Consider the following 41,090-nt stretch of genomic DNA (forward strand, 5'->3'; position numbering starts at 1 on the left):
GATCAGCTTGACCTGGCTCACCACCGGGTCCTGCTGCACCAGGTCGAAGAACGTCGACAGCCGGTCGACGTCGTAGAACTCGCGGGCCAGGGTGGCGGCCAGGTCGAACCGGAACCCGTCCACGCGCATCTCGGTCACCCAGTACCGCAGCGAGTCCATGATCAGCTGCAACGTGTGCGGGCTGCGCACGTTCAGCGAGTTCCCGGTGCCGGTGTAGTCGGTGTAGAACTGCGGCTTGTCGTCCACCAGCCGGTAGTACGCCTGGTTGTCGATGCCGCGCATGGACATCGTGGGCCCGAGGTGGTTGCCCTCGGCGGTGTGGTTGTAGACCACGTCGAGGATGACCTCGATGTCCGCCTCGTGCAGGGCGCGCACCATGCCCTTGAACTCCTGCACCTGGTTCGCCGACTCGGGCATCGCGGCGTAACCGGAGTGCGGCGCGAAGAACCCGATCGTGTTGTAGCCCCAGTAGTTGCCGAGGCCTTTCTGCGCCAGCCCGTGATCGGTGATGAAGTGGTGCACCGGCATGAGTTCGAGCGCCGTGACGCCGAGGCCCTTGAGGTGGTCGATCACCGCCGGGTGCGCCAGTCCGGCGTACGTGCCGCGCAACCGCTGCGGCACCTCGGGGTGCTGCATGGTCAAGCCGCGCACGTGCGCCTCGTAGACGACCGACTCGTTGTACGGCGTCTTCGGCGGCCGGTCGTTCGCCCAGTCGAAGAACGGGTTGACCACGACCGACAGCGGCACGTGACCCGCCGAGTCGAGGTCGTTGCGCGCGTCCGGGTCGCCGAACCGGTACCCGAACAGCGCCTCGTGCCAGTCGACGTCACCGGTGATCGCCTTGGCGTACGGGTCGATCAGCAGCTTGTTCGGGTTGCAGCGCAGGCCGCGCGCCGGGTCGTGCGGTCCGTGCACGCGGTAGCCGTACTTCTGGCCGGGACCGACGCCGAGGAGGTAGCCGTGGTGCACGAAGCCGTCCACCTCGGGCAGCCGCACGCGCGTCTCGGCGCCGTCGTCGTCGAACAGGCACAGCTCGACGTGGTCCGCGACCTCCGAGAAGAGGGTGAAGTTGGTGCCGACGCCGTCGTAGGTGGCGCCGAGCGGGTAGGGAGTTCCGGGCCAGGGGCGCACAGGGTTTTCCTCCGGACGAACTGGAACGATCCGACCCCTACCGTTCTAGGTCAGGTCCGGCCGGCGTGCGACCTGACGAGCTGGCCGCGTGCCGCGACGAGGAGCAGCCTCGCTTCCTGCAGCTCGCCGTAGCGCAGGTGCTCGCAGGCTGCCTCGGCGCAGGCCACCGCCTGGGTCAGCGCGTCGTCGGCGCCTGCGTCGGTGCGCCGCAGGGCGTCCCTCAAGGACTCCTCGGCGTGCCCGACCCCGGCGAGCGGATCGGCCAGGTTCGACGGCCGGACGTCCACCAGGACCTTCTCGACAGCCGCCTCCAGGGGGCCCACCGGGCTGCTCTGGGGAACCATCTGCTCCGGCACCAGCCCGGTGCGGGACATCAAGTCGGTGTTCACGGGTGACTGCCACCTCCAACCATGGCGCGGGTGACTGGCTGACGATACTCCGCGGCCGGGCCGCGCGCTGTGACGTGCACGTTCCGCTTCATCGCGCTCCGACCCCGCCTGCCGCGGCCGGGCGGGAGCCCGCCAGGGCCTCCGCCACCCGCCGCACGCCCGGGTCGTCGAACAGGTCGGCGAGCGCCACGGGCAGCGGGATGCGCCAGTTCGGGTACTGGTCGGTGGTGCCTGGCAGGTTCGGCTGGCGCGTCTCGCCCAGCGCGTCCTGCGGCGATGTCAGCACGAGCACGGAACGGACCTTCGCGAGCAAAGCGTGGAACGCGGTAACCAAGTCATCGGCAGGCACACCTTCCTGCTTGAGGAGTTCGAGCAACTCGGCGCGCTCTCGCTCGGCTGCCTGATATTCCCGGTCCACCGGCCCGTCAAACTGCCCCAGGTCGGCTCGCACCCGAACGTGTTCGGCGGCCAGGAACCCGGCCACGGTCGGCAGGTCGTGGGTGGAGATGCTCGCCATCGCCGACGCGGTCCACTTCTCCGGCGGGATGAGCGGGTGGTCGGGCAGGTCGTACTCGCGCTGGAACCACAGCACGGCCGAGCTGAGCATCCCGTGCTCGTGCAACGCCTCGGTGACCTTCGGCTCCACCGTGCCCAGGTCCTCGCCCACGACGACGGCGCCGGCCCGGTGCGCCTCCAGCGTCAGCACGGCCAGCATCGCGTCCGGGTCGTAGTGGACGTACGTGCCGCGCCCGGGCGCCTCGCCCGGCGGGATCCACCAGAGCCGCCACAGGCCCGCGACGTGGTCGACGCGGATGCCGTCCGCGTGCCGCAGCACGCTGCGCACCACGGCCCGGAACGGCTCGTAGCCCTGCTCGGCGAGCCGGTCGGGCCGCCAGGGCGGCAGGCCCCAGTCCTGGCCGAGCCGGCTGAACGCGTCCGGCGGCGCGCCGACCGTGACGTCCGCGGCGAACGCGTCCCGCACCGCCCACGTGTCCGCGCCGCCGGGGTGCACGCCGACCGGCAGGTCGTGCACGACGCCGACCGGCATGCCCGCGTCGCGCGCGGCCCGGCGCGCGGCGGCCAACTGCTGCTCGCACAACTCCTGCAGCCACGCGTGGAACGCCACCCGTTCGGGGTCGGCGGTGGCCGTGGCCGGGTCGCGCTGCGCCGGCGGCCACTCGCGCCAGTCCGGGCCGTGCGCCTCGGCCAGCGCGCAGAACCGGGCGAAGTCCAGCAGGTCGCCCTCGGGCGCGCGGTGCTCCTCGCGCCGCCAGAGCAGTTCGAGCGCCTTGGCCTTGGCCGTCCACACGGCGTCGTAGTCGATCAGCTCGGTGTCGTTGGGCGGGCGCAGCGCGTCGATCTCCGCGCGGGTCGCGGCGTCGGCGGCCCGGTAGGCCGGGAGGTCGGCGATCCGCAGGTAGAGCGGGTTGGCGAAGCGGCGGCTCGACGGCGAGTACGGCGAGCGCTCCACCGGCAGGGTCGGGCTGATCGCCTGCACGGGGTTGACCAGCAGCACGCCCGCGCCGAGCTCTGCCGCGCTGCGCCGGGCCAGGGTCGCCAGGTCGGCGTAGTCGCCCATGCCCCACGACTCGGCCGAGCGCATCGCGTAGAGCTGGAGCATCCAACCCCAGGATCGGGGGACGGGAGGGAGCTTGCGCGGCGCGACGATCACGGTCCGCGCACCGAGCCGGTGGTAGCCCAGGGGCAGCGCGGCGGGCAGCTCGACCCGGCCGCCGTCCTCCAGCTCGACCGTGCCGCCCTCGTCCAGGACGTCGCCCTCGCGGAGGACGACGGTGCGCGGCGGTGGTTCCGGCGCGGCGAGCGCGCGTCGCACCGCCTCCGGCGTGGAGGCGTCCACGTCCAGCTGCGCGAGCACCGCGACGACCACGTCGGGGTCGACGTCCGCTCGGCGTTGGTTGGCGTCCTCGTAGTGGGTGGCCACGCCGTGGGCCTCGGCCAGTGCCGCGAGCTCGTCGTCCACGTCGGACAGCTTCGCCTTCCCCGTCGGTTCGAATCCAGACCGGTGACAGGTGGTCACCCGAAGGTTGCAGGAGGTTGCCCGTGGTTAATAACCCAGCCGAGTGACGCCCAAACCTCAATGCTCACACTTCGCGTGCCGGACCGGTCGAGTCGCGCACCACGAGCTGCACCGACGGCGGCTCGGTCTCGTCCGACTCGCCGCGCAACCGGGCCAGCAGCACCTCGACGGCGTGCTCGCCGCGCTCGCGCCACGCGCCCTCCACCGCCGTGATGCCCACCGCGCGCGCCAGGTCCGTGCCCTCCAGGCTGAGGATCGACACGTCGCCGGGCACGTCGCGCCCGTCGCGGCGCAGCCGCAGGAACACGCCGAGCGCCACCTCGCCGCTCGTGCTGATCACCGCGGACGGCAGGCGCTCGCCGTCCAGCAGCGCGTCCACCACCTGCTCGCCGCCCGCCACCGTCGAGGACGACCACAACGTCCACTCGGGACGGAGCGGCAGGCCCCGCTCGACCAGCACCTCGTCGTAGGACTCGTCGATGTCGCCGGCCAGGACCAGCGCGACGTCCCGGTGACCCGACGCGGTGAGGTGGCCGACGGCCAGCCGCAGCGCCTCGCGCAGGTCGTCGTCCCACACCGCGACCACCGGCACGTCCAGGCCCGCCAGCGCGGCGTCCTCGGCGTCGGTGAGGTTGACCGCCAGCGCCAGCACGCCGTCGACCCGCCGGGCCAGCGGCAGCTCCTCGAAGAACCGCTTGCGCGCGTCGGCGTCGCGCAGCACGTAGAGCAGCACGTCGTACCCGGCCTGCCGCAACGCGCCCTCCGCTCCCGCGAGCAGGTCGCCTCGGCCGACGTCGGCGGTGAGCACCGCGACGGCGTACCGGCGCCCGCCCGCGAGGCTGGAGGCGTCCCGGGCGATCGCGTACCGCATCCGCTTGGCGACCTCGGTGACGTACCGGCGGGTCGCGTCGGAGACGCCGGGCTCGCCGCGCAACGCGCGCGACACCGTCGCGGCGGACACACCGGCGGCCCGCGCCACGTCGGACATGCTCGTCAACTCACACCTCCCGGCCTGGTACGAGATTAGCGAGAACCGTACGGTTGCCTCGTCGCGAGCACCCTGCGAGACGTGATCGACACCCTGCGGAAGGACTGCCATGAAGGCCGGCGACCAGGCACCCGACTTCACCCTGCCCGACCAGGACGGCACGTCGCGCGCGCTGTCCGACCTGCTCGCCGACGGGCCGGTGGTGCTGTTCTTCTACCCCGCCGCGATGACCGCCGGGTGCACCGCGGAGAGCTGCCACTTCCGCGACCTGGCGACCGAGTTCGCCGAGGTGGGGGCGCAGCGGGTGGGCATCAGCCCGGACTCGGTGCAGCGGCAGAACCAGTTCGCGACCCGGCACGACTTCGACTACCCGCTGCTGTCCGACGGCGACGGCGCGGTGGCCGCGGCGTTCGGCGTGAAGCGCCGCTTCGGCCCGCTGCCCGTGAAGCGGCACACGTTCGTCATCGACACGGACCGCACCGTGATCGAAGTCATCAAATCCGAGTTCGCCATGAACGCGCACGCCGACAAGGCGCTCACCGCGCTGCGCGAACGGGCCAACCGCGCGAGCTGACCGCCGCCGTCACGGCCGCAGCCCGGCGAGCACGAAGTCGGCGATCTCGCCGCCGAGCCGGGTCGGCGACTTGGGCCCGTCCGGCCGGTACCAGGTCGGCAGCTGGTTGACCACGCCCAGCGCGATCAGGACCACGGTGTCGGCGGGCACGGCCGAGCTGAACCCGCCGTCCCGCTGGGCCTGCTCGACCACCGACCGGAACGTCTCGTGGTACCGCCGCCGCTCGGACCGGAAGGCTGCCATCCGGTCCGCGTCGAGCCGGTGCATCTCGCGCACGAACACCGCGGTCTCGTCCACGCTCGCCGCGGTCGTCTCGACCAGGCTGACCACGATCCGCCGCACCGTGGTGGCCGCGTCCAGCCCGGCCGCCACGATCCCGTCGAGGTCGGCCATCTGCCGCCCGATCAGCGAGCGGTAGATCTCGAACAGCAGGTCGTCCTTGGAACCGAAGTAGTGGTAGAGCGCGCCCTTGGTGACCGAGGCGGCCTCGACGACCTCCTGCACCGTCGTCGCGTCGAACCCCTTGGCGGCGAACAACCGCACGGCCGCGCCCACGATCCGCTCGGGCGTCGCCCCGGTCCGCCGCGCCACGGTCAGGCCCCCGGCGCCAGTGCGCGCACCAGGTCGCGCTGGTCCGCGCCGGTGGGCAGCAGCGCGATCACGGGCGTGTCGACGCCGTTGGACGCGTACTCGGCCACGCGCGCGCGGCACTCGTCCACGCTGCCGTGCACGATCAGCGCGTCGACCACCTCGTCCGGGATGAGCGCGGCGGCGCCGCGCCGGTCGCCGGACGCCCACGCCTCGTGCATGGGGCGCAGCGCCTCGCCGCGGCCGAGCCAGTCGTGGAACGCCGCGTACACGGGGACGGTCAGGTAGGTGCTGATCAACATGCGGCCCAGCGCGCGGGCGGCATCGGCGTCCTCGGTCGGGCACACGAAGATCCGCGCGGCCAGTTCGCCGCCGCTCATCTCGGCGCGCACCTTGGGCACGTCGGCGGCGGCGAGCCAGTTGGTGATGGCGCCGTCGGCCTCGCGACCGGCCAGCCGCAGCATCCCGGGTCGCAGCGCGGCCAGCATGATCGGCACCGGGTGCTCGGGCGCGCGCTCCAGCTTGAAACCGCGCACGGCGAACGTTTCGTACTCCTCGGACACCTTCTCGCCCGTCAACGCGGCCTTGAGGAACCTCAGCGTGTCCCGGGTGCGCTTGAACGGCTCGGTGAACGGCACGCCGTTCCACCGCTCGACGATCGCGGGCGAGGACGCCCCGATGCCCAGCACGAACCGCCCGCCGGACACCTCGGCCAGCGTCGCGGCGGTCATGGCCAGCGTCGCCGGCCCGCGCGTGTAGACGGGCGCGATGGCGGTGCCGAGCCGGACGCGGTCGGACCACTGCGCGGCCAGCGCCAGCGGCGTGAAGGCGTCCGTGCCCGCGGTCTCGGCCGACCACACGTCGGTGTAGCCGAGGTCGGCGAGCTCGGCCACCAGCGCGCGGTGGTCGAGCACCGGCACTCCCGTCAGCGGCAGGGTGATTCCCCAACGACCCACGATCGCCTCCCTGAAGGTGTCCGGCCGCCACCGTACCTCAGGTACCGACCAGTCGGTATGCCGCAGGCGCACGGCCGGGTGACGCAGCACACGTGTCACCCGGCCCCGGGAGCGGGTAACCGGACGGTGCGCGTACCGCCTCCGCACGCCGTTCTGCCCCGCCGGAGTGAGCCCGGCGGGGCAGAAACAAGCCCGTCGTGCGCGGCTTCAGGCGCGGGGTTGCGCGTGTTCCAGCTTCAGCGCGCTCGCCGCGGTGCGCGAGGTCTCAGAGGGAGATGCCGCGCTCGCCCAGCCAGCCGACCGGGTCGATCTTCTGCGAGCCGTTGATCCACACCTCGAAGTGCAGGTGGGGGCCGGTGGACTGGCCGCGGTTGCCCATGGTGGCGATCTGCTGGCCCGCGTGGACCTGCTGACCGGCCGACACGAGGGTCTCGTTGACGTGGCCGTAGACGGTGATGGTGCCGTCGTTGTGCTGCACGCGCACCCACAGGCCGAAGCCGGACGCCGGGCCCGCCTCGACGACGACGCCGTCCATCGCGGACAGGATCGGGGTGCCGATGTCGTTCGCGATGTCCACGCCGTAGTGCGTCGTGCCCCAGCGGGCGCCGAAGCCGGACGTGAACGAGCCTTCGGCGGGCTTGGCCACCGTCGGACGCCGCGCCGCCGCGGCGGCGGCCTCCTCGGCGGCCTTCTGCTCGGCGGCCCGGGCCTGCTCCTCGGCGATCCGGGCGTTCTCGGCGTCGACGCGGGCCTTCTCGGCCGCCGCGGCGTCCTGCTGCCGCTTCTGCTCGGCCTGCCGGGCGGCGAAGCCCTCGGACGCGTGGCGGATCGCCTGGTCGACGTGCTGCCGGACGAGGAGCCCTTCGGAGCGCATCAGCTTCGCCGCCTCGAACGCGGGGTCGACGGCGTGCACCGTGCGGACGTCGGCCTGCCGGGGCGCCGAGGTGTGGACGAGCGCCGCCGCCAGGTCCGAGCTGGCGGCGACCGGGAGGAACCGGGTGTCGCCGGCGTCGAACCCGCCGCCGGCGGCGCCCACGCCGGTGGCGAGGGCGCCTGCCGCGACCACTGCGGCCGCGACCCGGCCACTGACGGGCTTCCGATCGCACTCGGCGCGATGGGAGCGGTTGCGGGACGGGGTGCGGGGCGCGAGGAACGCGCGTCGACCGTCCGCTTTCGTGTGCCGTGCCAAGGTAGTGCCTTCCTGCATCGGGGAGCACGGCCCGGTCACAGGGACACCTGGCGGGGGATCCAGGCTGGCGGCGCTTTCGGGGAGCGACGCCGTGTCCCTATGGTGACCGAACCGTGACATGCGGCGGGGACCGTAACCCGATGTAACAAGAAAGGGCAAGCCTCGGCACTACGACTAGTGCTTTTTGGTGACACACCCCACTGATCGTCACACTACGTGTTCAAGTAACCGTATGTTCCGTATCAGGCCGTTATAAAAGCCCAGGTCAGAGGCAACTTTGGGCGTGACGTAACCCGTGACGAAGGTCGACTACCGGTAGCGCGGCTCGACCGGCGGCAGGTCGGCGGGAGGCTTGCCCTCGTGGATCACCCGCATGGCGTTGAACCACGTCGGCGCAGCCACCTGACCACCGTAAACGCCGCCGGCGTCGTTCGTGCCGCAGAGCCTCGGCGGGGTGCCGTTGCAGATCACCTGCGGCGCCACCCCATCGGTGAACGTCATGACCGCGCCGGCGAACTGCGGAGTGGCGCCGATGAACGCCACGGACCAGTGGTTCTCGGTGGTGCCGGTCTTGCCGATCATCGGCCGGTTCCAGCCGGACGCCGCGCCCGCCGCCGTGCCGCCCGCCTTGGTGTCCGCGCTCATGCCGACGGCCAGCGCGTTGGCCACCTCGGGCGCGACGGCCTGGTCGCACGGCGCTTCCTTCAGCTGCACGGGCCGGCCGTTGCGGTCGACGACCTTCTCCACCGGCGTCGGCGGGCACCACTTGCCGCCGCTCACGATCGTCGCCGCGACGTTCGACAGCTCCAGCACGCTGGTCGGGCCGGCGCCAAGGGTGAACGAGCCGCTGTTGTCCCGCTTGTAGACGTCGCCCTGCGACGGGCCGTTGGAACCGTCGGCCTTGAGCGGGTCGCCGCGCCAGTCGACGCCCTGCATCGACTCGCGCAGCCCGAGCCGGTAGGCCATGTCGACCACGTTGTTCAACCCGGCCTTCTCCTCCAGGATGATGAACGCGGTGTTCGGCGACTGGGCCAACGCCTGGGTCAAGGTCATCTTCTCCGGGTAGTCGCCCGCGTTCTTGACCGTGTACGGCTTGCTGCCGTCCTTGTAGACCTTCGAGGTGTAGGTCTTCGGCACGTCGATCTGCTTGTCGATGCCCGTGACGCCGCGCTCCAGCGCCGAGGCGGCGGTGAACACCTTGTAGATCGAGCCCGCGCCGAACTTGGTCACCTCGGCGGGGATCGAGTATGCGCTCTGCCCGGCGTCGGCGTTGTTGCCGAAGTCGCGGTTGGCGGCCAGCGCGCGCACCCGGTGCTTGTCCCCTCCCGGCTCCACCACGGCCATCGCGTTGGCGATGCCCGGCTGGGTCTTGGGCACCTGCGCCATGGCGGCGTCCTTGGCCGCGCGGGTGGCGACCGGGTCCATCGTGGTGGTGATCGTGTACCCGCCGCGCAGCAGCTCCTCGGTCGGGAGGCCCGCCTTCTCCAGGTAGTCGATCAGGTAGCGGCAGAAGAAGCCGTAGACCGGGCCGTCGCCCGCGCCGACGCAGCCGTTGGGCAGCAGCTTCAGGTCGGGCACGACGCCGATGTCGGTGGCCTTGTACTCGGCGGCCTTCTCCTCGGCGACCTTCGCGTCGGGGCCGAACGCGCCGTTGTCGCGCATCCGGTCGATCACGGTGTTGCGGCGCTTGATCGCGGCGTCGACGTCGGAGCCCGGGTTGAGCCTGCTCGGCTCGTTGACCAGGCCGGCGAGCATCGCGGCCTGCGGCACGGTCAGCTTGTCCGGGGTGGTGTCGAAGTAGGTGCGGGCCGCCGCGCCGACGCCGTACGCGCCGTTGCCGAACGGGACGACGTTGAGGTAGGCGGTGAGGATCTCGTCCTTGCTCATCTTCTGCTCGAGCTGGGTGGCGATCCGGGCCTCGCTGATCTTGCGGCCCAACGTCACCTCGGTCGCCTTCTCGTAGGCCTCCTCGGAGCCCTTGCCGACCACGAAGGCGAGGTAGTTCTTCACGTACTGCTGGGTGAGGGTCGAGGCGCCCTGGGTGGTCTCACCCTCGACGCCCGCCTTGGCGGCGGCGCGGGCGATGCCCTGCCAGTCGACGCCCTTGTGCTCGAAGAACCGCTTGTCCTCGATCGCGATGATCGCGGCCTTCATCGTGTCCGCGATGCCCTCGGACGGCACGGGCACGCGGTACTGGTCGTAGAGGTAGGCGATCGGCTGGCCGTGCATGTCGAGCACGGTCGTCACGAGGGGCAGCTCGGCCTTGGTCAACTCACCCGAGGTCTGGTCCACCGTGTCCGCGGCCCGGTTGGACGCCAGGCCGAGCCCCCCGACCACCGGGAACAGCACCGCCGCGACGAGCACGCCCGCCATCAGGCACAACCCCACCAACTTGACCAGACCTGTCGCGCGCGCGGCGAACACCGACCAGCAACCCCTTCCACAACCCCGCGGGAACCCCCACTGACTAAGTCGCACGAAGAGCACCACGGGTTGCTCCGCGAGGAGCAGAAGTTTCGGCGCGATCTTCGACGACGGTTGTCGAAGTTACTCCTGCCCACCGGAGACCGTGGTCAAACCCCACTGGGCCGGACGGCGGAGCCCGCCAGGCACGGGGAGGTGATCAGCCTCACGCCCGCTCGACGGCACGGACGTCCCCTCTCGACAGGGGGCCCGATCGGTGCGGCGACAGGTCCATGATCGAACAGGCGTTCGCCGCCGGCAAGATCACGATCGGGTGGTCCCGGCGAGCGTTCCAGCGCGTCGGCGGCGGGTACCGGGCGGCAGCGGCTGGGTGGAGGCGCTCAGTCCGGGGCGTCGAGCCCGGGGCGCTCAGTCGGAGGCGCGCAGGCGGATCGTCGCGCTCGCCCGCCGGACCTCGACCCCCGCGTGGTTCGGCAGCACGTCCTCCAGGAACCCGTACCCCTTGAGCTCCTCGTCCGGCCGCCGCGACACCGTCCGCCACCACGTGGCGATGTCCACCCACCCCGGCGCCGACAGCGACCCGCCGAAGTGCTGCACCGACAGCGCCGCGCACAGGTTCGCGAACCGCACCCGGTCCGCCAGCGGCCAGCCCGACAGCGTCCCGAGCACGAACCCGGCGCCGAACACGTCGCCCGCGCCGGTGGAGTCCAGCGGTGCGACGTTCAGCCCCGGCACGTCCACCACCTCCCCGGTGGCCGAGTCGACCGCCACCGCGCCACCGCCGCCCCGCGTCACCACCACCACGGGCACGTGCTCGGCCAACGCCATCGCCGCGCGCTCAGGCGTGTCGCACCGCGTGTACCGCTGGGCCTCGGCGTCGTTGGGCAGGAACACGTCGTACTGCTCCAGCCGCCGCAGCAGCTCGGGCGCCCACAGCTCGGTGCGGTCCCACCCGATGTCGGCGAACAGCAGCGCCCCCTGCTCCTTCGACTGCGCCACCCACCGCTCGTCCTCGGCGCCCACGTGCACGAAGCACGCCCGCGTCCGCGGCGGCGGGTTCAGGATCTCGTCGGCCGACACCGGCGGCCGGTGGCCGTGCGTCACCATCGACCGGTCGCGGTCCATCGCCATCGAGACGGTCACCGGCGAGTGCCAGCCGTAGTACCGGCGGCAGTAGGTGAGGTCGACGCCCTCCTGCTCGGCCAGGACCTCCCAGCAGAAGTCGCCGTAGACGTCCTCGCCGAACGCGGCGGACAGCGCGGTCCGCAGTTGCAGCCTGCTCAGCGCCACGGCGAGGTTGGCGATGCCGCCGGGGCACGAGCCGAGGCCTTCGGCCCAGACCTCGGTGCCCGGCGCGGGCGGCCGGGGCAGGCCGGTGAAGATGATGTCCAGGAACACCGTCCCGGACAGCAGCACGTCGAACGCCGCGGCGGGCGATGAAGCCGACGGGTCCGACGGCGGCACGAGCGGTGGCACGAGCGGAGGCGTGGCGGCCATGACCCAACGATGCCAGGCCGGGTCACCCGTCGACAGCCGCGAACATCTCGCGCATTCGGGCCAGCGCACGGTGCTGCGCGACGCGCACCGCTCCCGCGGTCGAGCCGACGGCCGCCGCCGTCTCCTCCGCCGACAGCCCCACCGCGACCCTGAGCACCAGGATCTCGCGCTGCCGTTCCGGCAGCCTCTGCAGCAGCTGCGCGACGTGGCCGATCAGCTCGCCGGTCACGGCCCGCTGCTCCGGGCCGGCCTCCAGGGTCGGCGTGTCCGGCAGCTCGGGCACGACCTCGGCCCGGCTGCGCACCGCACGTCTTCGCGCGTCGGCCACCTTGTGCGCGGCGATCCCGTACACGAAGGCCAGGAACGAGCCCGGCTCGTAGCGGTACGTGCCCAGCGCCGACACCACGGCCAGGCAGACCTCCTGGGCGATGTCCTCGGCCGAGACGAGCGTGCGCTCCCTCGACCCGACCCTGGCCCGGCAGTAGCGCAGCACCAGCGGCTGGATGCGCGCCAGGAGCTGGGCGATCGAGCGCGGCTCCCCGAGCAGCGCCTCGTCGACCAGTTCGGACAGCTCGGCCTCCGCCAGCCACTGGGCGGTCACCTGTCGCGGCCCCTCGCCGACGACCAGCCTGACCTCGGGACGACCGGGCACGTCAGCGGCGTAGCGGACCGCGCCGACCCCCACCTCGACGTCGGCCCGCACGGACGTTCGCTGCACCATCCGGCGACCTCCTCACCCATTGTCGGACCTCCGGCCATCCCGGCTCACTGATGAGGAGCACGCAGCGGGGCTCCTGATACGGCACAGGCCAAAGCCGACCACGATCCGACGCAGCGTGGTCGTGGCGGCACCCGACCGTGACGGCGGACGAGCCGTTCGGCCCAGTGACAGGGGTCCGCTACTTCACCGCGGCGAACTGGCGGACACCCAAGTAGCCCACCCGGAAGCCCGCTTCGGAGTAGGCCAGGTAGAACTCCCACATCCGCCGGAACGTGTCGTCGAAGCCGAGCGAGGCGACGTCGGCCCACCGGGACAGGAACCGCTCCCGCCACCGGCGCAGGGTCTCGGCGTAGTCGTGGCCGAACTCGCGGCTGTCGACCACCCTCATCGCGGTGTGCGCGCGCACGTTGTCCTCGATCGCCCGGACGGACGGGATCAGGCCGCCGGGGAAGATGTACTTGTGCATCCAGGTGTAGCTGGACGCGCTCGCGAGCATCCGGTCGTGCGGCATGGTGATGGACTGGAGCCCGAACCGGCCGCCGGGCGCCAGCGCCCGGTCGACCGCGGCGAAGTAGGCGGGCCAGTACTCCGCGCCGACGGCCTCGATCATCTCGACCGACACCACGGCGTCGTACCGGCCGCGCTCCTCCCGGTAGTCGCGCAGGTGGACGGTGACGCGGTCGCCGACACCGGCCTCCTCCGCCCGCCGCACGGCCAGCGCGCGTTGCTCGGCGGAGAGGGTCAGGGAGGTCACGGTCGCGCCGCGGTGGGCGGCCCGGACGGCCAACGCGCCCCAGCCCGTGCCGATCTCCAGCACCCGGCTGCCCGCGCGCACGCCCGCGTAGTCCAGCACGCCGTCGATCTTGCGCAGCTGGGCGTCGGACAGCGAGCCGCCGGAGCCGTCGAACCAGGCCGACGAGTAGGTCATCGTGTCGTCCAGGAACACCTGGAACAGGTCGTTGGACAGGTCGTAGTGCCGGTGGACGTTCTGCCGCGCGTTGACCACGTCGTTGCCGTCGGAGGCGGGGTGGCGGCGTTCGACCCAGCGGCGCAGCGGCTGCAGCACCGGCGGGACCAGGGTGGTCAGCTTCGCCGCGAACGCGGTCAGCAGCTCGGCGAGCGCGGTGGACGTCCAGTCGCCGACCATGTACGCCTCGCCGAACCCGATCTTGACGTCCACGCCGAGCCGGCGGAAGAACGCCTCGGGCCGGTGCACGCGCATGTCGGGCGCGCCCGGACCGCCCGCCCCGAGCACGTGCCCGCCGGGCAGGACCACGCGCACCGGCAACGCGCGCACGGCGCGGCGGAACAGGGACTCGGCGATCCGGGCCCGCACGACGGACCGGGGCGGGCTCCACAGGCCGGGCCAGACGCCCTGGCCGGGGCGGGGCAGGTCGACGGGACGACGGCGGGTTCCGGGCATCATCGGCCACTCCTGGGACTGCCGGCGCGCGGTGCCCACAACGCCGTGGATCCCCAGCGGCCGTCGGACGGGTCGTGGCGCCGGCTCACGCGTCGCCGGCGCCCTTTCATGGTGGCACCGCCGATGGCGCGGGCAAGTCGATGCCGAAGCGGCGGCCCGCCGCGACTTCGGCCTGCCACCGCGCGCGAGAATGCGCCCCGGAACACGTGGACCGGTCGAGGGATGGGACTGAAGATCACCGTGATCGAACAGCTGAGCGTGCGGACCGACGAAGGCGACTTCGACGCGATCGCGGCGGGCCCCGAGGACGGCCGGCCGGTGTTGCTGCTGCACGGCTTCCCGGAGGCCGCCGTCGAGTGGGAGCACCAGGTGGCGGTGCTCGGCCGCGAGGGTTTCCGCGCGGTGGCGTTCGACCAGCGCGGCTACTCCCCCGGCGTGCGGCCCGAGCGCGCGACCGAGTACGGCGTCGACGCGCTGGTCGGCGACGTGCTGGCGGTGGCGGACTCGTTCGGCTGGTCGGTGTTCGACCTGGTCGGCCACGACTGGGGCGGCGCGGTGGCGTGGTGGACCGCGGCCGAGCACCCCGAACGGCTGCGGAAGCTGGCGGTGGTGTCCACGCCGCACCCCGGCGCGTTCGCCGAGGCCCTGCGCACCGACGAGGACCAGCACCTGCGGTCCGGGTACATGACGGACTGGCGCAGCAGCGACACCGAGCGGCGGATGCTGGCCGACGACGGCGCGGCGCTGCGGCAGATGTTCGAGTGGCGGGTGCCGCCGAGCCGGGTGGCCGAGTACGTGCGGCGGCTGTCCGAGCCGGGCGCGCTGACGGCCGCGCTGAACTGGTACCGCGCCGGCCGTCCGGGCAAGGCCGGGAAGGTGTCCGTGCCCACGATGTACGTGTGGAGCACGGAGGACGTGGCGTTCGGGTCGACGGCGGCGTTGAGCACCGGCGACTGGGTCACCGGCCCGTACCGGTTCGAGATGCTGGAGGACGTGTCGCACTGGGTGCCGGAGGAGGCGCCGGAGGCGTTGACGGCACTCCTTTTGGAGCATCTCTCGTCCTGATTGAACCGCTGCCGCGGTGCCGCACGTGTTCTCGCGTATGACGGAGTTGACCTACTCGGAGCGCAGGGTCGCGACCCTCGCCGCGTGTGGCCACAGCAACCGGGCGATCGCGCTGCGGTTGCACATCACCGTGAGCACGGTGGAACAGCACCTGACCAGGGTCTACCGCAAGCTGGCGGTGGCCAGCCGGGCGGAGTTGAGGGGGCACCAGGCCCTAGTGTGACCGCATGCCGGTCGCGGGGTTGCTGCTCGCCGCGGGCGCCGGGCGGCGGTTCGGCGGGCCCAAGGCGCTGGTGTCGCACGGCGGCGTGCTGTGGGTCGACCGGGCCGCCGCGGTGCTGCGGGACGCCGGGTGCGCGCCGGTCGTCGTGGTGCTCGGCGCCTCGGCGTCGTCGGTGCGCGCGCGGGCGGCGCTGGACGGCTGCGTCGTGGTGGACAACCCCGACTGGGCCACCGGCATGGGCTCGTCGCTGCGCGCCGGGCTGGCCGCGCTGACCGGTGCGGTCGTGGACGCGGTGGTCGTGCTGCCGGTGGACACGCCCGGCGTCACGGCGGCGGCGGTCGAGCGCCTGCGGGCGTTGGCGTCGCCGGCGGCGCTGGCGCGTGCCTCGTACGACGGCGCGCCCGGCCACCCCGTGCTGATCGGCTCGGAGCACTGGGCGGGGGTGGCCGCCTCGGCGGTCGGTGACGCGGGCGCGCGGGACTACCTGCGGGCGCGCGGTGCGCTGGACGTGCCGTGCGGCGACGTGGCGGACGGCGACGACGTGGATCACCCGCGGGACCTGCCCCGGTGAGGCGCGTGTGGTGCCGAGGTGCTCACGCCGACGTCGGGCGTTGCTCCTCGGCGTCCGGCTGCACGACGGGCAGCGGGCCGGAGATGATGCGCGGCATCGGCACGTCCAGCGGCGGCTGGGTGTCCGCGGTCCACCGGTCCGGCCCGTCCCCGTGGCCGGCGAGCAGGGCGCGTGCCTCCGCGGTCGCCTGCTGCACGATCTCGCGGGCCCGCTGCTCGGCCTCGGCGAGCCGCCGCTGCGTCTCCTGCTCGGTCTCGTCGAGCAGCACGGCCTGCTGCCGCGCCACCTCCTCGGCCCGCTTGAGCATCTGCTCGCTGCGCTCCCGCGCGTCGGTCTCGAAGGCGTCCGCCTTCTGCCTGGCCACGTGCATCAGGTAGCGGATGCAGCCGGACACGGCGTTGTCCTTCGCGTAACCCGCGTGCAGCACCCGGTACTCGCCGAGCTCGCTGCGCGCGTCCTCCAGCTCCCGCATCAGGTCGTCGGCGGTGGCCACGGCGCCGTCCCGGTCCGTCCGCAGCACCTCCAGCTCCTCCCGCAGGCGGGCCAGCTCCCACCGCGTGCGGATCAGCTCCTCGTCCACTTGTCGCCGGTCGTAGCCGCGCCACCGCACGGGGAAGGGCGTGCCCTGGGACTTGTCGATGTGCATGGCTGCCGCCGTTCCGGACGACTCAGCCCCGGGCCAGCGCCACGAGGTCGTCCATGGTGCCGTTGAACAGGTTCTGGTCGATCGGGGTCGACGTGTGCTGCCAGATCGTGTGCGCCGACCAGCGGTGCGGCAGCGGGCCCACGCTCTCGGCGTAGCGGGCCACCCACACCGGGTTCGTCGCGGTGAAGTCACCGAGGCGGCCCGTGCACAGGTCCCACCACGTGGTGGACGTGTAGATCATCGGCCAGCGGCCGGTGCGGAAGTGGTAGGTCTCGCTGAACTGGCGCATCCACCCGACCATCGCCTCGGGCGCGAGGCCGTAGCACTTGTCGTCGCCGTACGGGTTGTACTCGACGTCGAGGGCGCCGGGCAGCGTGCTGCCGTCGGCGACCCAGCCGCCGCCGTGGTCGACGAAGTAGTTCGCCTGCGCCGCGCCGTCGGACTTGTCGGGCAGCGCGAAGTGGTACGCGCCGCGGACCATGCCCACCTGGTGCGAGCCGCCGTACTGCTGGCCGTACTTCGGGTTGACGTAACCGGTGCCCTCGGTGGCCTTGACGTAGGCGAACCGCATCCCCTGGCCCCACCAGTGCGGCCAGTCGACGTCGCCCTGGTGGCTGCTCACGTCCATGCCGGGGACCGTCGGGCCGGTGAGCACGAGCTCGTCCGCGTCGACCGGGTTCGCGGCCTCGTGCTTGGCGATCTGCGAGCCCGCGGCGTGGTCGGCGGACCCCTCGGTGCGCGGCTCGGCCCCCGTGGCCGGCACGTGCAGGGCGGCGAGGCAGAGGAGCACCACCGCCGACGCGGTCGTGCGGGACGGCCACTCGTGGGATCGCGCCGGCATTGGACTTCCTCCCCGTCACCCCGCCTCGGCGGAGCCGTGCTCGACTGGGCGACTCGCGGCGGCTCGGCGCCGACTCGCGGCCGTGGTTTTCTGCTCGAACGGCTACCACCACTCGTGCCAGGACAACCTGAAGATGTTGTTTCCACCTGAACGAATGACAGAAGCCGTCTTTCGCGGCACGCCGCGTGATCAATTGGTGTGCGTGGGTGACGATCAATTCCTCGACCGCTGGGGAAAGCCGGCATGAAGTGCCACTTCCGAGGGCACTCACCCGGTGAGCGCGACGCACGGAAGGTGAGAACCATGACCTCGACCCCAGTGGATTGGGAGCCGTTCATCGAGTCACTGCACGAGGCGGCCGGCCTGTGGGACCGCGGCCTCGCGGTCCGGGCCAGTCGGCAGCAGGTCGACGAGGACGTCGACGCGGACCCGCCGCGGGTCGTGCCGATCACCGAGGCCGAGGCGGAACGGCTGATGAGGGCCGTGGCGTTCCTCGCGCGGCGGCTGAGCGTGGCCGCCGAGTGCGTCGTCTACGTGACCGCCGAGTCGAGGCTGGAGCCCGCCGAGGGCGATCCCGGGGCACAGGCCGACGCGTTGTCGCTGACCGCGCTGCACGCCGCCGCGATGCGGCACGCGGCCGACCTCGCCAGCGCCGCCTTCACCCGTACCGACGTCCACCCCGACGCCGCGTAGCACAACCCTGAGTAGAAACGTCCACGAACGGGTGAACAATGCCGGGTTAAACGTCGGACCGCCATTGTCCGTACGTTGCGGTGAACCCGACTCGACGGCGTTTCCGCCGCCCGTCCGAGCGTAACTCCCCAGTCATGCGCACCGCGTCCCTCGCGAAACTCATCGGCCTCTGCCTGGTGGCCGGGTTGCTGCTCGCCGGGATGGCGATCCCGGTCGTCGGCGCCGTCGGTCTGGTGTCCAACCGGATGAGCGACCACGTCGCGGCCACCACGGTCGACATGCTGGACTCGCCGCCTCCGTTGATGACGACGATCACGGACAAGGACGGCGTCCCGTTCGCCTACCTCTACGACCAGTACCGCGTGCTCACGCCGCCGGACAAGATCGCGCAGGTGATGAAGGACGCGCTGGTGTCCGCCGAGGACCGCCGGTTCTACGAGCACCACGGCGTCGACTGGCTGGCCACGCTGCGCGCCGCGCTGCGCAACCAGTCCGAGGGCAGCACCACGCAGGGCGCGTCCACGATCACGCAGCAGTACGTCAAGAACCACCTCGTGCACGTGCTGGAGCGGGAGGACGTCAGCGGGCAGAAGAAGGCGCAGGAGCAGACGATCGCCCGCAAGCTGCGCGAGGCGCGCATCGCGGTGCACGTGGAGTCCCAGCTCAGCAAGGACGAGATCCTGTCGCGGTACCTGGACGTGGTCCCGTTCGGCGGCACGATCTACGGGATCGCGGCGGCGTCCCAGGCGTACTTCAACACCACGCCGGACGTGTTGACCGTGCCGCAGGCGGCGATGCTCGCCGGGATGGTGAACAGCCCGACGTTCCTCGACCCGGAGGCCCGGCCGGACAAGGCGGTCGAGCGGCGGAACATGGTCATCGACCTGATGGTGGAGAACGCCAAGCTGTCGCACGAGCAGGCCGAGGTGCACAAGCGCGCGCCGCTGGGCCTGGCCACGCCGGTCCGTCCACTGTCGACCGGGTGCGTCGGGTCCGGGGTGGAGTTCGGGTTCTACTGCTCGTTCGTGGTCAACCACCTGACCCGCAACGGCTATTCGTTGAACGAGTTGAAGGTCGGCGGCTACACGATCCAGACCACTCTGGACCGCGACCTCACGCGGCAGGCCAAGCAGGCGGCCGAGGCGCAGGTGCCGAAGACGACGGAGGGCATCGCGAACACGGCGGCGGTCGTGCGGCCGGGCAAGGAGCGGCACCAGGTGGTGGCGCTGGCGGCCAACCGGGACTACGGGCTGCACAAGGACCAGTTCCAGACGCAGTTCGACCTGCCGAGCGCGGTGGAGAACAAGTTCGGCGCGGGGTCGGTGTACAAGGTGTTCACGGCCGCGGCGGCGTTGGAGAAGGGCGGGCTCGGGATCGAGAGCATCGTCGAGTCGCCCGGTTCGCACAGCTCGCGCGTGTTCCGCGGTGGCGCGCCGGGGTGTCCGGGCACCGGCGAGCCGTTCACGTACTGGTACTGCCTGCGCAACCACGACGGCAGCTACCCGCCCCGGATGCCGTTGAAGGAGGCGTTGGCGACCTCGCCGAACACGGCGTTCGTGATCCTGGAGGAGCGGGTCGGGTTGGACGCGGTGGTCGACATGGCGTACCGGCTGGGGATGCGGGACACGTTGATGACGAACATCGCGGGCGTGCCGCCGGACCCGAAGTCGAAGCAGAAGGAGCTGCGGGTGACGCAGGCGGACTTCTACAAGAAGGCCGGGAACGCGTCGTTCACGCTCGGCCCGGCGCCGGTCAGCACGCTGGAACTGGCGAACGTCGCGGCGACCCTGATGTCGGGCGGCGTGTGGTGCCCGCCGACCCCGATCATGAAGATCACCGACCGGCACGGCAAGGACGCGGGGTACGCCGACCAGCCGTGCGAGCAGGCCGTGGAGGAACCGTTGGCGAACGCGCTGGCGGTGGGGCTGAGCGAGGACGACCAGGGTCGCGGCACGGCCGCCGCGGCGGCGAAGGAGTTCGGGTGGACCCGACCGGCGCTCGGGAAGACCGGGACGACGGAGGAGTACAAGTCCGCGGCGTTCCTGGGTGCGACGGCCGACTACGCCGGGGCGGTGCAGGTGTTCAACGACAGCACGTCGCCACGCGGCATCTGCGTGAAGGCCGGGCCGCCCCGTTTGTGCGGTGAGGGTGACATCTACGGCGGCACCCTGCCCGCGAAGACGTGGTTCGACTTCATGACCAAGGCCCACGCCACCCTGCCGGAGAAACCCCTGCCCCCAGTGGAACCGCGCTACCTTCGCCCCTGACGCGGAGCCGCCCACGCCATCGCCACCCGCCCCAGCCACCCGCCCCAGCCACCCGCCCCAGCCACCCGCCCCAGCCACCCGCCGTCACTCTATCGGGGTGATCATCGCCCGATAATGTACGGAAACACTGTTACCGCACCTCGGTTGATATGACCGAGCGCCGAACCACCCCACCCCCCACCGCCACCACCCGGACCCCACCCCGGAAGCCCGCCTGCACCGCCAGTCCCACGAACAACGCCCACGGCTCCCGAGCCGGCCCCAGCAACGGCGACGCCACCCCGTACCCGACGAACATCGCCGGCACGACCCGCCTGCTGCCCCACCGCGCCACCCACTGGCCGACGAGCAGCATCTCGACTACGAGAACCCACTGGTGCGCCGAGCGACGTCAAACCCCACGTCGTCGCTCAGCTCCGCAGCGGCACGGCACGGGCACCCCAGCGTCAGCGTCAGCGTCAGCGTCAGCGTCAGCGTCAGACGAGCCTCACCTCCACCCCGGCCTCGCGAATCCGACTCACCTCCTCCTCCGGCGCGTCGGAGTCGGTGACCAGCACGTCGATCTCGTCCACCGGGCACACCCGCCCGAACGCGGTGCGCCCGAACTTCGAGCTGTCGATCGCCGCGATCACCCGCGCCGACGCCTCGACCGCCGCCTTCTTCACCGCACCCTCGGCCAGGTCGTGCGCCGACACACCGTTGCGCGCGCTCAGCCCACAGCTGCCGAGCACCATCGTGTCGAACCGCATCACCTCGAACGCGTGCTCGGTCAACGGCCCGACGAACGCCAGCTCACCGGGCCGGATGTCGCCACCCGGCAGCACCATCCGCACCTGCTCCGCACCCCGCAGCTCGTCCGCCGAGTGCAACGACAGCGGCAGCACGGTCAGCCGCCGGTCGATCAGCCGCCGTGCCACCTCCACCGTGGTGCTGCCGCCGTCGAGCACCACGGTCTCGCCGTCGTCCAGCAGACCGGCGACCGCGCCACCGATCCGCCGCTTCGCCTCCAACCGGTGCCGCGACCGTGCCGCATAAGGCGTCTCCTCCCCCGTCAACATGCTCACCGCCGCACCGCGCACGCGCCGGAGCAGCCCTTCCCGCTCCAGCACGTCGAGGTCGCGCCGCACCGTCATCTCCGACGTGCCCACCAGTTCCGCCAGGATGCCGACGGACACCCGCTCGCCGCCCTGCAAGCGGTGGAGGATCTTCTCGTGACGCCAGGACACGTCCATGACGTTCATTTGAACACCGGGAATGTTCGGTGGTCAACACCCTGGCGGGTGATGGGACGATCCGGTAGGACTTGGCACCGGTGCCGTTTGGTATAGACCACTGGAGGATCGCATGACGACCGAGCCCGTGACCGACACCGACTACGGCGACGTCGTGCGCACCCACCTCACCAGGGTGGAGCAGCAGAACGCGGCGGCCTTGGACGACGTGGCCGAACTGGTGCTGGCGAGCGTCCGCGCGGACGGCATGGTGCTCACGGCGGGCGCGGGCCACTCCCTCGCCGCCGTCGCCGAGACGTTCTACCGCGCGGGCGGCCTCGCCTGCGTCCGCCCGATCTACCACCCCGAACTGCTGCCCATGCACGGCGCGGTGAGCAGCACGTCCGCCGAACGCCGCTCCGGCCTCGCCGCCGAGGTGCTGCGCGAAGCCGGCCTGGCCGCGCACGACGTGCTGTTCGTCTTCTCCACCTCCGGCGTGAACCCCTACCCGGTGGAACTGGCCGTGCTCGCGGCGGACGCCGGCTGCCCCGTGGTCGCGGTGACGTCGGTCGCGGCGAGCGCGCTCGCACCGCGCCGCGCGGGCACCACGCTCGCCGAGAACGCCACCGTGGTGCTCGACAACATGGTGCCGCCCGGCGACGCGACCTACCCCCTCGCGAACCCCGTCACCGCCGCCGTGTCCACGATCGCGACCGCGTTCCTGTGGAACCTGCTGATGGTGCGCCTGTTCGACAAGGCCGCCGAGGCGGGCGTGCCGCTGCCCCTGTGGCGCAGCGCGAACGTCGAGGGCGGCGACGCGGCCAACGCCGACCTGCTGCGCAAGTACCAGACGCGGGTGCCTCAGCTGGGCTGAGTCGGCTTTCACGAATTCTCCACACGTCCGAGTTAATCTCCGGACGCCAAGGGGGGAATTCGTGAACAAGAGGACGAAGCGCTGGGTGTTGGCAGGTGGGGGCGCCGCGGCGGTCACGGCGATCGTCGCGGGCGTGCTGGTGCTGTGGTCGGGCGACGAGCCCGCGGCCAGGGAGAAACCCGAAGGGGTGACTCCGGGCGTCGTCGCCCAGCAGTTCTTCACCGCGATGACGTCCGGCCAGGCGGGACAGGCGGCGGCGGTCACCGACGCGGCGGACGCGGCCGGCGCGGTGATCGCCCGCACCCAGCAGGGCATGCCGGGCGCGTCGTTCCAGGCGCAGCTCGGCCGGCTGCCGCAGGTCGCCGACGGCGTCACGACGGCCGAGGTGGACGCGAACGTCACGTGGACGTTGCCGGGCGGCGTGCCGCTCAAGTACGTGACCAAGGTCGAGCTGCGGCTGGTGGACGACCGGTGGCGCGTGCACTGGTCGCCGTCCGTGCTGCACCCGCAGCTCGCCGAGGGCCAGAGCCTGGCCTACACCACGACGCCCGCGGACGGCGAGCTGTTCGACCGCACGGGTCGGCCGGTGCCGCCGGACTTCGCGCCGGTGGTGATGAACTCGGTGCGCCAGGCCGTCGGCACGTTGAAGGGCACGCCGGGGTGGCAGGTCGCCGTCGTGGACGCGGCCGGCACGGCGGTCGCCGTGCTGCAGGAGCAGAAGGCGCAGGCCGCGCGGTCGATGACGGTCACGCTGGACCCGAAGACGCAGGCAGCCGCGCAGGCCGCGGTCGACCAGGTGGGCGGACTGCAGGCGATGCTGGTGGCGGTCCAGCCGTCGACCGGCGAGATCCTGGCGGTGGCGCAGAACGCGGCCACCGGGAACGACCCGCTCGCGCTCTACGGCCGCTACGAGCCGGGGTCGACGTTCAAGGTCGTCACGGCGACGGCGGCGATGACCGGTGGCCTGGCGACGGCCGACACGCCGGTGGCGTGCCCGGGCAAGGCGACCATCGGCACCCGGCAGATCACCAACGACGACTCGTTCGAGCTGGGCACGGTGCCGTTGCACCGGGCGTTCGCGGCGTCGTGCAACACCAGCTTCAGCCAGCTCGCGGCGAGCATGCCCGCGACGGCGCTGCCCCAGGCCGCCGCGTACTTCGGGCTGGCGTCGGACTTCACGGTCGCGGGCATCACCACGAACACCGGCAAGATCCCGCCCGCCGAGTCCGTGCCGGCCAGGGTGGAGGCGGGCATCGGCCAGGGCGAGACGCAGGCGACGCCGTTCGGCATGGCGCTGGTCGCGGCCACGGTCGCCAACGGGCGCACGCCCGTGCCGCAGCTGATCCGGGAGATCCCGACCGAGGGCCAGGCGCCGGCGGCGTTGCCCGGTGGGGTGGCGGGCGCGTTGCGTTCGATGATGGGCGAGGTCGTCACCAGCGGCACGGCGCGCGAACTGGCCGGCTACGGGGCCGTGCGCGGCAAGACCGGCACCGCCCAGTTCGGTGACGGCACGCGGTCGCACGGCTGGTTCATCGGGTACCGGGGCGACCTGGCGTTCGCCGTGCTGGTGGTGAACGGCGGCTCGTCCAAGGTCGCGGTGGCAGCCACCGGCACGTTCCTCGGCGGGCTCTAGAGGCACATTCCGGGCGGCGCGTGGTCACGACGCGTGCCGGGGCGGCGCGTGGTCACGACGCGTGCCGGGGCGGCGCGTGGTCACGGCGTCGCCTGGTCAGACGGCGGTCTCCAGGTCCGCGGCAGGCGCTTCGTCGAACTGCGTGCGGTACAGCTCGGCGTAGCGCCCCTCGGCCGCCAGGAGTTCGGCGTGCGTGCCGCGTTCCACCACGCGCCCGGCCTCCACGACCAGGATCTGGTCGGCCGCGCGGATCGTCGACAGCCGGTGCGCGATCACCACCGCCGTCCGGCCGCGCAACGCCTCGGTCAGCGCGACCTGCACAGCGGCCTCCGACTCGGAGTCCAGGTGCGCGGTCGCCTCGTCCAGGATGACCACGCGTGGCCGGGCCAGCAGCAGCCGGGCGATGGTGAGCCGCTGCCGTTCGCCGCCGGAGAGCCGGTAGCCGCGCTCGCCGACCACGGTGTCGAGGCCGTCGGGCAGTGATTCGACGAGGTGGTCCAGGCGCGCGCGGCGCAACGCGTCCCACAGCTCGTCCTCGGTCGCCTCCGGTCGCGGGTAGGCCAGGTTCGCGCGGATCGTGTCGTGGAACAGGTGACCGTCCTGGGTGACGACGCCGACGGTCTTGCGGATCGAGTCGAACGCCAGCTCGCGCACGTCCACACCGGACAGCCGGACCGCGCCCGAGTCGGTGTCGTAGAGCCGCGGGAGGAGTGAGGCGATGGTCGACTTGCCCGCGCCGGACGACCCGACGAGCGCCACGAGCTGACCGGGCTCGGCGCGGAAGCTGATGCCGTGCAACACCTCCTCACCGCCGCGTGTGTCCAATGTGGCCACTGATTCCAATGAGGCCAGTGAGACCTTGTCCGCCGCCGGGTAGGCGAACCGGACGTCGTCGAACTCGACGGACACCGGACCCTCTGGCACGCGGCGCGGTTGGTCCGGTTCGGCGATCATCGGCTTGAGGTCGAGGACTTCGAAGACGCGTTCGAACGACACGAGTGCGGTCATCACGTCGACCCGCGCGTTGGCGAGGGCGGTGAGCGGCGAGTAGAGGCGGGTCAGCAGGAGCGCGAGCGAGACGACGGTGCCCGCGGCCAGGTCGCCGGTCAGCGCGAGGTAGCCGCCGAGGCCGTAGACCAGGGCTTGGGCGAGGGCGGAGACCAGGGTCAGGCCGGTCATGAACCAGCGGGTCGCCATCGCCGTGCGGACGCCGATGTCGCGGACGCGCGCGGCCCGTTCGCCGAACTCGGCGCTCTCGGCCTCCGGTCGGCCGAACAGCTTCACCAGCGTCGCGCCCGGTGCGGAGAACCGCTCGGTCATCTGGGTGGTCATGCCCGCGTTCAGGGTCGAGGCTTCGCGTTGGAGGTCCGCCATCCGGTAGCCCATGCGCCGTGCGGGGATCACGAAGACGGGCAGCAGCACGAGGGCGAGCGCGGTCACCTGCCACGAAAGGGTGAACATCACGCCTAGGGAGAGCCCCAGTTGGATGACGTTGGTGACGACGCCGGAGAGCGTCGAGGTGAACGCCCGCTGCGCGCCGATCACGTCGTTGTTCAGCCGGCTGACCAACGCGCCGGTGCGCGTTCGGGTGAAGAACGCGATGGGCATGCGCTGCACGTGCTCGTACACGGCTCGCCGCAGGTCGTGGATGAGGCCTTCCCCGATCCGCGCCGACTGCCACCGCTCGACCAGCCCGAGTCCCGCGTCCACCACCGCGATGACGGCGATCACCACGGCCAACCAGACGACGACGGACACGTCCCGACCGCCGACGATGGCGTCCACCACGCGTCCCGCCAACACCGGCGTGCTGACCGCGAGCACCGCCGACACGACCGTGAGCAGCAGGAACACGACCAACTTCGCCCGGTGCGGCCCGGCGAACCCCAACACCCGCCGAAACGTCCCGCGCCGCACCGCCGTCGGCGCGTCCGACGCCCGCATCGCGCTGCGCATCAAACCCCAGGATCCGTCCACGACAGACGGTAACGCCCCCAGCCCGCTCGACGTTCCCGTTCGGGCGGGGCGACTCACGTCGGGGAAGCGTTTGCGACCCAGGCGGGGCCGCGGAGTCCGTCATGACGGGGGCGGTGCAACGAGGGCCCGGCACACGCTCCGGCTGCGGCCGGGCGCGGCTGGGCACCGGCGAGGCTGGGCACCGGCGAGGCTGGGCACCGGCAAGGCTGGCAGCGGGCCGGAGTGTGGCAGCGAGGGCTGCGGCGTGCAGCGTGGCAGCGGTGGTGGGGTGGCGGCGGTGGTGGTGGCGAGGCGGGGTGTGGCAGCGAGGCGGGCTGGTTCGGGGCTCGGTCATATCAACCGATGTACGAGAACAGTGTTTCCGTACATTTTCGGCCCGATCTCACCCGATCGTGTTCGGCCTCGCGTCAGCCCTGGCCGCCGATCAGGGCGGTCAGTTCGGCGAGTCGGCGCAGCTGCGCCTCACGCTCGGCCCGCAACTGCTCCTCCTCCGACGCACCGTCCGCCGCCGACGCCAGCAGCGCCAACGCCTCCCGCACGGCACCGGGCATCGGCTGCAGCACCTGGCCGACCAACGCGTCGACCGCACCGTCCAACCCGTCCACGGGCACGACGGAGTTCGCGAGACCGATCCGCAACGCCTCCTCGGCGCCGACCCGCCGTCCCGTCAGGCAGATCTCGGCCGCGCGCGAGTACCCGACCAGGCGCACCAGGGGCAACGTGCCGCCGAGGTCGGGCACCAGGCCGAGCGACGTCTCGGCCATGCAGAACTTGACGTCGTCGGCGGCCACGCGGAAGTCGCACGCCAGGGCGAGCTGGAAGCCCGCGCCGATCGCGTGCCCGCGCACCGCGGCGATCGTCACCCGAGCCGGGTCGCGCAGCCAGCGGAAGCCCTCTTGGAACTCCGCGATCAACGCGGCGCCTGCTTCGGGTCCCCGTCGCGTGATCTCCGGCAGACCCGGTTCGCCCTCCACCGGGGCGCCCGTGAACATGCGCCGGTCGAGCCCGGCGGAGAAGGCACGACCGGAACCCCGGACGACCACGACGCGGACGTCCGGGCCCAGCTGTTCACCGATCGTCCGCAACGCCACCCAGGTCGACGGCGTCTGTGCGTTGAGCACGTCGGGACGGTCGAGCGTGATCGTCGCGCGCGATCCGTCCACGACGAGCCGCACGCCTCCGCGTTCCAGCAGGTCGGCGTCGATGGTGGTCGGTGCCGACATGCGCGAACCTCCGGGTTTCGTCAGACGCCGTCTCTCCCCGACGCCATGTGTTACCGGAGGGTAGCTTACTTCTTCTTCGTGCGGGTGGCGCCACCGCGACCGCGCAGCTGCACACCGGACTCGCTGAGAACCCGGTGCACGAAGCCGTAGGAGCGCCCGGTGGACTCGGCCAACGCCCGGATGCTCGCGCCCTTTTCGTACTTCTTCTTCAGGTCAGCGGCCAGCTTGTCCCGCGTGGCGCCGGTGATCCGGGCGCCCTTCTTCAGGTCAGCCACCTTGTCCCGCCTTCCGTAGACAGCAGGTCGGGCCTTCGAAAGCCCCTGTCGTCGCAATGATCGAACACGGAGACCAAGAACGCCAGGTGATCAAGCGAAATGATCTGCGAGCGGTCGTCTGATCACGCAGAGTCGATCAGTGCTCACGTTCGGGTGAGAGAGGCGAAACCCGTTGCCTCAGGCCAACTGCACGAGCTCCAGGTACTCCTGGGACCAGTGGTCCTCGGTGCCGTCGGGCAGCAGGATCACCCGCTCGGGCTCAAGGGCCTCCACCGCACCGGGGTCGTGCGTGACCAGGACGACCGCGCCCTCGTACCGCCGCAGCGCGTCGAGCACCTGCTCGCGGCTGGCCGGGTCGAGGTTGTTCGTCGGCTCGTCGAGCAGCAGCACGTTCGCCGCGCTCGACACCAGGCCGGCCAGCGCCAACCGGGTCTTCTCGCCGCCCGACAGCGTGCCGGCGGGCTGGTCGAGCTGCTCACCGCTGAACAGGAACGTGCCCAGCAGCGAACGCAGCTGCTGCTCCGGCGTGTCCGGCGCGGCGTGGCGGATGTTCTGCCACACCGTGGCCTCGTGGTCGAGCGTCTCGTGCTCCTGGGCGAAGTACCCGAGCTTGAGGCCGTGGCCGGCGATCACCTCGCCGCTGTCCGGGCGTTCCATCGAGCCGATCAGCCGCAGCAACGTGGTCTTGCCGGCGCCGTTCAGCCCGAGGATGACCACGCGTGAACCGCGGTCGATGGCCAGGTCGACGCCGCTGAAGACCTCCAGCGAGCCGTACGACTTGCTCAGGCCCTCCGCGGTCAACGGCGTCCTGCCGCACGTCGCCGGCTGCGGGAAGCGGATCTTCGCGACCTTGTCCGCCTGGCGGGTGTCGTCCAGGCCGGACAGGAGCTTCTCGGCACGGCGGGCCATGTTCTGCGCGGCGACCGCCTTGGTGGCCTTCGCGCGCATCTTGTCGGCCTGCGCCATGAGCGCGCCGGCCTTCTTCTCCGCGTTCGCGCGCTCACGCCGGCGACGCTTCTCGTCGGCGGCGCGCGCTTCGAGGTACTTCTTCCAGCCCATGTTGTAGATGTCGACCTCGCCGCGCGTCGCGTCGAGGAACCACACCTTGTTGACCACGTCGTCGAGCAGCTCGACGTCGTGGCTGATCACGACCAGGCCGCCCTCGTGCGACTTGAGGAACCCGCGCAGCCACGCGATCGAGTCGGCGTCGAGGTGGTTCGTCGGCTCGTCGATGAGCAGGATCGTGCTGGACTTCGTGCCGACACCGCCCTCGGAGGCGGCGAACAGGATGCGGGCCAGCTCGACGCGGCGGCGTTGACCGCCGGACAGCGTGCGCAGCGGCTGGGCGAGCACGCGGTCGGCCAGGCCGAGGTTGGCGCAGATGCGGGCGGCTTCGCTCTCGGCCGCGTACCCGCCGAGGGCGGCGAACCGCTCTTCGAGGCGGCCGTACTTGCGCACGGCGGCCTGCAGCTCGGCGTCGTCGACCAGCTCCGCCATCGTGGACTGCATCTTCTCCATGTCGCGGAGCAGCTGGTCCAGGCCGCGCGCGGACAGCACGCGGTCCTTCGCGATGACCGACAGGTCGCCCTCGCGCGGGTCCTGCGGCAGGTAGCCGAGCTCGCCGGCGCGGCGGATCTCGCCCGCGTACGGCTGGCCCTCGCCCGCGAGGACGCGCAGCGACGTGGTCTTGCCCGCGCCGTTGCGGCCGACGAGGCCGATGCGGTCGCCCGCCTGGACGCGAAGGGTGGCGTCGGACAGCAGGATGCGCGAGCCCGCGCGCAACTCGAGATCGGTTGCGGTGATCAAGTTCTACTCCGGGTGTGTGGTCATGCGAGGTCAACGGCGCGGCTGGCGCGGGACCTACTCGATCAGGATGACCACGAGCCCCAGTCTACGGGGTGGGCGCCACTGGATCAGCAGTGTGTGTCCACCGGCATACATTGCCCGGTATGACTTCGGACTTCACGGGCAGGGCGGCCCTGGTCACGGGCGCCAGTCGGGGTATCGGGCACGGCATCGCGCTGGAGCTGCTGTCGCGCGGCGCGTCGGTGGCGATCACGTCGCGCAAGGCGGAGGCGGTCACGGCGGCGGCCGAGTCGCTGGCGACCGCGGCGGGTGTGTCACCCGATCGCGTGCTGGCGGTGCCGGGGAACGCGGGCAACCCCGACGACCGCGCGCAGGCCGTCGAGTCGACCGTGGAGCGGTTCGGGCGGCTGGACGTGCTCGTGAACAACACCGGCATCAACCCCGTGTTCGGCGCTCTGATGGATGCGGACCTCGACGCGGTGCGGAAGATCTTCGACGTCAACGTGGTCGCCGCGCTCGGGTTCGTGCAGCTGGCGTGGAAGGCGTGGATGCAGGAGCACGGCGGCGCGGTGGTGAACATCGCGTCGGTGGGCGGGATCCGGTCGACGGGGGTGATCGGGGCGTACGGGGCGAGCAAGGCGGCGCTGATCCGGTTGACGGAGGAGCTGGCGTGGCAGCTGGGGCCGAAGGTGCGGGTGAACGCGGTCGCGCCGGCGGTGGTGAAGACCCGGTTCGCCGAGGCCCTGTACACGGGACGTGAGGAGGACGCGGCGGCCCGATACCCGATGAAGCGGCTCGGGACGCCGGAAGACGTCGCGCGGCTGGTCGCGTTCCTGGCTTCGGACGCCGCCGAGTGGATCACCGGGGAGACCGTGCGCGTGGACGGCGGGCTGCTCGCCACCGGCTCGTTGGCGTAGGGCGGCGGCACGGCGGGTCGACTGGTCGAAGGCGGACGACGGCGGGGCTCATGACGGACGAGCCCTGCCGTTGGTGTCGGCGGGTGGTGGGAGCAGCGCGTGGTGGGGTCGGCCGGCAACGGGGCGGCGGGTGGGGTGGGTCGACGACCGGGCGGCGCGTGGCGGGTGGGGTCGGGCGGTGGGTCGTGGGGATCGCGGTCAGCGGGTGGTTCGCAGGGGTTCGGTGCCGGTGGATTGGGCCGTGGTGCCGGGGCTCGTGGTTCTCGTGGTCGTGGACGTCGTTGTTGGGAACGTCGTCGTCCCGGTGGAGCTGGGGCTGGTCGTGGTGACGGTGGAGCCGGGTCTGGTCGAGGTGGTGTTGGGGGTCGTGGACGCCGGGAGCTCCGACGACGAGGCGCCGCCGTCCGTGGTCGTGGGGCTGGGCCGGGTCGGGCTGCTCGTGGTGGGGATCGGCGGGCCCGCCGGGCTGTTGTCGTCCTGGCTCGGGGGCTGGTTCAGGGCGAAGGCGACCACCACCGCGACCACGGCGGTGCCGGTGCCGGTCGCGGCCACGGCGTAGGTGCGCCGACGGCGTTTGACGGCGGTGCCGCGGTGGACGATGTCCACTGCCCCGAACGTGCGTGGCTGCGGCTTGATGTTCAGTTGTTCGAACGTCTTCCTCAGCTCGTCCTCAAGCACCGCGCGACACCTCCTGCCACAACTCGCCGAACTCCGGTCCCAGCCTCTGCCTCAACGCCTTGAGGCCGCGGCTCGTGTTGCTCTTCACCGTGCCCACCGAGCAACCGAGGGCCGCGGCCGTCTCCTCCACCCCCATGTCGTGCCAGTACCGCAGCACGAGCGTCGCCCGCTGCTTCGCGGGCACGGCGCTCAACGCCTGCCACACCACCAGCCGGTCCTCGCTCAACTCCCCCGCCTCCGGCACCTCCGGCATCGCGTCGGTGAGCTTCTCCCGTTTCCACCGCACCCGGCGGCGCTCGGCCAGGAACGTGCGCACCACGATCTGCCGGAGGTAGCCGTCCAGCCCGTCGCGCTGCACCAGCTTCGGCCCGGCCAGGTAGAGCTTGAGGAACGCGGACTGCACCACGTCTTCGGCCTCGTGGTGGTTGCCGCACAACAAGAACGCGGTGAAGCGCATCGAGTCGGCACACCGGTCGAAGTAGTGGGTGAACTCCGCGTCCCAGCTCACGCCGTCAGCGCCTCGTGGTGGCCGTCGAGGTCGGCAGCGGCGTCGGCTGCGGCGGCCTCGTCGTCGTGGTCGTCACCGGGAACGACGCGCCCGGCGACGTGGTCACCACGGTCGTGGTCACCGGCGGCTGGGACGAGGTCGGTTCCGGGCGCAGGGTGGTCGTCGTCGGCCACGGCCCCGGGCTGGTGCTGATCGGCGGCTGGGTGACCGTCGACTGCGGCGTGGTCTCGATCGGCGGGGTCGACGTCGGCGAGGTCGCGATCGGAGACGTGCTGACCGAGGTGGCGGGGGGCTTGGTCGTGGTCGACGCGGGCGCTTCGTCGCCACCGCCGGACGCCAGCGCGGTCCCGGCCACGGCGATACCGCCGAGCACGACGGCCCCTGCCGCCAGCACGAGTCGTTTGCGCAGCAAGACTGCTCCTCGGGTTCGTGAGGCCACCGCGGTTCGGCGCCCCCTCACCCTTATCAATGCGGTCGGGTGCGGCCGGGGTTGTCACGAGTTCTCGGGACTTTCCCGGACCACGACCTCCACCGCCCGCGCCCGCGCGGCGGCCTCGTCCAGCACCGCCCGCCGAGGCTCCGGCACGTCCAACACGCGCGGCGACGCCAACGCGAACACCTGGCCCAGCCGAGGGTCACCCCGCAGGGTGTCCAACGCCTGACGGTCACCACCGAGCACGACCGCGTCCAGCTCACCGAGCCGAGGCGCCAACACCCTCACCGCATCGTCCGCCGCCGCCTGGAGCGCGACCCGCGCCTGTCCCTCCCGACGCCGCGCGAACCGCTGCTGCGACCACCCGCCCGCCTTGTTGCGCCCGTGCACCTGACGGCTGTCCGTGGTCGACACCACCACGACGCCGTCCTGAGCCACCCCGATGCTGTGCCCGCCGAGCCGCACCAGCAGCAGCCCGATCCGACGCGACACCAGCGCATACGCCAGCAACGCGTCCAGCACCAGACCTTCAGACTCACCCTGAGGGGTGAATTCACCGAACGCGGCCGACACCGAGGCCGTAGCCCCGTCCACCGCCGTGACCAGGCAACGACGAGGCGTCACGGAGGTCGAGACCACCCCGCCGTGGCGCGCGGCGAACCGCGAGAACCACCCGTCCAGGCGTTCGGGCGGCACCTCGACCGCCCGGCCGCCGCCGGAGACCGGGCGGACCTTGGTCACGGCGGCGCGGCGTTCATGCCGGCGCGACCGCGACCCAGACCGGCAGCGGGTGCCCGCACTCGGCGGGCGAGAGCCGCTGCACGGCGCCGAACCCGGCGTCTGCCAGCGACGCGGAGATCTGCTCGGGCGACAGCACGCGGTGCCGGGTCGACACGGTGTTCGCCACTTCCCACGTCTCCGCGCCGCGCACCAGCCGCACGACCTCCAAGGCGTAGGACTCGCCGTCGGCCGCCCAGTCCCACAGCTGCACGGTCACCTGCCGCTCCGGACCGCGCCCGGACACCTTCGGCGGCGGCGCGGTGGGCCGGAGCCGACCGAGCTTGTCCAGCTCGGGCACGGCGGCGACGAACAGGCCGCCGGGCCGCAGCGCCTGACGGGCCAGCAGCAGCGCCTGGTCGAGCGCGTTCTCGTGGGCCAACCGGGGCAACAGGTCGTCGCCCGCGCGGACCACGTCGACGGGCGGCCCGCCGTGGTGGGGCACGACGTCGAGCAGGTCGAGCACCACGTGGTGGCCGGCGCCGAGCACGGCGGCGGCGACCTCCGTCAACGGGTCCTCCGGCAGGGGCACCAGGTCCTGGGCGGCGGTCACCGGGCACACAGTAGGCCCAACGGATCAACGACCGCCAACGGCGTGTGGCCGCCGGGGCGTGGGACGAGGGCTCCGCGCGCGGGTCGCACAGCAGCCCCGAAGGGGCCGACGCCACGACCCCGAAGCCGCCGTTGCACAATGTTACCGGCGGGTTTACAAAGGGGAGAGCACGGATGTTCACCACTTGACAGAACGATGCCCATCCCAGTGAACTCGTAACCCGTACGGCCCAATCAATGACTCCACCTGGAAGGCACCAACGCCCTGCGTTGGCGGGTAGGGTCACTGGGGCGTGATCTCATGACAGCGGGGAGTCACAATGACCAACGCTGCCGGTCGACCCAACCTGTCCGTCGACGAACTCGACTCGACGGGCCACGGCAGTCTTGCGCAGCTTCTCACCACGGGACCGTTCCCCGAGGCGCTGAGAGCCGCGATCAAAGCGAGCAGGCTGAGCCTCGACCGCATCCAGCACCGGCTCGCGCTGCGCGGGGTCACCATCAGCGTTGCGACGCTGAGCTACTGGCAGTCCGGCCGGCGCCGACCCGAGCGACCCGAGTCGCTGGAGGCGCTGCGCCACCTGGAGACCGTGCTCGGCGTGCCGCAGGCCGGCCTGTCGGCGCTGCTCGGTCCGCCGCGCCCGCGTGGCAGGCGGTCCCGACCGACGACGATGATGCCGATCGACGCGCTGTGGGCGCGTCGTGAGCGGGTGGCGAACCTGCTCACCAAGGTGGACACGTCGTCGGACGTGAAGCTGGGCCGGATCAGCCAGCACGACCGGATCGAGATCGCCGCGGACGGCGGTCAGCGCTCGGTGTGGGTGCGCCAGATCCTGCGCGCCGAGCAGGACGGCCCGGACCGGTGGGCGCTGGTGTTCGAGACCGAGCAGGCCAACGTGCTGCCGCAGGTGGTGAACCTGCGCAACTGCCACCTCGGTCGCGTGGTCGAGGACACCGAGGCCAACATCATGGCCGCGGAGATGATGTTCGACCGACCCCTGACCAGGGGCGAGACCATCATCATGGAGTACGAGCTGCTGTTCGCCGAGGGTCACTACCCGGCGGGCAACAACACGTTCGCCCGCAAGTTCCGGCTGCCGGTGCGCGAGTACGTGATCGAGGTGCGGTTCGACCAGTCGAACCTGCCCGCCCGCTGCCAGCAGTTCAGCGTGCCCGCCGGCGACGACACCCCGTCCCGGCGTCGCAACCTGGCCCTGGACGCGGCGGGTGGCGTGCACGCCGTGGCGCTCGGTTTCGGGCCCGGCGTGTTCGGCATCCGCTGGGAGTGGCCGAAGTAACACGTGAACAAAAGGGCCCCGGGAGCGCGCTCCCGGGGCCCTTCTCGCACTCGGGCGAACCCTAGACGTAACCGTTGATCTTCAACGAGACCGAGCGGATCGAGCCGCGGTCGGACGAGGCGCCGTCCGCGACCTTGAAGGTCCACGTGCCGTCCACCGGCTCGGCCAGCAGCGCGCCGAGCGGGGTGGTGGGCCGCCACGTGCCGGTGAACGGCGCCAACGCGCTGGTCACCGACGAGAACGGCTGCGCGGCGGTGTCGTCGAACACGACCTGGCACAGGTTGTTGCCCCCCGCGCCGTTGCGCTGGAACACCGTGGCCGTCGCCCCGGACGGCGAGGTCAGCGTGCCGACCAGGTCGCCGACGAACGAGTGGTCGATGCCGACCGTGGTCGCACCCGTCGTCGAGCTGCAGGTGTCGCCGTCGACGGAGAACACGATCCTGGAGCCGCGGCCGATGCCGCTGACCGGGATCTCCACCGAGACGCCGGTGGCGTCGTTGTCCGGGATGGCCACGACCGGCCCGGCGTAGGCGAACGTCTTCGTGTCGCGGGACGGCTCGCCGACGTTGAGCGTGAACGCGCTCGTGGTCGGCGAGGTGGAGCCCGCGAACGTCACCCGGGCGTCCAGCCGGACGGCCGAGCCGACGCCCATCGACGCGGGCACGGTCACCTTGAACGTGTTGGTGACCGTCTGGCCGACCTCGACGTTGCCGTAGGACTTCGACCGCGGCGCGATCGTCACGCCAGCGGTGGGCGTGGTGAGCACGAGGCTGGTCGACGCGGCCGTGCCGTCACCGGAGTTGACCACCGGCACGGTGACCGTGGCCGTGGTGCCCGGCTTGAGGTACTGGCTGCCGTCGGCGTCGTTGACCACGGACGGCTTCGCCGCCTTCGCCAGCGGCTGCGGCGAGGCGCCGGTGTAGGCCAGCACCAGGTCGGCGCGCACGACGCCCGCGCCGGTCCGGTTGTCCGCGCCCGCTTCGGCGATGTCGATCGCGGTGGCGGTCATCGCCTCCCGCACCTCGGCGGGCGACAGGCCGGGGTTGCCGGACAGCACCAGGCCCGCGATGGCCGCCGCGTTCGGCGCGGACGCCGACGTGCCGAAGAACGGGTTGAAGCCGGTCACGCTGGTCTGCACGCCGTCCGCCGCGGTCAGGTCCGGCTTCTGCCTGACCTCCTCGCGCGGGGTGCCGTCGGGCGCGAAGAACACCCGGCGCGGACCGTCCGAGGTGAACCGCTCGGGCTTCTGCGTGCCGTCGAACGCGTTCGGGAACGGGCCGCGCGGGTTGGCCGGGTCGCCCGGCTCCAGGTCGAACGGCAGCGGGTTGTTCGCCGGCGCCGCCGCCACGCTGATCGCGCCCTTGGCCGCGGAGTGGCCCCGGGTCACGCCGGGCGTGGCGAACTTCTTGAGCCCGTCGGAGGAGTCCTTGAAGCGACCGCCCAGCGCGGTCAGCGCCAGGTACTTGTCCTCACCGCGGAACTTGACCACGGCCAGCCGCAGGCCGAACGCGGACGCCGGCGTGTTGAGCCGCTCGTACGGGTCCTGGCTGCCGTCCTGCACGCCCTGGCTGAACGCCACCACGTTGCCCTGCGAGTTCGCCAGGTACAGGTCGTAGTCGTTGAACGACGAGGTCAGCGGGTCGGACCAGAACAGCGTCACGGGCACGTTGCCCGAGCTGTCCGACAGCGGGTTGAACACCTGCTTGGCGTCCGGCGAGGGGTTGAAGTCGTGCGCGGTGCCGGCGAACTTGCCGACGCCGACGCCGGAGTCGACGAACTGGCCCTCCCAGTGGCCCGAGGTGCCGTCGGCGACGTTGCCCTCGTTGCCGGCGGAGGAGAAGAACAGCGCGCCGTCGGCGGTGACCGCGTCCACGGCCTGCGCGATCACGCCGTCCTGGAACGGCGACTCGTTGAAGTAGAGGATGTCGTCGACGATGACGTCGCAGCCCAACTGGAAGCGCAGGGCGCGGATGTTGTCGGCGAAGCTCGCGTCGCCGTTGACGGCCGTGGCGAAGCCGAGGCTCGCGTTCGGCGCGATGTCGTGGAGGATCTCCAGCATCGCGGTGCCCTCGTTGCCCGTGCCCTCCTGGCCGGCCAGGACCTCGACGGTGGCGGGCAGCTCGCCGGCGGTCTGCGAGAGCCTCAGCGAGTCGACGCCGTCCGACAGCGCGCACAGCTTCACGCCCGTGCCGGTGACGCGGAAGTCGTCCCGGGCGGTGTCCGCGGCGTGCGCCCGGTCCCCCTCGCCGGTCCGGATCGCCTGCGGCGCGATCAGGGCCTCACGGGTGCGGGCCTCGATCTCCCTGGCCTTGTCCTCCTTGGAGGGCGCCGGGTCGGCCTTGCGGTCCCGCTGGTTGAAGGTCTTGTACTCCACCGCGGTCTCCACGCGGCGGACGTCGCCGCGGGCGGAGAGCTTCGTCAGCGAGCCGAGCGGCAGCTGGGCGCGGACCGTCCGACCCTCGGTGGAGACCGAGCGGATGGCGCCGCCGGCGGCCTTCACGGCGGCCACCAGGTCGTCGGTGACCTTGAACGCGCGGATGTCCACCACGACGGTGTTTCCGCTGTGGACCTTCACACCGGTCTGGAGGGCGGGGAGCTTGCTGAACGTGGTGGCGTTCGACCGGCGGCGCTGCTCGACGACGAGCGCGCTGTCCACTTTGGACTCGGCTTCGGTGAGGGACCGCTTGATGTCCTGCAGCGCGGCGATCTGCGCCGCGGTCTTGTCCTCGACGCCCTTGGACGCCTTGGTCGGATCGGCGGAGGCGGGCGACACCGCGCTCAAGGTCAACAGCACCGCGGCGCCCGCCGCGATCAGGGCGTTTCTTCGCAAACGACGTTTCGGTGAGCGCACAGGCGTCTCCCCCAGATCGTGCGTGCCCCCGACGCACGCGGCCTGCGGTCGGATGTCTCCGGCCGAGGGGTCAACGTATTGCGCACGGACAAGTACCGTCTGCCACCGTTCGGCCTACTTCTCAGACGGTAGATCCATCACATTTCACAGTACAAAAGCATCTGTCCACAGCTGACCGGTTCGTCCGGACAGTGCGTCGAGCAGCGCCGCCGCCTGGTTGTCGGTGAGCGAGGCGATGAAGTCGACCACCGCGCGGCCACGCGCCAGCGCCCGGACGGCGTCCGGGCCGGACGGCGTCTCCCCCGTCGCGCCGACCAGGACGGACGGGTCCGCGCGCGCCAGCGCCGCGTACTCCTCGCCCGCCAGCTCGACCAGGTCGTGCAGCCGGCGCGGCAGCCGGTTCGCCTCGTGCCGGTCGGTGACCCACTGCTCCAACGCCTCGACCAGCGCCGTGAGCAGCCGCGCCTGGCCGCGCTGGTGCAGCGCCAGGTCGGGGCGCAGCAGCACGAACCGGCGGTGCACGAACTTCAGCACCTGCACCTCGTGCCACTGCGGCACGGCCAGCACCACGTGCCCGGAGCGGGTCGTGGGCTCCTCGACCACGCCGACCCCGTCGACCAAGCGGCGCGTCCAGCGGGCGGAGAACCCGGCCACGGCCTGCTCCGCCTCCACCGAACCGTCGAACGGGACCGCCAGCAGACCGTCGACCAGCTCGGCGCGCACCTTGGCCACGGCGTGCGCGAACGCGTCGTCGTGCACCGCCCACGAGTCCTTGGCGTGCAGGCGGCGGCGCAGCGCCTCCAGCGAGCGGCCCGGTCGGCGTTCCTGGGCGGCGAGGTCGGCGGCGCTCAGGCCTGCCAGCTCCACCGCGTGGTCCAGCCAGGTGTTCAGCTCCGTCGAGACGGCGGCGTGCTGGAGCACGCCCACGCGGTGGAAGTCCTCCAGGTCGTGGATGGCGTAGGCGATGTCGTCGGCCGTGTCCATGACCGACGCCTCGACCGTCTGCTGCCACGGCTCCAACCTGGCCGTGTAGAACGCGCGGGACTGCTCGACGTCGTCCAGCTCGGTGACGTAGGCGGAGAACTTGCTCGACCCCGTGCCCGGCCCGTCGGCGGGCTCCGCGGCGCCACGCGGCGGGGCGGGGAGGTCCCTCGGGTGCGGCTTCGGGTAGGACAGGCGCGTCCACGGGTACTTCAGCATCGCCGCGCGCACCGCCACCGTCAGGTCGAGCCCGACCGCCGCGGGTCCGCGCACGTCCGTCGTCGTGACGATGCGGAACGACTGGGCGTTGCCCTCGAACCCGTCCGACAGCCCGAACCGGTGCCGGGCCAGGCGGTCGAGGACCTGCTCGCCGAGGTGCCCGAACGGCGGGTGCCCCAGGTCGTGCGCCAACGAAGCCGCCTCCACCACGTCCGGGTCGCAGCCGCCGAGCTTGTCCAGCAGGTTCGTCACCTCGGCCCGGGTGTTGAGGCGCTCGGCGATGGCGCGGGCGGCCTGGGCCACCTTCAGGCTGTGCGTGAGGCGGTTGTGCACCAGCAGGCCGGACCCGGTCGAGCTGACGACCTGCGTGACCCCGCCGAGCCGGGCGAAGAACGGCGAGCTGGCCACGCGGTCGCGGTCGACGCGGAACGGGCTCGTGGCCAGGTCCGCTTGGACGGCGGCGGAGTTCCCGCCGGAGCGGCGCCGCGTTCGGGGGTCGGGCTCATGGTGCATGGTCGAAAAACTAGTCGCACCCGCGCCGCACGGCGCGTGACCGGTAGCGGCCACGGCCCGCCGCGCCCGGACGCGTTGCGCCATCTTGGGCGCCATGGGTGGATTCGCACACATGCAGGTGGACGGCGTGGAACCCGCGCTGCACCGCCTCACGGGCACCGGCGAGACGCTGGCCGCCACCTGGCGGGACGGGCAGTCCGGGCTGGTCGCGGGCGAGGCGGGCATCGGCGCGGACCCGTTGGGACAGGCGTTCCGCGCCGTCTACGACGCCGACGCCGCCAAGGTGCGCCAGGTCGCGGACCTCGTGCCGGAGCTGCTGCTGACCGACGGCCGGGTCGGTCACGACGCCGTGATCGACTACCTCGCCGCCGACGTGCGCTCCAGGGGCGCGTTCCCGGGTGGTGCCTGAGGTGGCCGTCCCCGAACCGACCTCCGAGCTGTGGACGCGCGCGAAGTCCATGGGCGCCACCTGGCCCCTGTCGAACGAGGAGACCGCGCACGCGCTGGCCGACAGCTGGCGGCGCACCGGCGCCGAGTACGGCAAGGCCGCCGAGCACACCCTGAACTCCGTGAACGCCGACTGGCCCGACGCGGCGGGCGCCGTGTTCACCGGCATGGTCCGGCACCACCTCCAGCGAGCCGGCACGACCGCCGCCGACATGGCCGAGCTCGCCCGACGTGCCGAGGTCTTCGGCAACGAGGTCGCCACCGCCAAGGACGCGATCGCCAAGCTCCTCGACGCCAACGCCGAGCGGTACGCGGGCATCACCGGCATCGGGGAAGACCTCCAGCGCAACGCGTTCGCCCAACAGCTCGCGGCCGAGGCCACCAAGCTGGTCGCCGAAGCCGCCGGGCGGATCACCGGCGGCCCGCCGGTCGGCCGGACACCCGGCCCGCCACCGGGCGCGACCCCGCAGGAGGTCCACACCTGGTGGCTGTCCCTGGGCCAGGGCGAGCGCGACGACATCGTGCGGAACAACCCCGACCTGGTCCGCAACCTCGACGGCGTCCCCGCCGAGATCCGCGACCAGGCCAACCGCGCCGTGCTCGACCGGGAGATCGCCGCGCTGCGCGCCGAACGGGACGGGCTCGCGGACGAGCTCAACCGCAACCCGGGCTTGTGGGAGCAGGAACACGAACGGCTCACCCAGCTGAACGACCAGATCGCCACCCTGGAGCGCTTCCGGCCGGGCGGCGACCTCGCCGGCGCCGACCCCGAGAACAAGGCCAACCGGTACTACCTGCTCGGCCTCGACACCGCCGACGACGGCAAGATCATCGTGTCGTACGGCAACCCGGACACGGCGCGCAACATCGCGACCTACGTGCCCGGCACCCTGGCCGAACTCGACCAGGTCGGCGGCGACATCGACCGGGCGAGGCGGATGGCCCTCTCCGCGGGCGAAGGGACCGCCGTGATCGCCTGGGTCGGCTACGACGCACCCGACAACATCTTCCCCGCCGCGGCGAGCCCGATCTACGCCGACAACGCCGAGCAGGCACTGGACCGGTTCCAGGACGGCCTGCGTGCGACGGACACCGGGGAACGGGCCCACCTCACCGTCGTGGGTCACAGCTACGGCACGACCGTGGTCGGGCAGACCGCTCGCGACCACGGTCTCAACGCCGACGACGTGATCCTCGTGTCGAGCCCCGGCGCGGGCACCCAGCACGTCAGCGAACTCAGGCTGGACGGGATCGACCCCTCCCAAACCGGACAGCACGTGCACGCCACGACCGCTCCGGGCGATCTGATCGGCCTCGCCAACCCGGAGTTCCCGGAGGAGAACCCGGACATCTTCGGAAATCGGCCACCGTCGCACGACCCGTTCCACGGCCGTGACCCGGCCAACCCGGACTTCGGCGCCCGGGTGTTCGACTCACCGCCGGACTGGGTGGGAGCCGACGGCGTCAGTCCCAACCCGCACAGCGCACCGCTCGAACAGGGCCATCCCGCGATCGACGAGATCGGTGCCATCATCGCCGGGGAACGCTGAAATGCCTCAAGGGGGCGCTCGGGATGAGCGCCCCCTTGAGGGAATGATTGTTCGGCGGCGTCCTACTCTCCCACACCCTCACGAGTGCAGTACCATCGGCGCTGGAAGGCTTAACTACCGGGTTCGGAATGGGACCGGGTGTT

Annotated in this window: 38 protein-coding genes and 1 rRNA gene (1 of these 39 running past the window's edge); 13 read left to right on the top strand and 26 right to left on the bottom strand. The window is 72.0% G+C overall.

Annotated features, from left to right (window positions below; translation table 11 throughout):
* The 4 genes from glgX to AB0H12_RS18705 all read right to left on the bottom strand — a co-directional run.
* On the bottom strand, positions 1–1,131 hold the 5' portion of the coding sequence (glgX, locus tag AB0H12_RS18690; protein WP_499624077.1) for a glycogen debranching protein GlgX. Its footprint begins 993 nt before the window's first position; the window shows 1,131 of its 2,124 coding nt (coding positions 1–1,131); it begins with the start codon at positions 1,129–1,131; the stop codon falls past the left edge of the window.
* A gap of 50 nt (positions 1,132–1,181) precedes the next feature.
* Complete coding sequence (locus AB0H12_RS18695; RefSeq protein ID WP_499624078.1) at positions 1,182–1,520, bottom strand: hypothetical protein; 339 nt, start codon at positions 1,518–1,520, stop codon at positions 1,182–1,184.
* Positions 1,521–1,608: 88 nt separating this feature from the next.
* Positions 1,609–3,501, bottom strand: coding sequence for a 4-alpha-glucanotransferase (gene malQ / locus AB0H12_RS18700; RefSeq protein WP_499624079.1), 1,893 nt, complete (start codon positions 3,499–3,501; stop codon positions 1,609–1,611).
* Positions 3,502–3,622: 121 nt separating this feature from the next.
* Positions 3,623–4,546, bottom strand: coding sequence for a LacI family DNA-binding transcriptional regulator (locus AB0H12_RS18705; RefSeq protein ID WP_499624122.1), 924 nt, complete (start codon positions 4,544–4,546; stop codon positions 3,623–3,625).
* 109 nt (positions 4,547–4,655) lie between these two features.
* Between AB0H12_RS18705 and AB0H12_RS18710 the strand changes: the two genes are divergently transcribed.
* The gene (locus tag AB0H12_RS18710) at positions 4,656–5,120 is read left to right on the top strand and encodes a peroxiredoxin (RefSeq protein WP_499624080.1); all 465 of its coding nucleotides are present in this window, start codon (positions 4,656–4,658) and stop codon (positions 5,118–5,120) included.
* 9 nt (positions 5,121–5,129) lie between these two features.
* On the opposite strand, the gene AB0H12_RS18715 is transcribed toward AB0H12_RS18710, so the two are convergent.
* The 7 genes from AB0H12_RS18715 to AB0H12_RS18745 all read right to left on the bottom strand — a co-directional run bounded on the left by AB0H12_RS18715 (position 5,130) and on the right by AB0H12_RS18745 (position 13,918).
* Entirely contained in the window at positions 5,130–5,711 is a 582-nt protein-coding gene (locus AB0H12_RS18715) for a TetR/AcrR family transcriptional regulator (RefSeq protein ID WP_499624081.1), read from the bottom strand.
* A gap of 2 nt (positions 5,712–5,713) precedes the next feature.
* Positions 5,714–6,664: an LLM class F420-dependent oxidoreductase gene (locus tag AB0H12_RS18720; RefSeq protein WP_499624083.1), complete on the bottom strand. Its 951-nt coding sequence runs from the start codon at positions 6,662–6,664 to the stop codon at positions 5,714–5,716.
* A gap of 265 nt (positions 6,665–6,929) precedes the next feature.
* Positions 6,930–7,730 carry a M23 family metallopeptidase gene (locus AB0H12_RS18725; RefSeq protein ID WP_499624084.1) on the bottom strand — a complete coding sequence of 267 codons (801 nt, stop codon included), beginning with the start codon at positions 7,728–7,730 and terminating at the stop codon, positions 6,930–6,932.
* A 432-nt stretch (positions 7,731–8,162) separates the two neighbouring features.
* On the bottom strand, positions 8,163–10,277 hold the full coding sequence (locus tag AB0H12_RS18730; protein ID WP_499624085.1) for a transglycosylase domain-containing protein: 2,115 nt from the start codon (positions 10,275–10,277) through the stop codon (positions 8,163–8,165).
* Between the two features lie 408 nt (positions 10,278–10,685).
* Positions 10,686–11,774 (bottom strand): PfkB family carbohydrate kinase, encoded by a 1,089-nt coding sequence (locus AB0H12_RS18735; RefSeq protein ID WP_499624086.1) that lies wholly within the window; start codon positions 11,772–11,774, stop codon positions 10,686–10,688.
* Positions 11,775–11,796: 22 nt separating this feature from the next.
* A complete protein-coding gene (shbA, locus tag AB0H12_RS18740; RefSeq protein ID WP_499624123.1) occupies positions 11,797–12,492 on the bottom strand; it encodes an RNA polymerase sigma factor ShbA in 696 nt (231 codons plus the stop codon).
* Positions 12,493–12,673: 181 nt separating this feature from the next.
* Positions 12,674–13,918, bottom strand: coding sequence for a class I SAM-dependent methyltransferase (locus tag AB0H12_RS18745; RefSeq protein WP_499624124.1), 1,245 nt, complete (start codon positions 13,916–13,918; stop codon positions 12,674–12,676).
* Between the two features lie 222 nt (positions 13,919–14,140).
* Here AB0H12_RS18745 and AB0H12_RS18750 point away from each other — a divergent pair, with 222 nt between their 5' ends.
* The 3 genes from AB0H12_RS18750 to AB0H12_RS18760 are packed head-to-tail and all read left to right on the top strand — an operon-like array spanning position 14,141 to position 15,777.
* Positions 14,141–14,983 (top strand): alpha/beta fold hydrolase, encoded by an 843-nt coding sequence (locus AB0H12_RS18750; RefSeq protein ID WP_499624087.1) that lies wholly within the window; start codon positions 14,141–14,143, stop codon positions 14,981–14,983.
* 37 nt (positions 14,984–15,020) lie between these two features.
* Positions 15,021–15,206: a helix-turn-helix domain-containing protein gene (locus AB0H12_RS18755; protein ID WP_499624088.1), complete on the top strand. Its 186-nt coding sequence runs from the start codon at positions 15,021–15,023 to the stop codon at positions 15,204–15,206.
* A gap of 4 nt (positions 15,207–15,210) precedes the next feature.
* Positions 15,211–15,777 carry a nucleotidyltransferase family protein gene (locus AB0H12_RS18760; RefSeq protein WP_499624089.1) on the top strand — a complete coding sequence of 189 codons (567 nt, stop codon included), beginning with the start codon at positions 15,211–15,213 and terminating at the stop codon, positions 15,775–15,777.
* Between the two features lie 22 nt (positions 15,778–15,799).
* Here AB0H12_RS18760 and AB0H12_RS18765 read toward each other — a convergent pair whose 3' ends face one another.
* Both AB0H12_RS18765 and AB0H12_RS18770 read right to left on the bottom strand, forming a co-directional pair.
* Positions 15,800–16,423, bottom strand: coding sequence for a DivIVA domain-containing protein (locus tag AB0H12_RS18765; RefSeq protein ID WP_499624090.1), 624 nt, complete (start codon positions 16,421–16,423; stop codon positions 15,800–15,802).
* Between the two features lie 22 nt (positions 16,424–16,445).
* Complete coding sequence (locus AB0H12_RS18770) at positions 16,446–17,264, bottom strand: lysozyme (RefSeq protein ID WP_499624091.1); 819 nt, start codon at positions 17,262–17,264, stop codon at positions 16,446–16,448.
* Between the two features lie 303 nt (positions 17,265–17,567).
* On the opposite strand from AB0H12_RS18770, the gene AB0H12_RS18775 reads away from it, so the two are divergent.
* Complete coding sequence (locus AB0H12_RS18775) at positions 17,568–17,957, top strand: hypothetical protein (RefSeq protein ID WP_499624092.1); 390 nt, start codon at positions 17,568–17,570, stop codon at positions 17,955–17,957.
* Between the two features lie 134 nt (positions 17,958–18,091).
* Positions 18,092–20,224: a transglycosylase domain-containing protein gene (locus tag AB0H12_RS18780; RefSeq protein ID WP_499624093.1), complete on the top strand. Its 2,133-nt coding sequence runs from the start codon at positions 18,092–18,094 to the stop codon at positions 20,222–20,224.
* 130 nt (positions 20,225–20,354) lie between these two features.
* On the opposite strand, the gene AB0H12_RS18785 is transcribed toward AB0H12_RS18780, so the two are convergent.
* Together AB0H12_RS18785 and AB0H12_RS18790 are read right to left on the bottom strand one after the other, a co-directional pair.
* The gene (locus AB0H12_RS18785; protein ID WP_499624094.1) at positions 20,355–20,579 is read right to left on the bottom strand and encodes a hypothetical protein; all 225 of its coding nucleotides are present in this window, start codon (positions 20,577–20,579) and stop codon (positions 20,355–20,357) included.
* Between the two features lie 121 nt (positions 20,580–20,700).
* The gene (locus AB0H12_RS18790; protein WP_499624095.1) at positions 20,701–21,465 is read right to left on the bottom strand and encodes a DeoR/GlpR family DNA-binding transcription regulator; all 765 of its coding nucleotides are present in this window, start codon (positions 21,463–21,465) and stop codon (positions 20,701–20,703) included.
* A 103-nt stretch (positions 21,466–21,568) separates the two neighbouring features.
* Between AB0H12_RS18790 and AB0H12_RS18795 the strand changes: the two genes are divergently transcribed.
* Both AB0H12_RS18795 and AB0H12_RS18800 read left to right on the top strand, forming a co-directional pair.
* Complete coding sequence (locus AB0H12_RS18795; RefSeq protein ID WP_498784232.1) at positions 21,569–22,309, top strand: SIS domain-containing protein; 741 nt, start codon at positions 21,569–21,571, stop codon at positions 22,307–22,309.
* Between the two features lie 61 nt (positions 22,310–22,370).
* Positions 22,371–23,942 carry a penicillin-binding transpeptidase domain-containing protein gene (locus tag AB0H12_RS18800; RefSeq protein WP_499624096.1) on the top strand — a complete coding sequence of 524 codons (1,572 nt, stop codon included), beginning with the start codon at positions 22,371–22,373 and terminating at the stop codon, positions 23,940–23,942.
* 96 nt (positions 23,943–24,038) lie between these two features.
* Here the strand turns inward: AB0H12_RS18800 and AB0H12_RS18805 are convergent, their stop codons facing one another.
* The 4 genes from AB0H12_RS18805 to AB0H12_RS18820 form a co-directional block, all read right to left on the bottom strand.
* Entirely contained in the window at positions 24,039–25,919 is a 1,881-nt protein-coding gene (locus AB0H12_RS18805) for an ABC transporter ATP-binding protein (RefSeq protein WP_499624097.1), read from the bottom strand.
* Positions 25,920–26,326: 407 nt separating this feature from the next.
* Positions 26,327–27,142, bottom strand: coding sequence for an enoyl-CoA hydratase/isomerase family protein (locus tag AB0H12_RS18810; RefSeq protein WP_499624098.1), 816 nt, complete (start codon positions 27,140–27,142; stop codon positions 26,327–26,329).
* 65 nt (positions 27,143–27,207) lie between these two features.
* Positions 27,208–27,417 (bottom strand): helix-turn-helix domain-containing protein, encoded by a 210-nt coding sequence (locus AB0H12_RS18815; RefSeq protein ID WP_015103570.1) that lies wholly within the window; start codon positions 27,415–27,417, stop codon positions 27,208–27,210.
* A 177-nt stretch (positions 27,418–27,594) separates the two neighbouring features.
* Positions 27,595–29,223, bottom strand: a complete 1,629-nt coding sequence (locus AB0H12_RS18820; protein ID WP_499624099.1) for an ABC-F family ATP-binding cassette domain-containing protein — start codon at positions 29,221–29,223, stop codon at positions 27,595–27,597.
* A gap of 143 nt (positions 29,224–29,366) precedes the next feature.
* Between AB0H12_RS18820 and AB0H12_RS18825 the strand changes: the two genes are divergently transcribed.
* A complete protein-coding gene (locus AB0H12_RS18825; protein WP_499624101.1) occupies positions 29,367–30,140 on the top strand; it encodes an SDR family oxidoreductase in 774 nt (257 codons plus the stop codon).
* A gap of 271 nt (positions 30,141–30,411) precedes the next feature.
* Positions 30,412–30,699: a hypothetical protein gene (locus AB0H12_RS18830; protein WP_499624102.1), complete on the top strand. Its 288-nt coding sequence runs from the start codon at positions 30,412–30,414 to the stop codon at positions 30,697–30,699.
* A gap of 111 nt (positions 30,700–30,810) precedes the next feature.
* On the opposite strand, the gene AB0H12_RS18835 is transcribed toward AB0H12_RS18830, so the two are convergent.
* The 4 genes from AB0H12_RS18835 to AB0H12_RS18850 form a co-directional block, all read right to left on the bottom strand.
* On the bottom strand, positions 30,811–31,326 hold the full coding sequence (locus AB0H12_RS18835) for a SigE family RNA polymerase sigma factor (protein ID WP_499624103.1): 516 nt from the start codon (positions 31,324–31,326) through the stop codon (positions 30,811–30,813).
* Between the two features lie 4 nt (positions 31,327–31,330).
* Positions 31,331–31,738 carry a hypothetical protein gene (locus AB0H12_RS18840; protein ID WP_499624104.1) on the bottom strand — a complete coding sequence of 136 codons (408 nt, stop codon included), beginning with the start codon at positions 31,736–31,738 and terminating at the stop codon, positions 31,331–31,333.
* 81 nt (positions 31,739–31,819) lie between these two features.
* Positions 31,820–32,500, bottom strand: coding sequence for an acVLRF1 family peptidyl-tRNA hydrolase (locus tag AB0H12_RS18845; protein WP_499624105.1), 681 nt, complete (start codon positions 32,498–32,500; stop codon positions 31,820–31,822).
* 13 nt (positions 32,501–32,513) lie between these two features.
* The gene (locus tag AB0H12_RS18850) at positions 32,514–33,089 is read right to left on the bottom strand and encodes a hypothetical protein (protein WP_499624106.1); all 576 of its coding nucleotides are present in this window, start codon (positions 33,087–33,089) and stop codon (positions 32,514–32,516) included.
* A 319-nt stretch (positions 33,090–33,408) separates the two neighbouring features.
* Between AB0H12_RS18850 and AB0H12_RS18855 the strand changes: the two genes are divergently transcribed.
* The gene (locus tag AB0H12_RS18855) at positions 33,409–34,386 is read left to right on the top strand and encodes a helix-turn-helix domain-containing protein (RefSeq protein ID WP_077005242.1); all 978 of its coding nucleotides are present in this window, start codon (positions 33,409–33,411) and stop codon (positions 34,384–34,386) included.
* 61 nt (positions 34,387–34,447) lie between these two features.
* Here AB0H12_RS18855 and AB0H12_RS18860 read toward each other — a convergent pair whose 3' ends face one another.
* Together AB0H12_RS18860 and AB0H12_RS18865 are read right to left on the bottom strand one after the other, a co-directional pair.
* Complete coding sequence (locus AB0H12_RS18860; RefSeq protein WP_499624107.1) at positions 34,448–37,237, bottom strand: S8 family serine peptidase; 2,790 nt, start codon at positions 37,235–37,237, stop codon at positions 34,448–34,450.
* A 144-nt stretch (positions 37,238–37,381) separates the two neighbouring features.
* Positions 37,382–38,950: a deoxyguanosinetriphosphate triphosphohydrolase family protein gene (locus AB0H12_RS18865; protein ID WP_499624109.1), complete on the bottom strand. Its 1,569-nt coding sequence runs from the start codon at positions 38,948–38,950 to the stop codon at positions 37,382–37,384.
* Positions 38,951–39,044: 94 nt separating this feature from the next.
* On the opposite strand from AB0H12_RS18865, the gene AB0H12_RS18870 reads away from it, so the two are divergent.
* Together AB0H12_RS18870 and AB0H12_RS18875 are read left to right on the top strand one after the other, a co-directional pair.
* On the top strand, positions 39,045–39,359 hold the full coding sequence (locus AB0H12_RS18870) for a hypothetical protein (RefSeq protein ID WP_499624110.1): 315 nt from the start codon (positions 39,045–39,047) through the stop codon (positions 39,357–39,359).
* A gap of 1 nt (position 39,360) precedes the next feature.
* Complete coding sequence (locus tag AB0H12_RS18875; protein ID WP_499624111.1) at positions 39,361–40,947, top strand: WXG100-like domain-containing protein; 1,587 nt, start codon at positions 39,361–39,363, stop codon at positions 40,945–40,947.
* Positions 40,948–40,996: 49 nt separating this feature from the next.
* Here AB0H12_RS18875 and rrf read toward each other — a convergent pair.
* Positions 40,997–41,090 (bottom strand): 5S ribosomal RNA (rrf, locus tag AB0H12_RS18880); the annotation flags it as partial.

This window comes from Actinosynnema sp. NPDC023794, from assembly GCF_040639675.1.
GTDB classification, from domain to species: domain Bacteria; phylum Actinomycetota; class Actinomycetes; order Mycobacteriales; family Pseudonocardiaceae; genus Actinosynnema; species Actinosynnema luteola.

Coding starts and splice junctions, on each gene's coding strand:
- AB0H12_RS18825 (WP_499624101.1), top strand. CDS start 29,367: ATGACTTCGGACTTCACGGGCAGGGCGGCCCTGGTCACGGGCGCCAGT.
- AB0H12_RS18770 (WP_499624091.1), bottom strand. CDS start 17,264: ATGCCGGCGCGATCCCACGAGTGGCCGTCCCGCACGACCGCGTCGGCG.
- AB0H12_RS18865 (WP_499624109.1), bottom strand. CDS start 38,950: ATGCACCATGAGCCCGACCCCCGAACGCGGCGCCGCTCCGGCGGGAAC.
- AB0H12_RS18810 (WP_499624098.1), bottom strand. CDS start 27,142: ATGTCGGCACCGACCACCATCGACGCCGACCTGCTGGAACGCGGAGGC.
- AB0H12_RS18760 (WP_499624089.1), top strand. CDS start 15,211: ATGCCGGTCGCGGGGTTGCTGCTCGCCGCGGGCGCCGGGCGGCGGTTC.
- AB0H12_RS18705 (WP_499624122.1), bottom strand. CDS start 4,546: ATGTCCGACGTGGCGCGGGCCGCCGGTGTGTCCGCCGCGACGGTGTCG.
- AB0H12_RS18735 (WP_499624086.1), bottom strand. CDS start 11,774: ATGGCCGCCACGCCTCCGCTCGTGCCACCGCTCGTGCCGCCGTCGGAC.
- AB0H12_RS18785 (WP_499624094.1), bottom strand. CDS start 20,579: ATGCTGCTCGTCGGCCAGTGGGTGGCGCGGTGGGGCAGCAGGCGGGTC.
- AB0H12_RS18710 (WP_499624080.1), top strand. CDS start 4,656: ATGAAGGCCGGCGACCAGGCACCCGACTTCACCCTGCCCGACCAGGAC.
- AB0H12_RS18750 (WP_499624087.1), top strand. CDS start 14,141: ATGGGACTGAAGATCACCGTGATCGAACAGCTGAGCGTGCGGACCGAC.
- AB0H12_RS18755 (WP_499624088.1), top strand. CDS start 15,021: ATGACGGAGTTGACCTACTCGGAGCGCAGGGTCGCGACCCTCGCCGCG.
- AB0H12_RS18780 (WP_499624093.1), top strand. CDS start 18,092: ATGCGCACCGCGTCCCTCGCGAAACTCATCGGCCTCTGCCTGGTGGCC.
- AB0H12_RS18775 (WP_499624092.1), top strand. CDS start 17,568: ATGACCTCGACCCCAGTGGATTGGGAGCCGTTCATCGAGTCACTGCAC.
- AB0H12_RS18855 (WP_077005242.1), top strand. CDS start 33,409: ATGACCAACGCTGCCGGTCGACCCAACCTGTCCGTCGACGAACTCGAC.
- AB0H12_RS18870 (WP_499624110.1), top strand. CDS start 39,045: ATGGGTGGATTCGCACACATGCAGGTGGACGGCGTGGAACCCGCGCTG.
- AB0H12_RS18795 (WP_498784232.1), top strand. CDS start 21,569: ATGACGACCGAGCCCGTGACCGACACCGACTACGGCGACGTCGTGCGC.
- AB0H12_RS18765 (WP_499624090.1), bottom strand. CDS start 16,423: ATGCACATCGACAAGTCCCAGGGCACGCCCTTCCCCGTGCGGTGGCGC.
- AB0H12_RS18745 (WP_499624124.1), bottom strand. CDS start 13,918: ATGCCCGGAACCCGCCGTCGTCCCGTCGACCTGCCCCGCCCCGGCCAG.
- AB0H12_RS18790 (WP_499624095.1), bottom strand. CDS start 21,465: ATGAACGTCATGGACGTGTCCTGGCGTCACGAGAAGATCCTCCACCGC.